Annotated in this window: 54 protein-coding genes and 1 pseudogene (1 of these 55 running past the window's edge); 26 read left to right on the forward strand and 29 right to left on the reverse strand. The window is 64.2% G+C overall.

Features of this window, described 5'->3' with window-relative positions:
• Together AC1DYK_RS26190 and AC1DYK_RS26195 are read right to left on the reverse strand one after the other, a co-directional pair.
• The coding region (locus AC1DYK_RS26190) for a hypothetical protein (protein ID WP_478168955.1) at positions 1-203 on the reverse strand (203 nt) is incomplete at its 3' end.
• A 1201-nt stretch (positions 204-1404) separates the two neighbouring features.
• Positions 1405-1566 carry a hypothetical protein gene (locus AC1DYK_RS26195; RefSeq protein WP_478168956.1) on the reverse strand — a complete coding sequence of 54 codons (162 nt, stop codon included), beginning with the start codon at positions 1564-1566 and terminating at the stop codon, positions 1405-1407.
• A gap of 220 nt (positions 1567-1786) precedes the next feature.
• On the opposite strand from AC1DYK_RS26195, the gene AC1DYK_RS26200 reads away from it, so the two are divergent.
• Both AC1DYK_RS26200 and AC1DYK_RS26205 read left to right on the forward strand, forming a co-directional pair.
• The gene (locus AC1DYK_RS26200) at positions 1787-2710 is read left to right on the forward strand and encodes a DUF6502 family protein (protein WP_478168957.1); all 924 of its coding nucleotides are present in this window, start codon (positions 1787-1789) and stop codon (positions 2708-2710) included.
• On the forward strand, positions 2710-4050 hold the full coding sequence (locus AC1DYK_RS26205) for a DUF5666 domain-containing protein (protein ID WP_478168958.1): 1341 nt from the start codon (positions 2710-2712) through the stop codon (positions 4048-4050). The genes AC1DYK_RS26200 and AC1DYK_RS26205 overlap by 1 nt, the downstream gene beginning before the upstream one ends.
• A 15-nt stretch (positions 4051-4065) precedes the next feature.
• Here AC1DYK_RS26205 and AC1DYK_RS26210 read toward each other — a convergent pair whose 3' ends face one another.
• A complete protein-coding gene (locus AC1DYK_RS26210; protein WP_478168959.1) occupies positions 4066-4350 on the reverse strand; it encodes a hypothetical protein in 285 nt (94 codons plus the stop codon).
• Between the two features lie 466 nt (positions 4351-4816).
• Here AC1DYK_RS26210 and AC1DYK_RS26215 point away from each other — a divergent pair, with 466 nt between their 5' ends.
• On the forward strand, positions 4817-5071 hold the full coding sequence (locus tag AC1DYK_RS26215) for a DUF3606 domain-containing protein (protein WP_478168960.1): 255 nt from the start codon (positions 4817-4819) through the stop codon (positions 5069-5071).
• Between the two features lie 76 nt (positions 5072-5147).
• On the opposite strand, the gene AC1DYK_RS26220 is transcribed toward AC1DYK_RS26215, so the two are convergent.
• Both AC1DYK_RS26220 and AC1DYK_RS26225 read right to left on the reverse strand, forming a co-directional pair.
• Positions 5148-5888, reverse strand: coding sequence for a hypothetical protein (locus AC1DYK_RS26220; RefSeq protein ID WP_478168961.1), 741 nt, complete (start codon positions 5886-5888; stop codon positions 5148-5150).
• Between the two features lie 49 nt (positions 5889-5937).
• Complete coding sequence (locus tag AC1DYK_RS26225) at positions 5938-6609, reverse strand: alpha/beta hydrolase family protein (RefSeq protein ID WP_478168962.1); 672 nt, start codon at positions 6607-6609, stop codon at positions 5938-5940.
• Positions 6610-6771: 162 nt separating this feature from the next.
• On the opposite strand from AC1DYK_RS26225, the gene AC1DYK_RS26230 reads away from it, so the two are divergent.
• The 6 genes from AC1DYK_RS26230 to AC1DYK_RS26255 all read left to right on the forward strand — a co-directional run bounded on the left by AC1DYK_RS26230 (position 6772) and on the right by AC1DYK_RS26255 (position 13553).
• The gene (locus tag AC1DYK_RS26230; protein WP_478168963.1) at positions 6772-7563 is read left to right on the forward strand and encodes an AraC family transcriptional regulator; all 792 of its coding nucleotides are present in this window, start codon (positions 6772-6774) and stop codon (positions 7561-7563) included.
• A gap of 212 nt (positions 7564-7775) precedes the next feature.
• Positions 7776-9080, forward strand: a complete 1305-nt coding sequence (locus AC1DYK_RS26235; RefSeq protein ID WP_478168964.1) for an MFS transporter — start codon at positions 7776-7778, stop codon at positions 9078-9080.
• A 58-nt stretch (positions 9081-9138) separates the two neighbouring features.
• Positions 9139-9678: a hypothetical protein gene (locus tag AC1DYK_RS26240; protein WP_478168965.1), complete on the forward strand. Its 540-nt coding sequence runs from the start codon at positions 9139-9141 to the stop codon at positions 9676-9678.
• A gap of 17 nt (positions 9679-9695) precedes the next feature.
• Positions 9696-11348: a GMC family oxidoreductase gene (locus AC1DYK_RS26245; protein ID WP_478168966.1), complete on the forward strand. Its 1653-nt coding sequence runs from the start codon at positions 9696-9698 to the stop codon at positions 11346-11348.
• 41 nt (positions 11349-11389) lie between these two features.
• Entirely contained in the window at positions 11390-12868 is a 1479-nt protein-coding gene (locus AC1DYK_RS26250; protein WP_478168967.1) for an aldehyde dehydrogenase, read from the forward strand.
• An 88-nt stretch (positions 12869-12956) separates the two neighbouring features.
• Positions 12957-13553 carry a helix-turn-helix domain-containing protein gene (locus tag AC1DYK_RS26255; protein WP_478168968.1) on the forward strand — a complete coding sequence of 199 codons (597 nt, stop codon included), beginning with the start codon at positions 12957-12959 and terminating at the stop codon, positions 13551-13553.
• A 25-nt stretch (positions 13554-13578) separates the two neighbouring features.
• On the opposite strand, the gene AC1DYK_RS26260 is transcribed toward AC1DYK_RS26255, so the two are convergent.
• Complete coding sequence (locus AC1DYK_RS26260; protein ID WP_478168969.1) at positions 13579-14538, reverse strand: PDR/VanB family oxidoreductase; 960 nt, start codon at positions 14536-14538, stop codon at positions 13579-13581.
• A 6-nt stretch (positions 14539-14544) separates the two neighbouring features.
• Positions 14545-15537 (reverse strand): TauD/TfdA family dioxygenase, encoded by a 993-nt coding sequence (locus AC1DYK_RS26265; RefSeq protein ID WP_478168970.1) that lies wholly within the window; start codon positions 15535-15537, stop codon positions 14545-14547.
• 295 nt (positions 15538-15832) lie between these two features.
• Between AC1DYK_RS26265 and AC1DYK_RS26270 the strand changes: the two genes are divergently transcribed.
• Positions 15833-16711 (forward strand): tripartite tricarboxylate transporter substrate binding protein, encoded by an 879-nt coding sequence (locus AC1DYK_RS26270; RefSeq protein ID WP_478168971.1) that lies wholly within the window; start codon positions 15833-15835, stop codon positions 16709-16711.
• Here AC1DYK_RS26270 and AC1DYK_RS26275 read toward each other — a convergent pair.
• The gene (locus tag AC1DYK_RS26275) at positions 16698-17498 is read right to left on the reverse strand and encodes an aldolase (RefSeq protein WP_478168972.1); all 801 of its coding nucleotides are present in this window, start codon (positions 17496-17498) and stop codon (positions 16698-16700) included. The two genes, AC1DYK_RS26270 and AC1DYK_RS26275, sit on opposite strands and share 14 nt — an antisense overlap.
• A gap of 234 nt (positions 17499-17732) precedes the next feature.
• On the opposite strand from AC1DYK_RS26275, the gene AC1DYK_RS26280 reads away from it, so the two are divergent.
• Positions 17733-18626, forward strand: coding sequence for an AraC family transcriptional regulator (locus AC1DYK_RS26280; RefSeq protein WP_478168973.1), 894 nt, complete (start codon positions 17733-17735; stop codon positions 18624-18626).
• Positions 18627-18683: 57 nt separating this feature from the next.
• Here the strand turns inward: AC1DYK_RS26280 and AC1DYK_RS26285 are convergent, their stop codons facing one another.
• A complete protein-coding gene (locus AC1DYK_RS26285) occupies positions 18684-20447 on the reverse strand; it encodes an AsmA family protein (protein ID WP_478168974.1) in 1764 nt (587 codons plus the stop codon).
• Positions 20448-20502: 55 nt separating this feature from the next.
• A complete protein-coding gene (locus AC1DYK_RS26290; protein WP_478169014.1) occupies positions 20503-21429 on the reverse strand; it encodes a LysR family transcriptional regulator in 927 nt (308 codons plus the stop codon).
• A 225-nt stretch (positions 21430-21654) separates the two neighbouring features.
• Between AC1DYK_RS26290 and AC1DYK_RS26295 the strand changes: the two genes are divergently transcribed.
• The 3 genes from AC1DYK_RS26295 to AC1DYK_RS26305 all read left to right on the forward strand — a co-directional run bounded on the left by AC1DYK_RS26295 (position 21655) and on the right by AC1DYK_RS26305 (position 24674).
• On the forward strand, positions 21655-22596 hold the full coding sequence (locus AC1DYK_RS26295) for a YeiH family protein (protein WP_478092032.1): 942 nt from the start codon (positions 21655-21657) through the stop codon (positions 22594-22596).
• A gap of 60 nt (positions 22597-22656) precedes the next feature.
• The gene (locus AC1DYK_RS26300; protein ID WP_478168975.1) at positions 22657-24213 is read left to right on the forward strand and encodes an acetolactate synthase large subunit; all 1557 of its coding nucleotides are present in this window, start codon (positions 22657-22659) and stop codon (positions 24211-24213) included.
• A 170-nt stretch (positions 24214-24383) separates the two neighbouring features.
• Entirely contained in the window at positions 24384-24674 is a 291-nt protein-coding gene (locus AC1DYK_RS26305) for a hypothetical protein (protein ID WP_478168976.1), read from the forward strand.
• 40 nt (positions 24675-24714) lie between these two features.
• On the opposite strand, the gene AC1DYK_RS26310 is transcribed toward AC1DYK_RS26305, so the two are convergent.
• Positions 24715-25731, reverse strand: a complete 1017-nt coding sequence (locus AC1DYK_RS26310) for an AraC family transcriptional regulator (protein WP_478168977.1) — start codon at positions 25729-25731, stop codon at positions 24715-24717.
• A gap of 298 nt (positions 25732-26029) precedes the next feature.
• On the opposite strand from AC1DYK_RS26310, the gene AC1DYK_RS26315 reads away from it, so the two are divergent.
• The 3 genes from AC1DYK_RS26315 to AC1DYK_RS26325 are packed head-to-tail and all read left to right on the forward strand — an operon-like array spanning position 26030 to position 28889.
• Positions 26030-27010 carry a quinone oxidoreductase family protein gene (locus AC1DYK_RS26315; protein WP_478168978.1) on the forward strand — a complete coding sequence of 327 codons (981 nt, stop codon included), beginning with the start codon at positions 26030-26032 and terminating at the stop codon, positions 27008-27010.
• 10 nt (positions 27011-27020) lie between these two features.
• Entirely contained in the window at positions 27021-27863 is an 843-nt protein-coding gene (locus tag AC1DYK_RS26320; protein WP_478168979.1) for a TauD/TfdA dioxygenase family protein, read from the forward strand.
• A 33-nt stretch (positions 27864-27896) separates the two neighbouring features.
• Positions 27897-28889 (forward strand): Bug family tripartite tricarboxylate transporter substrate binding protein, encoded by a 993-nt coding sequence (locus AC1DYK_RS26325; protein WP_478168980.1) that lies wholly within the window; start codon positions 27897-27899, stop codon positions 28887-28889.
• A gap of 19 nt (positions 28890-28908) precedes the next feature.
• Here the strand turns inward: AC1DYK_RS26325 and AC1DYK_RS26330 are convergent, their stop codons facing one another.
• The gene (locus AC1DYK_RS26330; RefSeq protein ID WP_478168981.1) at positions 28909-29784 is read right to left on the reverse strand and encodes a LysR substrate-binding domain-containing protein; all 876 of its coding nucleotides are present in this window, start codon (positions 29782-29784) and stop codon (positions 28909-28911) included.
• Between the two features lie 440 nt (positions 29785-30224).
• Here AC1DYK_RS26330 and AC1DYK_RS26335 point away from each other — a divergent pair, with 440 nt between their 5' ends.
• Complete coding sequence (locus AC1DYK_RS26335) at positions 30225-31967, forward strand: TnsD family Tn7-like transposition protein (protein WP_478168982.1); 1743 nt, start codon at positions 30225-30227, stop codon at positions 31965-31967.
• A gap of 271 nt (positions 31968-32238) precedes the next feature.
• On the opposite strand, the gene AC1DYK_RS26340 is transcribed toward AC1DYK_RS26335, so the two are convergent.
• The 3 genes from AC1DYK_RS26340 to AC1DYK_RS26350 all read right to left on the reverse strand — a co-directional run bounded on the left by AC1DYK_RS26340 (position 32239) and on the right by AC1DYK_RS26350 (position 35074).
• Positions 32239-32763, reverse strand: coding sequence for a DUF4411 family protein (locus AC1DYK_RS26340; protein WP_478168983.1), 525 nt, complete (start codon positions 32761-32763; stop codon positions 32239-32241).
• Positions 32764-32774: 11 nt separating this feature from the next.
• A complete protein-coding gene (locus AC1DYK_RS26345) occupies positions 32775-33941 on the reverse strand; it encodes an ImmA/IrrE family metallo-endopeptidase (RefSeq protein ID WP_478168984.1) in 1167 nt (388 codons plus the stop codon).
• A gap of 275 nt (positions 33942-34216) precedes the next feature.
• The gene (locus AC1DYK_RS26350; RefSeq protein ID WP_478168985.1) at positions 34217-35074 is read right to left on the reverse strand and encodes a helix-turn-helix domain-containing protein; all 858 of its coding nucleotides are present in this window, start codon (positions 35072-35074) and stop codon (positions 34217-34219) included.
• A gap of 225 nt (positions 35075-35299) precedes the next feature.
• On the opposite strand from AC1DYK_RS26350, the gene AC1DYK_RS26355 reads away from it, so the two are divergent.
• The 3 genes from AC1DYK_RS26355 to AC1DYK_RS26365 all read left to right on the forward strand — a co-directional run bounded on the left by AC1DYK_RS26355 (position 35300) and on the right by AC1DYK_RS26365 (position 38373).
• A complete protein-coding gene (locus AC1DYK_RS26355; RefSeq protein ID WP_478168986.1) occupies positions 35300-36169 on the forward strand; it encodes a fumarylacetoacetate hydrolase family protein in 870 nt (289 codons plus the stop codon).
• Between the two features lie 11 nt (positions 36170-36180).
• Entirely contained in the window at positions 36181-36966 is a 786-nt protein-coding gene (locus tag AC1DYK_RS26360; protein ID WP_478168987.1) for an alpha/beta fold hydrolase, read from the forward strand.
• A 66-nt stretch (positions 36967-37032) separates the two neighbouring features.
• Positions 37033-38373, forward strand: coding sequence for a metal-dependent hydrolase family protein (locus tag AC1DYK_RS26365; protein WP_478168988.1), 1341 nt, complete (start codon positions 37033-37035; stop codon positions 38371-38373).
• A 356-nt stretch (positions 38374-38729) separates the two neighbouring features.
• Here the strand turns inward: AC1DYK_RS26365 and AC1DYK_RS26370 are convergent, their stop codons facing one another.
• The 5 genes and pseudogenes from AC1DYK_RS26370 to AC1DYK_RS26390 all read right to left on the reverse strand — a co-directional run bounded on the left by AC1DYK_RS26370 (position 38730) and on the right by AC1DYK_RS26390 (position 42213).
• A complete protein-coding gene (locus AC1DYK_RS26370) occupies positions 38730-38888 on the reverse strand; it encodes a hypothetical protein (protein ID WP_478168989.1) in 159 nt (52 codons plus the stop codon).
• 344 nt (positions 38889-39232) lie between these two features.
• A pseudogene (locus AC1DYK_RS26375) lies at positions 39233-39897 on the reverse strand (aldehyde dehydrogenase family protein); the annotation flags it as partial.
• Positions 39898-40012: 115 nt separating this feature from the next.
• Positions 40013-40876, reverse strand: coding sequence for a fumarylacetoacetate hydrolase family protein (locus tag AC1DYK_RS26380; protein ID WP_478168990.1), 864 nt, complete (start codon positions 40874-40876; stop codon positions 40013-40015).
• A gap of 34 nt (positions 40877-40910) precedes the next feature.
• Positions 40911-41465: a VOC family protein gene (locus tag AC1DYK_RS26385; protein ID WP_478168991.1), complete on the reverse strand. Its 555-nt coding sequence runs from the start codon at positions 41463-41465 to the stop codon at positions 40911-40913.
• A gap of 49 nt (positions 41466-41514) precedes the next feature.
• Complete coding sequence (locus AC1DYK_RS26390) at positions 41515-42213, reverse strand: FCD domain-containing protein (protein WP_478168992.1); 699 nt, start codon at positions 42211-42213, stop codon at positions 41515-41517.
• A gap of 146 nt (positions 42214-42359) precedes the next feature.
• Between AC1DYK_RS26390 and AC1DYK_RS26395 the strand changes: the two genes are divergently transcribed.
• The 4 genes from AC1DYK_RS26395 (at position 42360) to AC1DYK_RS26410 (ending at position 45977) form a co-directional block, all read left to right on the forward strand.
• A complete protein-coding gene (locus AC1DYK_RS26395; protein WP_478168993.1) occupies positions 42360-42938 on the forward strand; it encodes an amino acid synthesis family protein in 579 nt (192 codons plus the stop codon).
• A 102-nt stretch (positions 42939-43040) separates the two neighbouring features.
• Positions 43041-44021 (forward strand): tripartite tricarboxylate transporter substrate-binding protein, encoded by a 981-nt coding sequence (locus AC1DYK_RS26400; protein ID WP_478168994.1) that lies wholly within the window; start codon positions 43041-43043, stop codon positions 44019-44021.
• Positions 44021-44386 (forward strand): nuclear transport factor 2 family protein, encoded by a 366-nt coding sequence (locus tag AC1DYK_RS26405; RefSeq protein ID WP_478168995.1) that lies wholly within the window; start codon positions 44021-44023, stop codon positions 44384-44386. The genes AC1DYK_RS26400 and AC1DYK_RS26405 overlap by 1 nt, the downstream gene beginning before the upstream one ends.
• A 31-nt stretch (positions 44387-44417) precedes the next feature.
• On the forward strand, positions 44418-45977 hold the full coding sequence (locus AC1DYK_RS26410) for a bifunctional 3-(3-hydroxy-phenyl)propionate/3-hydroxycinnamic acid hydroxylase (protein WP_478168996.1): 1560 nt from the start codon (positions 44418-44420) through the stop codon (positions 45975-45977).
• A 54-nt stretch (positions 45978-46031) separates the two neighbouring features.
• Here the strand turns inward: AC1DYK_RS26410 and AC1DYK_RS26415 are convergent, their stop codons facing one another.
• The 9 genes from AC1DYK_RS26415 to AC1DYK_RS26455 all read right to left on the reverse strand — a co-directional run bounded on the left by AC1DYK_RS26415 (position 46032) and on the right by AC1DYK_RS26455 (position 54758).
• Positions 46032-46736, reverse strand: a complete 705-nt coding sequence (locus AC1DYK_RS26415) for an ABC transporter ATP-binding protein (RefSeq protein WP_478168997.1) — start codon at positions 46734-46736, stop codon at positions 46032-46034.
• Entirely contained in the window at positions 46729-47460 is a 732-nt protein-coding gene (locus tag AC1DYK_RS26420; RefSeq protein ID WP_478168998.1) for an ABC transporter ATP-binding protein, read from the reverse strand. The genes AC1DYK_RS26415 and AC1DYK_RS26420 overlap by 8 nt, the downstream gene beginning before the upstream one ends.
• Complete coding sequence (locus AC1DYK_RS26425) at positions 47457-48371, reverse strand: branched-chain amino acid ABC transporter permease (protein WP_478168999.1); 915 nt, start codon at positions 48369-48371, stop codon at positions 47457-47459. Before AC1DYK_RS26425 ends, AC1DYK_RS26420 begins: the two co-directional genes overlap by 4 nt.
• Positions 48368-49243: a branched-chain amino acid ABC transporter permease gene (locus tag AC1DYK_RS26430; protein ID WP_478169000.1), complete on the reverse strand. Its 876-nt coding sequence runs from the start codon at positions 49241-49243 to the stop codon at positions 48368-48370. Before AC1DYK_RS26430 ends, AC1DYK_RS26425 begins: the two co-directional genes overlap by 4 nt.
• A 7-nt stretch (positions 49244-49250) precedes the next feature.
• On the reverse strand, positions 49251-50423 hold the full coding sequence (locus AC1DYK_RS26435; RefSeq protein WP_478169001.1) for an amino acid ABC transporter substrate-binding protein: 1173 nt from the start codon (positions 50421-50423) through the stop codon (positions 49251-49253).
• 78 nt (positions 50424-50501) lie between these two features.
• Complete coding sequence (locus AC1DYK_RS26440) at positions 50502-51617, reverse strand: alcohol dehydrogenase catalytic domain-containing protein (RefSeq protein WP_478169002.1); 1116 nt, start codon at positions 51615-51617, stop codon at positions 50502-50504.
• Between the two features lie 44 nt (positions 51618-51661).
• On the reverse strand, positions 51662-52063 hold the full coding sequence (locus tag AC1DYK_RS26445; protein WP_478169003.1) for a nuclear transport factor 2 family protein: 402 nt from the start codon (positions 52061-52063) through the stop codon (positions 51662-51664).
• Positions 52064-52168: 105 nt separating this feature from the next.
• Complete coding sequence (locus AC1DYK_RS26450) at positions 52169-52714, reverse strand: cupin domain-containing protein (RefSeq protein WP_478169004.1); 546 nt, start codon at positions 52712-52714, stop codon at positions 52169-52171.
• Between the two features lie 808 nt (positions 52715-53522).
• Entirely contained in the window at positions 53523-54758 is a 1236-nt protein-coding gene (locus tag AC1DYK_RS26455; RefSeq protein WP_478169005.1) for an IS4 family transposase, read from the reverse strand.
• An 851-nt stretch (positions 54759-55609) separates the two neighbouring features.
• On the opposite strand from AC1DYK_RS26455, the gene AC1DYK_RS26460 reads away from it, so the two are divergent.
• Positions 55610-56003, forward strand: partial view of a Bug family tripartite tricarboxylate transporter substrate binding protein gene (locus tag AC1DYK_RS26460; RefSeq protein WP_478169006.1) — the beginning only. Its footprint extends 599 nt past the window's final position; 394 of the gene's 993 nt are visible here — the first part of the coding sequence; the start codon lies at positions 55610-55612; its stop codon lies off the right edge, out of view.

Genomic DNA, 56003 nt, shown 5'->3' on the forward strand with positions numbered 1-56003 from the left:
GCCGCCGGCTCCTCCGCCGCCCGCGCCGCCGCCGGCTCCTCCGCCGCCCGCGCCGCCACCGGCTCCTCCGCCGCCCGCGCCACCTCCTGCGCCGCCACCGGCTCCACCGCCAGCGCCACCCCCTGCGCCGCCACCGGTTCCGCTGCCAGCCCCACTTCCTGCACCACCCGCGGCAGTGCCAGCGCCGCTTCCTGTACCAACACCCGTCCCACCACTGGGCCCATTGCCAGCGCCGGGGCTGTTGCCGCCCGGATCCGCCGGGGCGTTGGTGATCGCGAAAGCGCCAGGCGAGTGGGTCCCCTTGGTCGCGTTTTGATTCGACGATGCGCTCGAGATCGCCGCGCTGGAAGAACTCGGCGCTTGCGCCGCCGGTGTGGCAGCGCTCACGCAGATGGCTTCGCCGAACGGATTGTGCGGGTCGCAGTGAGTCGTGCTGCCTGCCGTGCGAGCCGTTCCGTTTGGGACCGAGGCGGTCGGGAGCGTCGCCGATGCCCGGCTGGCAATGTGTGGCTGTTCCGTTCGGATCGATCGCTCGACATCGGGAGCGGCGGCCTTCGGTGCTGCTTCTGATTGACGGTCGACAGGCAATGCGCGCGACGCGGTGACGGTCGACGTCATGCTCCTTTCGCGCTGTCGGGCGCCGGGGCGGTCCCGCCGCAGTGCTGCCACCGCTTGCCTTGGCGGCGCCTGAGAAGCTTGCGCATCCGAAGTCCGTGCCTCGTCGGCTTGCGGTGCGGCCACAGGCCGATGTGCTTCGGAGGCTTGTTCTTCGGACGCCACGACCTGCGTCCGGGCCGCCGCGGGCGTCGGGGCCTGCGTTTCGGACGGCTCCGCCAGCAGCGAGCGCGTTGGCTCGACATGATGCTCGACCATCGGAGCGACCGCGACCGGCGCGACCGCCGGTTGCGAATGCGTCGCGGGCGCCGGAAGCGACGCAGTCTGCGACTTGGACTGCCAATGGATCGGCGCCGCCTCACGGGTGGACTCCAGACTTCGCTCGGCAGTGCGGTTCCAGTACCAGAAAACGAACGCAGCACTCGACAGGAAGACGACCATCAACATCAGCACGACGGGAACATCGAGGCCGCCGGGCAAGGTCAACCGGCGAGCGAAATCGCGCTTCTTGGGGATTCGCGATACGACCAAGAGATCGCTCGCCCTCGTCCCTGCTGGCCATCGTGCGGGCGCCGGCATTGGCATCGCCATCGCCATCGGAACGGATTGCGCGACTCTCGCTACTCTATGGGGCCTTCCCTCCGGCAAGGACCCCGCCGAAACGTGCGCAGCCGTGCGAATTCCGCTGAACTTGCCCGCGCATCCTCGGCAGTACTTCGCGCGGTCGCTGTTGGCGGTGTGGCAGGACTCGCAGAACTTCGTCATGGCGATGACAGGGAAGCCAGAAAGTCATGGAGCAGGGATGAGTGCGGTGATCACCACGAGTAGATTGATCACCACCGAGAAGGCCGCGAAGTCCATCACCGACGCCCGCTCCGGCATCCCCAGGGCATGCCAGGGAAACTCCTTGTCACGCAGGACACCTGTGTCTTCCTTTGCGGCGGTGCTCATGGCGACGCTCCAGGTGGAAGGGTTGCTGTTCGCGAGGCACCCGTCAACTGAATGGCCATTGCGCTCTCCAGGAAATGGTAAGAAGATGTATGTGAAAAGTTCCCATCGGTTACTCTTGTGCGCTCGCCAAAGCGCCGGATTTGTAAGACAGAGGCTGATGTCTTTGTCCAGTTGGTAACGAGTCGTTCACTGCTGTCGCCCGAGGTCAGGATCGAACTGCATGGCCACCAGACACACGGGTTCGAAGAGCGCCAAGCATGGCCGGGACCAGCGTTCGCCCCGGCAGCCGATGGCCCAATCGAGAGAGGGCCAGCTCGCGTGGGTGCTCGATGCATGCGCCCGCGTCCTGCGTCCGCTGGTGAGGCTCGCGCTGGCCTTCGGCGTCAAGCACGCGCACCTGGAAAAACTGCTGCGCGATGTGCTGCTTGATGAGGCGCGGCGCGCATGGCTGGAGAAGGGCACTGACCCCAACATCAGCCAGTTGTCGGTGACGACCGGATTGAACCGCAAGGCCGTGACCAGCAGAGTGCGCGAACCAACGGTTGCCTTGCCGCAAACCGAGATGTCGGCCGAGGCGAGAACCTTGACGTTGTGGCTGCAGATGTTCGCCGACGACCCAGCCCACCGCTCGCTGCCGATCGTGTCCGATGACGAGTCGACGCCCTCCTTCGAGGCTGTCGCGCATCGCGCCAGTCGGGGCAACGTGCATCACCGCGCCATTCTTGATGAACTGGTGCGCCTCAAAATGGCGATCGAGCGCGATGGCGTGACGGAACTTGCCGTGACGGGCTTCGTGCCGGCGAACGATCTGAAGGGAATGTTCTCGTTCCTGGGCGACAACGCGCGAGACCACTTGCTGGCGGGCGTGTCGAACACCGTCGGCGGCAGACCGCCCTTGCTCGAGCGGTCGGTGTTCGCGGCCGGCATATCGATCGAGGATTGCGAGCGCATTCACCAGCTCGCACGCGAACGCTGGAACGGGCTTCACCATGAAATGTCACGCGAGATGAGGCGTGCCTACGAGATGGCGAACAAGGGAGACTCGGGGCGCGTCCGGGTCGGCATCTACACGTACTATGAGGATGCCAAGGAGGAGGCCGCGAAGCTGCCCGGCCCCTTGAAGCCCCTGGGGAGAAAAGAGTGATGAACATCCTGCTGCGCAACGGGTTCCTGTCGCTGATGTTGGCTCTCCTGCTCTCGTGCGGTGGAGGCGGAGGTGGCGGCGCGGTGCTCGTGGGTGCATCGGCGCCGGGGGCCATCGGTTCGGGGCTCGCCCCCGCAGGTGCGCTCGGCCCGGTCGGCGACAACGGCCCGAGCGGGGCAGGCAACGGCATTGGTGGCATTGCGTCCGACGACGGGAGTTCCACCACCGCATCGAGTGGGGATGAGGGCTCCGGGGTCGGGTCTGGTGGCACCGGCGTGAGCACTGCCGATGCGACCGGCGTCGGCTCGGTCGATGGCGCGGGCAGCATCTTCGTCAACGGCCTGCGCTACAAGACGAGCACCGCCGTCGGAAACGTCGAGGATGCTCCCGCCGGGCTGCAACTCGGCATGAGCGTGCGGGTCATCGGCCCGGTCAACGCGGACTTCACCCAAGGCATCGCCCGTCGGGTCGAATCCGCTGCCGACATTCGCGGTGAGGTGACATCGGTCGATCCGGCACAAGGCAGCTTCGTCATCCTGGGCACAACGGTGACGACCGACGAAGCCACCGTCTGGGCGGACGCCTCCGGCCTCGCCGCAATCCCGGCGGGGCGCACCTTGCAGGTCTGGGGCCTGCCGGCCGCGCCCGGGGTGCTGCGCGCGACGCGCGTGGAGCAGCGCGAGTCGGCCGCGCCGATTCTCACGGGCACGGTGCAGGACCTCGACGCAACGCGGCGGACCTTCTCGCTCGGCGGCCTCGTGATCGACTACAGCACAGCGGTTCTGGGCGGGAGCCCGGACGGGCGACCGCTCGCAAACGGAACCATCGTGCGCGTTCGCGCGGACGCCGCCGCGCCGGGCGGTCTGGTCGCGACGCTCGTGCAATGGTGGTATCCGTTGCCGACGGCCAATGCCACCACGGCCCAGTTCGCGGGCATCGTCACGGACTTCGCGGGTCTGGGAGCGCTGCGTGTGCTCGGCTTCCCGGTCGATGCGAGTGCCGCGCAGATCACCGGCGGTCCGGTGGGCGCGATCGGGAACGGCGTGAAGGTCGAGGTCGGCGGCGTCGTGTCCGGTGGCGTGCTGCGAGCGGCCAAGCTCAAGATCCGGCATGTTCCGGGCACTGGCGGCCCCGCGTCCTTCGATCTGATCGGCAATGTCGGCGCATTCCAATCGCCTTCAGACTTCCGCGTCAAGGGACAATCTGTGGATGCCGGCAACCCTGACGTCGTGTTCTTCAACGGCGCGGCGGGGAAGCTGGGCAATGGCGTGAAGGTGAACATCCATGGCACGCGGGTCGTCAACGGCGTGCTGATGGCCAGTACGGTCACTTTCGAGTGATCCTGCAACCTCCGGTCACGTGTCATAGGGAATGTGATTTTCGCCCGCGAGGCGAGGACGTTTTTCATAGTCCTCAAGCCAAGCCTTGAGGCGACGATCCAGACCTTCTTCGGCGGCCGCCTGGTTGGGAAAATGGCCGGCCAGCGCGATGCGGCACATGAACGCCGTGCCTCTGTAGACGTCGATGTGGTAACTGCGCATGCCGTCAAGACCGCCGTCGCTCTCGACCTGCATGTGCCATTCGGCTGAGGGGAACGGGGGAGGTTCGTCCGCGCCATTGATATGGCCATCGTTCGCCATCTTGGTCCCTTGGCGCGTCGGTGACTGTGCGTTCGCTGGACAGACGCGCGCTATCCCCGGTAAGGACAGCGTACTCCGAAGCAATACCCTGCGGAAGCGTGTCGCAATCGGTCCGCCTGACGCTGGGACCAGAACGCTTCTAAAGGGATGTCCCGTCCGATGCCGATGAACCCCCAAGCTCTTGCGCTCTTGTCTTACAGAACGTCGCAACGGTCCGCAGTAGCGTTCACGCCTTCGATCTCGCCCTTCGATCTCATCAGGAAGGAGGATCGCCGTGAGATCTGAGCACTCAGAAATGAGTGACTACGCCAGCGACGTTGCATGTTGCTGGGGTGTCGTTGCCGTGATCCTTGTGGCGACCGGAACGCCGGTGCACAAGCTCTTCGCTGAAGAAGAGCTGGGCGCCACCTGGTGCGCGTCAGAGCAATGCAGCCGTAACGCAGCAAGACGATGAGAGGTAGAACCGATGACCATGCAGCAAGAATGGTTCGAATATCTCGAATGGGTCCAGTCTCCCCAAGCACTTGATCGGGAGGGGCTCGGCAACAAGCGTTCCCCAAAGAAGACCGGCCTGGATCGCGAACTGATTTCCCTCGCCGAGCCGCACGAAGTGCGCAGTTGGACCGAGTCGCTCGGCGTGACTGAGCAGCAACTCAGGGCGGCCGTGGCGGCTGTGGGCAACTCGGTGGAGAAGGTGCGCGAGTACCTTCGGAAGAAATGACCCGGGCGACAGGGCCCAGTGCGCAGCAAGTCGAGCAGCTCAAGCGCATTTTCCCCGCGCTCGGGCGGGCGGGCGGTCAGTCAGCCCGGTGCCATTGGCCAGAATGCGGGCACACGCTGGCCCGTGCGCCGTTCAGCCAGACCTGCTCTTCCTCCAGCTGCAACGCGGTCGAAGGGTCGATGTCGAAGTCAATCCGAAGTGCCCGCCAGATGTGGGCATCCTCGATGGGAAGCTCCCAGGTCAGGAACACTTGGGTGCAATCGGGGTAGGGCGGGAAGTCGGCCACATCGAAGCCGTCGCTGCGGCGCTTGATCACAGCGTGAGGCTGGCCGGTATCGAACATCACGGCCGTCCCCCTGGTCAACGGGATTCGATGACCCGAAGAGGGGAAATGCAAGTCCAGGCCCTTGTCTTCGCTCAGGAAGAGATTGCAAAAGGCTGCGCCGCCATAGTGCGCGCCGTCATGGTGGTACTTCGCGCCGCGGCAGGCCATGAGGGCGACGTCGCAGGAGGCAAGCACCTCCTGCAGGCCGAGCGTCCGCGTCCAGTCGGCCATCGCCTGCACGCAGTACCGGTAGTCCGGCCAGCGCATGCGCGCGCGCGCCAGAGGCAATGGCTCGACGTCTCCGGGTTCCAGGCCCAAGCGCAACGATATCTCCCTTTGCCAGTCCGCCATCAGCCTTGCAGGGGGCGCAGGCACGTCGACCGTGCCTGACAGCACAACCTCGCTCACGCTTCGGCTGCGAATGGCATCGCCACTCCAGAAATAGGAAGCAAGGAGGTCCCGCGCTCGATGCGGGGGAGGGGGGTGGCTCATCCGGATCAGTGTAGTGGGGCGACGCCAGCCCGCTTGGCGAGGGGCGCGCTCAGCGCAGCATCCAGCCGGCTGCGCCGTCGAGGATCTGCGTCATCACCTCGCGGTCGTTGCGGCCCGAGCGGACCAGCACGTGGAAGGAATGGTCGGCTTCATCGATCCGCATCAGGGTCGCCAGCGGTCCGAGTTCGGCCACGAGCTTCTCGATCCGGCCGAACTCCGCCAGCTTGTCGCGCGTGCCCTGGACGAACAGCATGGGCGTGCGGACATCGACGAGATGCCGGGCGCGGTCGCTCGAAGGCGCGCCCGCTGCATGCAGCGGAAAACCCAGGAACACCAGGCCCGCCACTCCGGGCAAGGGCTCCAGGGCCTGCGCCTGGGAGGTCATGCGGCCGCCGAACGACTTGCCGCCGGCGAAGAGCGCAAGCGCGGGGAAGAGGCCGGCGGCATGCGCCACGGCCGCGCGCACCGTGGCCTGGGCGATCGCCGGCGAATCGGTGCGCTTCGAGCCGCGCTCCATGTAGGGGAACTGGTAGCGCAGCGTGGCGATGTGGCGCTGCGCCAGGCCGTCGGCCACCTCGGCCATGAACGCGTGCGCCATGCCGGCACCGGCGCCATGGGCGAACACGTAGCAGGCGCGCGGCGCCGTCGGCGACTGCACCAGGCCGGAGACGCTCTCGCCGTCGTCGAGAGGGATGGTGGTGGGTCGTGCATCGGTGATCATGTGGCGTCCTCTCGAGGCCGGCGCACGGCAGCGCCGAAGCGGGAAATTGTGGCGCATGCCGGCGGATCGGCGGTGTCGGGAGGTCGCATCGGATGGCTTGACAGCAGGCCTGTGGAACCGCCGCCGACAGTTCGGACGGCAGCGCGCCCTAGAATCCGCGCGATGAGAGATCGATCGGGTGATGTCGACAACTGGGTCCGGAGCGTCGACGTCGCGCTGCCGCCCTTGCTGGTCACCGAGTACCGATGGACCCGAACGACAGTGCCGCAGGGCCACACCCACAGCCGTGGACAGCTGGCGTTTTCCGGCGAAGGCGTGATCACCGTCACGACGGCCGGCGGCCGGTGGGTGACGCCGCCGAACCGGGCGGTGTGGATACCGCCCCTGGTGTTCCATGAAACGTCGGCGGTTGCCGATGTCACGATGCACAGCGTGTTCGTGCAGGAGGGTTTGGCGGCGGGCCTCCCCAGGGCAGTGACCGCCGTGGCGGTGTCGCCGCTCTTGAGAGAGTTGATCTTCCACGCCGCGGATTTCCCCGAGAAGACCGACAAGTCGGCCGCCGAGCAGCGCATCCTCGACGTGATCCTGGATCAGCTGCATCTGATCCAGACGTCTCCGCTGGACCTGCCGATGCCGCAGGATAAGAGGCTGCGGAAGATCTGCGAGGGCATCCTTCGCGATCCGGCCTCGCGCACCTCGCTGCTCGAGTGGGAGCGGATCGTCGGCGCGAGCAAGCGCACCATCACGCGGCTCTTCCCCCTGGAGACGCAACTGACCTTCGACGAATGGCGCAAGCAGGCCGTACTGCTCGAGGCCTTGCGTCGCCTGGCCGCAGGCCAGGCCGTGAGCCAGGTCGCCATCGAGCTCAACTACGACAGCCCGAGCGCCTTCATCGCGATGTTCAAGAAGTCGCTCGGCGCCACGCCCGGAAAGTACTTCCCCCGGGGGAAGTGACGGCACGCGCCGGACATCGGCGCCGATCGTCCAGCCGACTCTCTCGCACGCTCCACCGCAGGCCACCGGCATTGCGGCGGGCCGGCGTGCGCACGTTCGCAAACTGACGCAATGCGGGCATCCGCTGTCCGATTCCGGCAAGTCCCGCGGCCACCCGCTCGATATTCTGAGCCCATCCAATCCGAGCAACCGATCAACTGGAGTGTGAGATGGTGAGCCAAACTATTGCGCCGAGCTTCGGCGTCGATCTGATCCCTTCGCTATCGCAACGCCGGAAAGCCGCAGCGGCCAGCGTGATCGGGACCACGATCGAGGTCTACGACTTCTTCATTTTCGGAACCGCCGCGGCACTGATCTTCAGCAAGCAGTTCTTTCCGAGCCTGGACCCGACCGCGGCCCTGATCGCGTCCTTTCTGTCGTACGCGGCCGGGTACTTCGCGAGGCCGCTCGGCGCCTTCCTGTTCGGCTACTTCGGTGATCGCTGGGGCCGCAAGGACACGCTGCTCGTGACGCTCGTCCTGATGGCGACGCCGACCATCCTGATCGGACTGCTGCCGCCCTATGCGCAGATCGGCCTGCTCGCTCCCTTGTTGCTGTGCCTGCTGCGCATCCTGCAGGGCATCGCCTATGGCGGCGAGTGGGGCGGCGCGGTGCTGCTGGCGGTGGAGTACGCGCCCAAGGGGCGCAAGGCCTTGTGGGGCAGCCTGCCCGCGGCTGGCGCATCCGCCGGCATCGTGCTGGCCAGCCTGGCCTGGGCCGCTACCTCCTCGCTGCCGGAAGACGCCTTCCAGTCCTGGGGCTGGCGGCTTCCCTTCCTGGCCAGCGCGATTCTCCTGGTGGTCGGCGTGTTCCTGCGCCGCAGCGTGAAGGAAACGCCGCAGTTCGAGAAAGCCAAGCGCAACGGCGAGACCTCGAAGGCGCCGATCTCGGAACTCTTCGCAACCGCCAAGCTGCCGATGCTGCGCTGCATGGGCATGCGCATCTTCGAGAACAGCTGGTTCGCCATCCTGCTGGTGTTCGTCGTGTCGTATGCCGTCAGCACGGCCAAGATTCCGAAGACCGAGGTGCTGAATGCGATCGCATTCGGCGCGGCGATCTCGATGCCGATGTTTCTCTTCGTCGGATGGGTCGGCGATCGCATCGGACAAAAGATCGTCTACGCGGCCGGTGCCGTGCTGCTGGCGGGCTGGACCTGGGTCATGTTCGATGCCATCGCCGGAGGCCGGCCGCTGATGCCCATCGTCGTCGCCCTCGGTTTCATCTGGCCGATGGTATTTTCGCCGCAAACCTCCCTCTTCGCGGCCCAGTTCGATACGCGGGTGCGCTACTCGGGCCTGTCGGTGTCCACGCAGATCGCCGGCATTCTCGGTGGCGGCATCGCGCCGTTCATCGCGGCGGTGCTGGCGGCCCAGGCGGGCGGCAGCCCCCACCTCATCGCCGTGTACCTGACGGCTCTCGCAGGCCTCGGCCTCGTCAGCGTGTATTTCATGCGCCCCACCAAGTCATTGGACGACTGACGGGCCCGTCGAGGCCGGAAACCAACCCCCACGGATCAAGGCACAGGAGAAGAAAGAAATGGCTGCTTCGAACGATGTTCAACGGCGCGGCGTGGAGTTCTATGCATCGTGGTCTCCCGCGATGCAGAAGTTCCGCATCCCGGAGGAAGACCTGGCGGTCGTCATGCAGGCCGCCGACCACATGATTCCCGGCGGCGAAGGCTGGCCCAGGCCGTCCGGCACCGATGTCGCGGGCTACATCGCCCGGGGCGCCCGGCGCAAGGCCGACGTGGACCTGTTGTCCCTGGTCGCCCGGCAGCTGCGTGCATCGCTGGGCTCGGCAGACGCGTTGCAGAACGCCCTGACGGAACTGCAGGCGAGCCAGCCCGTTGCATTCCGCGTGCTTCAGGAGTTCGTGTACTACGCCTACTACGCCCAGCAGGACGTTGTGCGCGCAATTCGCAACCTGCTCGATTGCGACTACATCAGTCCGCCGCAGCCGCGCGGCTACGAGATGCTGCCTGATGACGAGATCGCCCCGTCGCGGGCCCACAGCTATGTCCCGACGCATGCCGTGCGCCGGGTGGACCTGAGCCAGGTCGACTTTTCAGAGAAGTAAGCAGAGAGGAGAGAAGCATGCGTACCAATCCCCACCGCGTCACCCGGACGGAAGTACTGATCATCGGCGCCGGCATGGCCGGCGGCGCCATCGCCAAGCGGCTGAGCGACCACGGCATCCAGGTGATCTGCCTGGAGCAGGGACCCGAGATCCAGCAAAGCCAGCTGCCGCACTTGTCCGAGATGTTCGAGCTCGACAAGACGCGCGATGCCAATGTGCATCCGAACGTGCGCGGCCTGAAGGAGGACTATCCCGTCACCTCGGACGACGTCGGCTCCAGCATTCGCATGGTCAGCGCCGTCGGCGGCAGTGCCAACAAGTACTCGGGCGTCTGGATGCGGCCGCGTCCCAGCGATTTCAGAAAGGGCACCGAGCACGGCATGGCGCCGGACTGGCCCATCTCCTACGAAGACCTCGCGCCCTACTTCGACATCTGCGATGGCGAGATGGGCATCTCGGGCCTGAACGGCGACCCCGGCTATCCGGCACGGTCGCCAAGGAACACGCCGATGATTCCGCTGGGCCGGTCGGGCAAGCGCCTGGCCGGTGCGCTGGACAAGCTGGGCTGGCACTGGTGGCCCACGGACAACGCGATCATCACCGAAGACTTCGACGGCCGGCTCGCGTGCAACCACTGCGGCCAGTGCGTGATGGGCTGCCCGCGCGGCTCGATGGCGACCAGCGCGACGGCCTACTGGCCGCAGGCGATCCGCAACGGCGCGGACCTGCGGACCTTCGCGCGGGTCCATCGCATCGTCTACGACGGCGCGCGCGCCAAGGGCGCGGTCTATGAAGACCTGAACACCGGCGCGCACCACGAGATCTCGGCGGACATCGTCGTGGTCTGCGCCAATGGCATCGGGACGCCGCGCTTGCTGCTGATGTCGGCCACGGGCAGCTCCGACGGGCTGGCCAATTCCAGCGGCCTGCTCGGCAAGAACCTGATGCTGCACCCGCAGGCCTTCGTCGAAGGCATCTTCGACGACCCGATGGACAGCTACAAGGGCGCACGCGGATCCCCGTTGTACTGCGGCGAGTTCATGGAGACCGACGTCTCGCGCGGCTTCGTCAATGGCTACACCATCGTGATGGTGCGCGCCCCGGGGGCGGGCTATGCGTCGATGGGCTACTCGACCTTCAAGCCCGTCCACTGGGGAGCGGACCACCACCGTCATTTCGCCGAGATGTTCAACCACCAGGCCTGGCTGATGAACCTGGCCGAGGACCTGCCGCTGGAGCGCAACACCGTGACGCTGGACCCGTTCAAGAAGGACTCCAGCGGCCTGCCTGCGCCGAAGGTCAGCTACCGCATGCACGACCAGGACCGCCGCGCCACGCAGCACGCGATCGACCGCTCCGAGGAGTTGATGCACGCGGCGGGCGCGCGGATCGTGAACAACTCCGGCGTGCTGGAGCAACCCTGCGGCTTCCACCTGATGGGTACCGCGCGCATGGGCTTCTCGCGCACCGACTCGGTGGTGAACAAATGGCACCGGAGCTGGGACATCCCGAACCTGTTCATCTGCGACGGCAGTTCGATGGCCAGCAGCTTCGGCGTGACGCCGACCGCGACGATCGGCGCGATGGCGGTCCGGCTGGCCGACTACATCGCGAAGAACCGGACCACCCTGCTGCAGAAGACAGCGACGGAAGAGGCGGCGATCGCCTGATCTTGGCCCCCATGACAACGTAGAAGAAACGGCAAAAGCAAATGAAGAAGTACGCAATGTTCGTGGATGGCAAGGAAGCCGCTCCCAGCACCGGCGACTGGTTCGAAACTTTCGATCCCTTTCTCGGCGCGCCGTGGGCGCTGATCCCCCGCGGCGCCCCGGCGGACGTGGACCGCGCGGTGCAGGCGGCGCATGCCCAGTTCGCGGGCGGCGAATGGTCGCAATTGACGCCGACCCAGCGCGGCGCGCTGCTGCGGAAGGTAGGGGATCTGATTGCGCGCGATGCCGAGAAGCTCGCCGCGCTGGAAGTCAAGGACAACGGCAAGCTGATCGCCGAGATGTCCGGGCAGCTGAACTACATCCCGCAGTGGTACTACTACTTCGGCGGCCTGGCCGACAAGATCGAGGGCGCGGTGCTGCCTTCGGACAAGAAGGGCTACTTCAACTTCACGCGCAACGAGCCCCTGGGCGTGGTGGCGGCGATCACGCCCTGGAACTCGCCGTTGCTGATCCTGTCGTGGAAGCTGGCGCCGGCGCTGGCCGCGGGATGCACCGTCGTCATCAAGCCGTCGGAGTTCGCCTCGGCCTCGACGCTGGAGTTCGTCAAGCTGTTCGCCGAGGCGGGTTTCCCGCCCGGCGTGGTGAATGCGGTCACCGGGTTCGGCAAGGATGTCGGCGCGGCGCTGGTCGAGCATCCGCTCGTGAAGAAGATCAGCTTCACGGGCTCCGACCACACGGGCCGCCTGATCAACGAGCAGGCGGCGCGACAGTTCAAGTCGGTCAATCTCGAGCTCGGTGGCAAGTCGCCCAACATCGTCTTCGCCGATGCGGACATGGACGACGCGGTCAACGGCGCCATCTCGGCGATTCTGGCGGCGACGGGACAAACTTGCATCGCGGGCTCGCGCCTGCTGCTGCAGCGGCCGATCCATGACAAGTTCCTTGAGAAGCTGATCCCGATCGCGCGCTCCGCGCGCATGGGCGATCCGGCGTCCCCCACCACGCAGGTCGGCCCGGTCACCACGCGCCAGCAGCTCGACAAGATCGAGTCGTTCATCGAGATCGCCAGGAACGACGGCGCCACACTGGCGCTGGGAGGACAGCGCGCGCGCCGCCCCGAGTGCGGCGACGGCTGGTTCGTCGAACCCACCATCTTCACCGGCGTCGCCAACAGCATGCGCATCGCGCAGGAAGAAGTATTCGGGCCGGTGCTGTCTGTGATCCCGTTCGACTCTGAAGAGGAGGCGCTCGCCATCGCGAACGACACCCCGTTCGGCCTCGGCGCCGGCGTGTGGACGCAGGACTTCGGCCGCATGCTCCGCATGTCCGAGCGCATCCAGTCCGGCACCGTGTGGGTCAACAGCTACCGCGCGGCGAGCTTCATGTCGCCGTTCGGCGGCTACAAGGACTCCGGCGTGGGACGCGAGAACGGCCTGGGCGCCATTCACGAGTACCTGCAGACCAAATCCATCTGGATCAACGTGGGTGTCAAGACCGGCAACGCGTTCGTGATGCGATGAGTCGCGGTGTGGGCGGCGCGGCTTGCAGGTAGGCATAATCCTCGAGCCGTTGCCGCCGGCAGACGCGCGGCCCACCTGGAGCTCGGTATTGAAGAAGCCATCGGACAGCAGAGCGCCGATCCCTGAAGAGCTAGCCCTCGGTCCGCGCCTCAAGAATCTCAGGCTCCGATCGCGTCTGACCCTGGACGATGTGTCGCAGCGCAGCGGGCTCGCAAAGAGCTACCTCTCCAGGCTGGAGCGCAGCCTGAAGCGGCCTTCGATCTCCACGGTCCTGAAGCTGTGCGACGCGCTGGGCGTCAAGCTCTCGTCCCTGTTGGAAGAAGGCGCCGAGGACCCCATGATCCGCGTGATCCGCAAGAAGGACCGCAAGGACCACGTGGTCCGCGGCGATGCCGACAACGCGGTGAAGAACTACCAGATCGTCTCGCCGGCGGACGACCAGCGGTTCTTGAGCCTGTTCCTCGTCAAGCCCAGCGCGAAGAAGACCACGCGCACGAGTTCGAGCCACTCGGGCGAGGAGATTGCCTACGTGCTCCGGGGCTGCGTCGAATTGACGATCGGCGGCTCCACCATCACGGCGGAAGAGGGCGATTGCGTCCATTTCATGGCGCAGACCGAGCACACCATGCGCTCGGTGGGGCGTGCGGTCTGCGAAGTCCTGGTGGTCACCTCGCCGGTGCACTGAAGCGCGTTCCAGGGCACGCCACCGTCTACAGGTCCAGGACCAGCGTCGCCGACCTGGCGCGCGAAACGCAGATGCGGATCCACTCGCTCTGCGCGGGCATCGCGCTGTACTGTGCATCCCTGTGATCGGGCTCGCCCGCGAGGACGCGTTGCGTGCATCGCCCGCAGGTGCCATGCCGGCAGTCGTATTCGACCGGAACGCCGGCCGCGAGCAGGGCGTCGAGAATGGTCTGTCCAGGCGGGACGCCGACCTCGCTGCCGCTCCTGGCCAGCATCACTTTGAAAGCCGCGTCGTCGGGCGAAGACGCGCCTTCGAAGGATTCGACGTGCACGCGGCCCGCGTCCCACGCAAGCTCTTGTGCCATCGAGGCGACGTCGCGGATCATCGCGCCCGGTCCGCACACGTAGACGTGCGTGTCGGCAGGCGCCCGCGCCAGGATGCCACGGATGTCCAGGCGTCCCATCGCCGGGTCGGCCGTGGTCGCGACGGTGCAGACGCCGTGCCGCAGGGCCCGAAGCTCCTCCAGGAACGGCATGCCCGCCAGGGACTTTCCCGAGTAGAAGAGCTCGAAGGCGATCTCCCTCCGGTCGAGCTCCCGCGCCAACGACAGCAGGGGCGTGATGCCGATCCCGCCTGCGATCAGAAGATGTCGGCCCGCCTCGGGGGCCAGGCCGAAGCCGTGCACCGGATCCGACACCGTGACCACCCGGCCCGGGCGCACGCTGGCGTGCAGGAATGCCGAGATGCCGGTCGATCGGTCGCCGCGGGCGACCGAGATCTCATAGCCTTCGGCATCGTCGGGCCGCGAGGTCAGGGTGTAGGCCCGCGTGCCCTGCAGGCCCGAAGCGGTATCTCTGAGCGCGACGACGACATGGGCGCCCGGCTCGAACGGTGCCACCGGCTTCCTGTCGGCGCGCACGAGCCGGAATGTCTTGACCTCCGCGCAGGTGACGTCGACCGACGCCACCCGGAACATCGTTGCCATGCGCCACTAGCGTCCGTTGTAGGCCGGATCGCCTTGGTCGCGCAGCCAGATCCGCAGCAGATGCCGCCGCTTGCCTTCCTCGTCGTTGTCGACGAACTCCGTCCGGCTGTGCACGATCACCTGGTTGTTCACGAACTGCAGCTGGCCGGGCGCCATGTAGAACTCGGCGACCAGATGATCCTGGGAGAACAGCTCGTCCAGCGCGGCGACCGCGTCGGCCGTCGCATCGTCCAGGTCCGCCTCGCCCATCTCGAACGCGCTCTTCATCTGGTAGGGCCCGACGCGCGCCTTCAGCACATCGCCGTCGAAGCGCAGGAAAGGTGCGCTCATGCACGGCGGCTCCGAGGGGTCGTGCTCGCGCATCCGGAAATACTTGAAGTCGGCGTACAGACGCGGCAGAACATCCGGGTGGTGATCCAGCAGCCAGTTGTAGCCGCTGATGACGCTGAAGGCGCGGCTCAGTCCGCCGCTCTTGGGCTCCTGCAGCATCAGGAGGCCGACGTATTCCGGCGGCAGCGGCGTGTTGGCCCCGTCGTTGTGGAACTCGAGCAGATCGCGCGAGGTGGAGCCGCGGGCTGCCGTTCCGGCCTTCATCGGAATGCCGGCGTCCTTGACGTCGGCCATCATGTTGCCGTTGTGCTTCTGCGCGACGGGTCGCCCGAGAAGCGACGAGACCACCCAGTACACGGCGCGTGCCTCGTCCGTCGACATCAGGTCGGTCGGCAAGCGGTCGAGCACGCAGATGCCGATTCCTTCGTCCAGGATCGTGCGGACGGGACCCTCCATGAACGCTCTGGTTCTGTCCAGCGCGTACTGCGAGGGCGTCAGCGCCTGAAAGGGCGCGGGCGCGCGCCTGATGGCTTCGAGCATGACCAGGATCTCGTCGGTGACCTCCTTGGGTACCGGCAGCAGCCATGACGACTGCTCCAGGGAGGTCAAGGTCCAGGCCATCGGGCCTTCGATCGGGGCGGTACACATCGGATTGGCAACGGTGTTCATGCGTGTTCTCGGGTTGGTCTGCGACGCCTGAACGATAGGGCTGCCCGTACGCTTGCGTGCGTCGCGTTCAGGCCATTCGATAGCGGATCGAGGCCAAGGCGCTGTCGACCCGGATTCCCGCGTCGATCGGCATGTGTCCGATTTGCGCTAGCGCCGACGGATTCGCCTGGGCATCATGCAATCCACCTCACTCGGAGCGAAGCCGATGAACGCCTGTCTCTCGCGCCTGATCCTTGGCGCGGCCACCGCTGCCCTCTCGTGGTGCGGCCCTTCGGCCGCGCAGGAGGGGAAATCCATGAAGATCGTCGTCATCACCGCGCCGGGCGGCGCCGGCGACTTCATGGCCCGCTATGTGGCCGAGCGGCTGGGGACCAAGACCGGGAAAACGGTGCTGGTCGAGAACCGGCCCGGTGCCGGAGGCAACATCGCTTCCGCGCTCGTCGCGCGTTCCCCCAACGATGGCATGACGCTGTTGCTGACCTCGAACAGCCACACCATCAATCCGCAGATCTTCAGCAAGGCGGGATACGACGCCTTCAAGGATTTCACGCCGGTCGTCCAGCTCACGCGGGGACCGGTCGTTCTGGCGGTCGGGCCGGGCAGCAAGGCCGGCACACTGCGCGAGTTCGTCGAGGCCAGCAAGCTCAACGCGGCGAACGGCAGCTACGCCACCTACGGCATCGGCGGTGCGGCCCATCTGGTGGGGGAGATGCTGAGCACGGCCTCCGGCGCGAAGCTGCAGCATGTCGCCTACCGCGGCGCGGCACCGGCGCTCACCGATGCCGTCGCCGGCCAGGTTCCCGCGGTCCTCGTCTCGCTTGCCGCCGCCAGCGGCTTCATCAAATCGGGGCAGCTGCGTCCCCTGGCGGTGTCGTCCGCCGCGCGCTGGCCGGGCGCGGCGTCCATTCCCACCATTGCCGAGAGCGGCTGGAAGGATGTGGTCTACGACATCTGGATCGGCATCGTCGCGCCGGCCGGCACACCGGCCGAGGTCGTGAGTCAGCTCAACAAGGACATCTCGGAGATCGTGAAGACGCCCGAGGCGCGCGAGAGCCTGGCCCGGCAGGGCATGGAACCGGTGGGAGGCAGCCCCGCGGAATTCGATGCCTACCTCCGAAGCGAAGCCGCGACGGTGGGGCAGGTCATCAAGGCCAACAGGATCAGCGCCGACTGAGGCTCTCCGCGGCGCCGCGGCGAAGACAGTCAGGGGAGGCGCGCAGCACGCCTCGCGCGAAGTACTGGAAGGTCAGGCTGACGATCTCGGGCTTCAGCAGGAAGTCCCGCGACTCGCGAGCCAGCTCGGGCTTCACCGGCGTGATCGGGCCCAGCGCGCCGGCGCGCAACTGGGCGGCGGCGGCCTGTTCCAGCCAAATGGCCAGTACGGCGGCCTCCTCGATGCTGATCCCTGCGGTCAGCAGCCCATGGTGCGCCAGCAGCAGCGTCTTCTTGCTGCCGAGGGCCCCGGCGATGATCGCACCTTCGTCGTCGGCGATCGGCAGGCCGGGCCAATCGCCCAGGTAGGCGCAGTTGTCGAACAGCGGCGTGGCGTCCATGTGCGAGACGACGAGCGGCTGGCCGGTCATGGACAGCGCGGAGGTTGCCGGCGGGTGGGTGTGTACGATGCTCTGGACGTCCGGACGCGTGCGATAGACCCAGAGATGGAAGCGCGTCGCGGGGTTGGGGAGCGAACTGCCGTCAAGCGGCCGCAGGTCGTCGTCGACCAGTATCAGATCGTCGATCGTGGCCTCGTCCGCGCCGGTGCCGAACTTCAGGGTCCAGTAGGTCCCCGGTTCCACGCCGCGCGCGCTGATCTGGCCGGCGAGCCCGCCGTGCCAGTGGCCGGCAGAGCCCAGCATGCGGCAGGCCAGAACCAGTTTCTCGTCGAGCGGGCGGGCGTCGAGACGCACCTTGCTTGCAAGCTCGTCATCGACCCGGCTCCGGGTCGCATTCTTGTCGTTCATGGTTTTCCTTCTTGGGTTTGGATCCATAGTTGCAATAGGCTGGGCAACAAGTTGTCCATTCAAACATCCGACTTCGAACGAGTCAATTCTGGAATCGGACAGCCTGAGGCGATACAAGCACTGAATTCCCGTATGGACAACTTGTTGCTCAACGGCACACAATTTGCTTTGTGATGACGTGTCCCGGCGAGATGGCAGGACACGTCCATCGACCATGAAGAAAGAGGTCATGCGATGAATGCGGTGCGCATGGCAGGACGTGGGCGATGCGGCCTGAATGGTGCGGGGTCGCTCGCGCGGCGCACGCTGGTTGTCCAACCGAATCAGGAGATCCCCATGCCTTGGCTTGCAGATGTCGAACATACTTTCTGCGTCAGCTCGGAACAGTGCGGTGCGAACCTGCTCTTTGCGCCGCACACGCACCCCACGCTCCAGATCATGTTCAGCCTCGAGGGGGTGTTGACGGCGTCCACCACCGCCAGCGAGTGGCGCGCCCCGCCGAAGTCCATGGTGTGGATACCGCCTCACAGGCAGCACGGCCTTGCGGTCGCGCGTCCCTGCAGGGTCTTCTGCATTCACCTGCCGACCGATGATGGGCAGGAGGAGCCGGACGATTGCAGCGTTTCTGTGGTGCCGTCGCTGGTCATCGAGCTCGTGGCCTATCTGGCGCGATCGGATCGTTCGGTGGATCTGGCGCGGCAAGCGTGTCTGAAGGAGGTCATCCGGGAAGAGCTTCGATGCGTGGACCCGTCCGCCTGCAGAATGCAACTGCCGCTGGACCGTCGGGCGGCACGGGTCGCGCGCGCCATCCTGGCGGAGCCCTCGAACCCCCGGACGCTGCATGATTGGGCGAACGAAGTGGGGGCCTGCGAACGCACCCTGTCGCGCGTGTTCGAGCGGCAGACGGGACTCACGTTCAAGAAATGGCAGCAACGAAGCCGCTTGCTCCGCGCCGGTGAGCTTCTGCGCCAGGAGGTGCCGGTGACGGAGGTCGCGCTGATGGTGGGTTACGAAAGCGTGAGCGCCTTCATCTCGATCTTCAGGAAGGAGTACGGCGTGACGCCCGGCACTTACGTGGCTGCGCCGCGGCGAGGCAGTGCAGAGGGCCGCGCTCTCGCTTCGAACTGAAGCGGGCGCGCAGCGCACGTTCGTCCAGAAAGAAGCCAGAGCTTCAGTGCCGCCCCCTCAGCCGCCGAAGAGCTTGCGGCGAATCGGCCCTCGAGGTTCGCGCTTGGCCGGCGCGCCGCCAGGGCCGGCCTGCGGGCGCCCCGCCGATGCGGCCTGGGCGCAGGCCGACGGCTCTCCGGCTGCGGCGCGCAGCGCCGGCGCCAGCAGCGAGATCCCGCCGGTCGCGGCGGCCACGCCCACGTTGGCGGCCTGGTGCACGGCACCGCGCGGGTTGATGCTCAGCTCGGGAGCGTCGAGCGGGCCCTGGAGCAGCATCAGCTCGACCAGGCTGCCCGGATTCAGGTCGAGGCCCCGCTTGACCTGGGGCCGGAACGCCAGCGAGAGGGTCTGCCGGGCGAGATTGATCTCGCCGCTGGCCGAAACCGCGATCTGCCGCGTTTCCACCGCGATCGAGCGGTTGATCGCGGCCACGCCGTCGCGCAGAGTCAGCCGCGCGACGGCGCACTGCACGACCAGGTCGTCGCGCGGCACGTTGCTCGGGATCAGCGCATCGATCAGGCGCGAGAGGACGTCGCGGTCCAGCGCGGCCCCCCGGCCCACCAGCCCGACGTCGCGGGCGCTCAGCAGGGCGTTGCCGCTCGATGAAGCGGCCAGCGCCGCGGGCGTGCGGCCGGACATCGCGAGCTTGGCTTCGAAGTCGGCATGGCCGCCCTTGAAGCGCCGACTGCCCGGATGCGCCGCGTCCAGTGCCTCGACCGACATCGACCTGGCGCTCAGCTGCAGGTCGATGTGCGGTGCCGCATCCGGGTGCAGCGCGACGCGGAGCTGTCCCCGGGCCTGGCCGCCGGCGATGGCAAAGCTGAACGGTTCGACCTGCAGCCGTCCGGGATTGAAATTGACATGGGCCTGGAAGGCCGAGATGGCCGGCAGCCGCGGGAGGCTCAGCGCGGCTGCCGACAGTGCCGCCTCGAGCCGCAATGGCGCGTCGCCGAGCTTGAGAGTCGCGTCGCCGGTCAGGCGTTGTCCGGCCACCGACAGCGCCATCGGATCGGCGCGCCACTGCGCCGGCGCATGCACCACCGTCGCGTGCCATTCGAGCGGCACCGGAATCATCTGTGCCGCCGGGCCGAACGGCGCCAGCGCCGGCGCCGCATCCACCCGGACCGACACCCTGGCGTCGAAGGCTCCGGCGTGTTCGCCGGTGCCCATGCTGCCCTGGACCGTGAGGGAAGCGCCATCGGTGCTGGCGCGCAGGTCGAGCGGCCATTCGGCGGTGCCGGCCCACAGCGCCTCGATCGGCCCGACCTCGCCCTTCACCTTCCAGTGTTGAGGCCCGAACGCCAGCTCGGCGGTCAACTGGCTCCGGTGGTCCGTCGTGGCCAGCGCCAGCGATTCGATGCGCAGGGTCTGCCCGGTCGGGAGCCTGATGTCGGCGCCCTGGGCGTCGACGCTCAGGATGTGCAGGGTGCCGGCGAGCAGGTCGCGCAGCGACACCTCGAAGGCGACATCCCTGGCCCGCAATGTGTCGACGTGCGTGCTTCCCCGCGGGCTGGCGAGCACCACGTCCGTGGCCTCGATGGCGAAGGTCGGCACAAGGCGCAGGTTCAGGTCACCCTCGATGCGGAAGTCGCGCCCGGTCGCGGTGCTCACGCGCTCCGCGAGCATGGACGCGAGCCGCGCGGGCGGATAGGCATGCCGGAAGGCGACCCAGGCCGCCGCTGCGAGCAGGCCGAGCACGCACAACGCGATCAATGCGATCAGCGCGCGGTGCCCCGTGCGGCGTCCGCCGTTCTTGTCGTCCCGAGGGGTCCTGGTCTCCATCCGCGCATTCTCATGCTTGCGCCCCGGCCCGGTTCGACGGTTCGGTGCGGGTCGCTCAGCGCGCGCCGAGTCGCTCCGCGGCGCTGCAGTGCGCCAGGAAATCCGTGGTCGCGCGGCCCAAGCGCTTTTCACGGTGCAGCACGATGGAAAGCTGGCGGCTTGCCCTGGGCAGGCGTGTGCGCAGTTCAACCAGGTGCCCGTCCGCCACGCTTTGCTCCACCGCGTACCGGGAAAGGCAGCCGAGGCCATCGCTCGCCGCCACCACGCGCTTGATCGCTTCGGTGCTGCCGAGTTCGAAGCCGACGCGGACCTGTCCCAGGTTTTTCAGCAACCACTCGTCCGAGATCTGGCGTGTGCCGGAACCGTGTTCCCGCAGCACCCAGGTGGCGGCAGACAACTGGCGGGTCGTCGCGCAGCGATTCGCCAGTGGGTGGCCCGGTGCAGCGAGGATCACCATTTCGTCATCCAGCCAGGGTCGCACGACCAGGTCGGAATGCGTCTGCGACCCTTCGACGAAGCCGATGTCGACATCCAGGGCGGCGACCGCGTCGATCACTTCGCTGGTATTGCCTATGCGCAGATGGATCTGGCTCTTGGGGTGCAGTTGGGTCCACTGCGACACCAGGCTCGGCAACAGGTATTCGCCGATCGTGAAGCTGGCGGCAACGCGCAGAGGCGCAGCGTGCTCGTCCGTGAACAGGGCCTGCACCTCGGCCGCCTGCTCGACCAGGGCCTGGGCCTTGGGCAACAGCGCGCGCCCGTTCTCGTTGAGCAGCAGACGTCGGCCGATGCGGTCGAACAGCTCGACGCCGAGCGCGCCCTCGAGTTCGGCCAGCGAGGTGCTCGCCGCAGATTGCGAGCGGGCGATCCGGTCGGCCGCCGCGCGTGTGCTGCCGCTGCGCGCCGTGGCCAGAAAGACTTCGAGCTGACGCAGGTTGAGGCGCAGGCGCTGGAATGATTGCTGATTTGATTTATCGATCATTCTGAACACTATTATCCGCTTTTTTCTTTAACAGCCTTTGCCTACCATCCAGCTCATGAAGGGGCCACGACCCTCCCGCGTGCAATCCATACGCTGTTCGAAAGAGATTCTCCAGTGTTCAGTTTCCTGTCGCCAACCTCAGCCGCCGACACGGGCCACCCCGCCTGGTTGCCGCAGCAGCTGCGGCAACTTCTCCCCGGCGCCGCCTTGTCCTGTGTGATCGCGATGGCCGCCACGCTGGTGTCCACCTTGCATGGCGGGCCCCAATTCCTGTATGCGCTGTTCTTTGGCGTGGCTTTTCATTACCTCAGCCATGACGCCAAGACCCGGCCCGGCATCGAATTCTGTTCGCGCACCGTGCTGCGACTGGGCGTCGGCCTCCTCGGGGCGCGGATCACGGCGAGTCAAATTGCCGGCCTGGGGTGGAGCACCGCGGCCATCGTCATCGTCGCCGTCGTGACCACGCTGCTGTGCGGGGTGCTGTTGGGACGTCGTCTGGGCATGAGCCGCGCGCAAGCCGTCTTGTCCGGCGGTTCGGTCGCCATCTGCGGCGCGTCGGCCGCTCTGGCGATCTCGGCGGTGTTGCCACGCGACAAGGAGAGCGAACGCTTCACCCTGATGGTGGTGGTGACCGTGACCGTGCTGTCGACCCTGGCGATGGTGATCTATCCGCTGGTTGCCCAGCTGCTGCACCTGCCGCCCGAACTGGCCGGGCTTTTTCTGGGCGGAACGATCCACGACGTGGCGCAGGTCGTCGGCGCCGGCTACATGCTGAACCAGGAAACCGGCGACTACGCCACCATCGTCAAGCTGTTCCGTGTGTCCATGCTGGCCGTCGTCGTGGTGGTGGTGTCCGGCCTGTTCAAGCGACAGCGTGCGGCGAGCGACAGCGCTTCCGCCGGCGCCAGGCAGGCCCTGGTGCCGTGGTTTCTGTGGGTCTTCGTGGCCCTGGTCATCCTCAACTCCCTGGGCGGCGTGCCGGCGGCGGTGCAGACCGGCCTCAACGACGTCTCCCGCACGTGCCTGGTCGTCGCCATTGCGGCGCTGGGCGTGAAGACTTCATTCAGGCAACTGGCCCGCGCCGGCTGGCGCCCCTTCGCGCTGCTGCTGGTCGAGACGCTGTGGATGGCCGGCTTTGTTCTGGCCGCCATCGCGATGCGAAACTGAAGGCCTCGCATCCCTGTTGGATTCGAACATCGACCCTCCTTCTACAACGAGAGTTTTCCTATGAACGGCGCGGAGAAGCTGGTCCACACGCTCATCGACCACAAGGTCGACGTGTGCTTCACGAACCCTGGCACCTCGGAGATGCACTTTGTCGCCGCGCTCGACAAGATCGAGGGCATGCGCTGCGTGCTGGGCCTGCACGAGACCGTGGTCACGGGGGCCGCCGATGGCTACTACCGGATCGCGGATCGTCCGGCCGCCACCTTGCTTCATCTGGGTCCGGGGCTGGGCAACGGACTGGCCAATCTCCACAATGCCAGGAAGGCGCGATCCGGCATCGTCAACATCGTCGGCGACCATGCGGTCGACCACCTGACACTGGATGCGCCGCTCACATCCGACATCCACGCCATCGCGGGCTCAATGTCCAAGTGGGTCCGCACGAGCCCCACCGTCGATGACATCGCCGCCGACGGCGCCGAGGCGGTTCGCCAGGCGAACTCCCGTCCCGCGCGCATCGCGACGCTGATCCTGCCGGCCAACGTGGCATGGTCCGAAGTCCCCCATGACCAGGGGACGCCCAAGGAAGCACCGGCACAGCCGACCGCGCAGCACGCGCGAGAATTCGACCGGATCGTCAAGGCCCTGCGTGACGACCCTCAGTCCACCCTGCTGCTTCTGGGCGATCGCGCGCTGCGCACGCCGTGCACGAACCTGGCAGGGCAGATCTCTGCGGCCACGCGCTGCGAAGTGCGTGCAGAGTTCTATACCGCGCGCCTGGAGCGCGGTGCCGGACGCGTCCTCGTGCCCCGCCTGCCGTACGCCGTCGATCCTGGCCTGGCAGCGCTCGCGAAGTTCAAGCGAATCGTCCTTGTCGGAGCCAAGGCGCCGGTTGCATTCTTCGCGTATCCGAACAAGCCTGGGCGGCTGTCCGCGCCGGGGTGTGAGTTCCTGACGCTGTCGACGCCCGACGACTTGCCGGAGGAGGCGCTCTCGGCCCTGTGCGAAGCGCTGGGTGCGCATCGTCGCACACCGGCCCACGTGGTCGAGCAGGACGCGCAGGCGCCCTTCGCCGGGGCGTTGAGTCCCGAAGGGATCGGCCGGACGTTGGCCGCCACGCTGCCCGCGCACGCGATCGTCGTCGAAGAGGCGATGACCACCGGGCGCGGTTTCGATGCGCTGACCGCGCAGGCCGCCCCCCATGACTGGCTGACCAGTTGCGGCGGTGCGATCGGCTTTGCCTTGCCCGCCGCAGTCGGAGCGGCGATGGCTGCTCCGGAACGTCGGGTGCTCGCTCTCGAAGGCGACGGCAGCGGGATGTACACGCTCCAGTCGCTGTGGACCATGGCGCGGGAGAACCTGGACATCACGGTGGTGATCTTCGTGAACCGCGCCTACAGCATTCTGCGGGGCGAGCTTGCGGCGGTCGGCGCCGGAACTCCGGGCGTTCGGGCGCAGGACATGCTGTCGCTCGAAAGGCCTGCGCTGGACTGGTCGAGCCTGGCCAAGGGCATGGGTGTGAACGCGACGCGGGTCGGCGACCTCGAATCGCTGGGAAAGGCGCTGGTGCGCTCCTACGAAACGCCGGGTCCGACGCTCATCGAAGCCCTTCTCTGAGCGCCAGCGCAAAACCGGTCCATGTCAATCCAGCCCATCATCAATCTGTCGAATGGGCAACTTCTGTGAACAGCTTTGCTCGTCCGACGTGTAGTCGAACGGGAACTTCCCGTCGTTGTTCGAAACTCACGAATGCTCCATTGCCGCTTCTCGACCTGTACTGAAATCTTATGTTGACCCGCATGTTTGTCTGCGCGTGCCTCACGCTGCTTTCGTCTTTCTCCCTTGCTGAAGTCGGCACCTCCGCCGAGATGGCCGAACGCTACCTTGACGTTCAACGCTGCATCGAGCGGGCCATGGGCAAGCTGTGGCAAGACAAATATGGCATCGAGCTGACGATCAACCGATGGGGCGCCGTCGAGGCGATCGGCGCTTCGATCGACGCTGCCCCTCAGGTTGTTCGCATGACGGATCTGCGTTGCCGCCGCGAGCGGGATCTGGCAGGCCAACCCCGACCATGACGCCTTGGCACCCTCACAAATGAGCGGCAGCAGACCTTCCCTAGGAGAGCGGCCGGGGAAGGTACTGCTGCCGCCAGCTGCTCGGGCTTTGGTCGAAATGCTTGATGAACCAGCGGGTGAAAGAGCTGTTTTCCGCAAAGCCGGCCAGCGAGGCGGCCTCGCTGACCGAGAGCTGCGGGTTCTTCAGGGCGCGGATGGCGGCCTGGCTGCGAACGGCGTCCAGCGTGTCCTGAAAGCTGGTGCGGTTGTTCTCCAGCTGGCGCTGGAGGGAGCGTGACGTGCAGCCCAGTGCGCTGGCCACCTGGGCGATGCTGTGGCGGCCGTGCGGCAACAAGGACTGGATGGCGCTTCGCACCTGCTGCTCGATGGACTTCGGGGATTGGCTGGGGGCGTGCATGTCCATCAGGAACCGGGCATGCCGCTCCATGCCGCTGTCGTGCTCCGGGTCGAGAAGCTGCAGGTCCTGGTGGGACACCACGATGCCGTCGAAGTCCGACTCAAACACGATCTCGTTGCCGAGCACCCGACGGTGATGGGCCGTGCTGGTGGGAGGCGCGTGCGAGAAATGCACGCCGACCGGGTTCCAGTCCTTGCCCAGTTGGTGGCGGCACAGGCTCAGCAAGGCCGTGATGCCCAGCTCCATGGGGTGGCGCCCCGGCGTCTCCCGTTCGGTGTCCAGCTGCAGCTGGATGATGGACAGCCGCCCCTGTGTCACGGTTTCCGTGGTGATGGTGGTGCTGATCAGGTGGTGGTAGTCCTTGAGCGTTTGCAGCAGGGTGGCCAGGCTGGCCTGGTGCTGCAGCAGCAGGCTGATCTGCCCGAAGTCCGACAGCCGCCAGCACGAACCCATGAGCAATCCGAGCGATGCGTTGCCGGCTTGCGCGGAAGAGGCTTCCAGCAGTTGGGCGAAGGCTGTCTCGGGCACCAGCAGGTCGGGTGAGTTCAGGCAGCTGTGGTCCAGGCCGGCCTGCCGGAGCATGCGCATCGGATCGATGCCGAGCTCCTGCGCGACTTTCGAGTACTTGTTCAGGCTGATGCTTCGGATGCGGGGCGTCATGGTGGCAGGTCCAGGCCCCTTGGCCAGTTGCTGCAGGGGCGTTTCAAAGCGCAGCGGTTGTCCTGAACCCATCCGGGGAATGGTAGGGGATTCAACATACGGCAAGCGTATCAATGCCGCACGAGTGGTCAATGGTGTGGGTACCCCAGGCTGCGCGGCGCGTGCCGCAGTCTGCGTGCAGACCCTGACAGGGTTTTCCCCTTGCGGCGCGACTGGGCAAGAACCTGTCGTGATCGGTAAAGCGGGTTGGCTGCGTGTGATTCGAGAATTTGTCCAACCGGATTTCAAGGAGACAGCAGTGGCACAGGTGATCAGATTCGAGCAGACAGGGGGCCCGGAGGTCCTGCGCATGCGGGACGTCGACGTGGGCGAGCCCGGGCCGGGCCAGGTGCTCCTGCAGCAAAAAGCGGCAGGCCTGAACTACGCCGACACGTATTTCCGTACCGGCATCTATCCGGTGCCGCTGCCCAGCGGCATCGGGGTGGAGGGCGCGGGAGTCGTGGCCGCGATCGGCGAGGGCGTGGACAACGTGGCCGTCGGTGACCGCGTGACCTACACCGGCTTCGTCAACACGCTGGGCGCCTACAGCACCGAGCGACTGATTCCGGCCAACGCTCTGATCAAGCTGCCGGACGCCATCGACTTCGAGACGGCCGCATGCATCACCATGCGGGGGCTGACGGCGGCCTATCTGATGCGTCGCATCCACGCCTTCAGCGGCAACGAGACGATCCTGCTGCATGCGGCGGCCGGAGGCGTCGGGCTGATCGTCACCCAGTGGGCGAAGCTGCTCGGGCTCACCGTGATCGGGACGGTGTCGACCGATGCCAAGGCCGAAGTGGCACGCGCCCATGGCTGTGACCACGTCATCAACTACAGCCATGAGAACGTGGCCCAGCGCGTGCGCGCACTGACCGACGGCGTGGGCGTGAGCGTGGTGTTCGACAGCGTCGGCAAGGACACCTTCGAGGCGTCCCTCGACTCCCTCCAGCGCCGTGGCCTGATGGTCTGCGTCGGCACCGCCTCCGGCACGATACCGCCGTTCGACCCCCAGATCCTGGCGCGCAAGGGCTCGCTGTTCCTCACGCGGCCGGCGCTGGCGGACTACATCGCCGACCCCGTGGAAAAGCAGGCGCTTCTGGCGGAGCTTTTCGACCATGTGGCGGCCGGGCGCCTTCGCATCGACATCCAGAAGCGCTACGCGCTGGCGGCGGCCGCCGAAGCGCACCGCGATCTCGAATCCCGCAAGACCGTGGGCGCATCGGTCTTCACCCTCTGAGGAGCAGGCAATGAAAGTCGAACAACTGACGTGCACCATCGGTGCGGAAGTATCGGGCGTGCACCTGGGCGAAGCGTCGCGCGACCTCGGCCTGGCCAACGAGATCAAGGCCTTGCTGCTGCAACACAAGGTGCTTTTCTTTCGCGACCAGGACATCACGCGGGCCGAGCATGTGGCCTTTGCCCGCCATTTCGGGGAGCTGGAAGACCATCCCGTGGCCGGCAGCGACCCGGACCATCCCGGACTGGTCCAGATCTACCGAAGCGACAAGCGCGAGAACTACGAGAACAGCTTTCACACCGATGGCCAGTGGCGCGACGCGCCGCCCATGGGGGGCGTGCTGCGCTGCATCGAATGCCCGCCGGTCGGGGGAGACACCCTCTGGGTCAACATGGTGGAGGCCTACAACAACCTGCCCGACGACATCAAGAAGAAGATCGACGGCCTGAAGGTGAAGTGCAGCATCGAGCACTCGTTCGGCGCCGCCATGCCGGAGGCCAAGCGCCGGGCGCTCGGGATGGAGCATCCGATGGTGGAGCATCCGGTGGTGCGCACCCACCCGGAAACAGGGGAGAAGATCCTGTACGTCTGTGGCTTCGCCACCCATTTCGCGAACTACCACACGCCGGACAACGTGCGCTACGGCCAGGACAAGACGCCGGGCGCCAGCCTGCTGCTCAATTACCTGACCAGCCAGGCAGCCATTCCCGAGTACCAGGTTCGTTTCCGCTGGAAGCCCAACAGTGTGGCCATGTGGGACAACCGCTGCACGCAGCACTACGCGGTCCAGGACTACTGGCCGGCGCCCCGAAAGATGGAGCGCACGGCCATCATCGGCGACAAGCCTTTCTAAGCGCGCAAAGCACAGCAATCGAAGGAGACAGACATGAACAAGCAGGACAACTTCTGGTGGCGTGGATTCGCCCTGGCGGCCGGTATCGGGATCGTGGCTTGGATGCCCGTCGCGCAGGCGCAGGAGGCATGGCCCAGCAAGCCGATCCGTCTGGTGGTGGGTGGGCCTGCCGGCGGCAGTGCCGACGCGCTGGCCCGGCTGCTGGCCGAAGGGCTGCAGCAGGCATTGAGCAAGCCGGTCATCGTGGAATCCAAGCCCGGTGCCGCCGGCGCGCTGGCGATCAGCGACCTGTTGTCCACCGGCAAGGATGGCCACACCTTCCTGGTCATCCAGGGCGGCGTGGTGAGCGAAACCCCGCTGGCCTACAAGGTCAGCTACAAGCCATTCTCGGACCTGAAGCCGCTGGCCCAGCTCAGCCGCACCGGACTGGTGCTGGTCGCCAACAAGGATCTGCCCGTTTCCAATTTGCAGCAATTGGTGGAATACGGCAAATCGCAAAAGGACGGACTCATCTTCGCCTCCTATGCGACGGGAATGAAGGGCCACACCTCGGGCATGCTGCTCGGGCAACTCGCGCATGTGCAGATGAAGCATGTCGGATACAAAGGCTCGCCCCAGGCGCTGACCGATCTCATGGGCGGCCATGTGCCCCTGATGTTCGATGGGGTGACCACCTCCTTGCCTCTGATCAAGGCCGGCAAGATCAAGGCGCTTGCGGTGAACTACCCGACACGGATTGCCGAGCTGCCGGATGTGCCCACTTTCAAGGAGTTCGGCTACCCGCAGCTCGCGCAGGCAGGCTGGTTCGCTGTCTGGTCCCGCCCGGATGCGCCGCCGGCCATCCAGCAGAAAATCCGCGAAGTGACGCTGGCCTATTTCAAGCAGGAGTCGGTGCAGAACCGCGTCAAGGCCATGGGCATGGAAGCGGGCGGAGCCGTCACGTCGGACGAGATGATGACCGACTTGAAGCAGGCCTACCAGGAGCAGGCCAAGCTGCTGAAGTCGATCGACTACCAGCCGGAGTAGATCGGTGGGCCCTGCGTATTCAGCGAGCGCGCTTCAACCCACGCGGTGGCGGAACCGATTGCAGGCACTCCACGAGACACTGGGCCGCAGGCGTCAGGCGACCCTGGCGCAGCGTCACGATGCTCACCTCGACCGGGGGAAGGCGCTCGCGCAGATGAAGGGCCTGCAGGCCGCGCGGCAGGAGCTCCTGCTCGATCACGGCGCTGGAGAACAGTCCGAGCAGATCCATCTTCCCAAGCAGGTGCACGGCAATGGCGAAGGATTCGCAGGCCAGCATGCGCGGCGGTACCTCCAGCCCCTGTGAAATGAACAGGCGGGAGAAGAAGTCCCGGTTCAGCGAGGGGACCACCCAATCCTGCTCCTGCAACTCGCGCAGCGACCGCGCTGCGGCCATCGGGTGGTCGCCTCTCGCACCGACGACGAGCTGCATGAGGAAGAGAGGCTGCTGGATGAAATCGTCGGGCAGGCTGCCTTCGAGCGTGTTCGCAACGACGAAGTCGAGCGTGCCGTTCTTGAGCTTTTGCAGCGCGACCGGCGGCGCATCCTCGGTGATGCCGACCTGGGCTTGCGGCATGCGGCGACCGAAAGCCTTCAGCGCATCAGGCAGGAGCGTGAGCCCGATGGTCGATGTCAGGGCCGCCGTCACGCGGCCGTGACCTCCGGCCTTCATGTAGGCCAGCTCGTCGCGGGCACGGCGCAGTTCCTCGAGGATCAGGTGCGCGCGCGCCTGGAAGGCCAGGCCCGCCTCGGTGAGCTCGACGCCCGCGACACTGCGCCGTAGCAGCGGCACATCGAGCTCGGACTCGAGTTCGCGCATGGTGCGCGTCACTGCGGGCTGGGAAATGAAAAGCGCGCGCGCGGCGGCGCGAATGCTCCGATGTTCGGCGACCGCCACAAAGGCGTGTATGGGCAGAATAAAGTTCGTCGATCACAATAAAGATCGTCGCAGGCCGACAATCAGTTGGGCATCGGGAAAAAGTCGATGGGGTCTGAAGGTCTCTGGCAAAAAGAGAGTTTCGAGCCGCTACTGATCCACAATAAGGTTCCGCGGAAGCAAAATGGTCCGCCTACTGCGCGCGTCAGCCTCCAGAGCCAGAAAGTCAGATACAGCACCGAGTCCCAGCGCAGGACTGATCACAGTGAGGAAGGACCAGATCCCGGCAAATGCCTTGCCGCTCGGTTCAAAAGGAGACCGACGCCCGGGAGCACACCGGCAGGAGGCGTTGTGCGGTCCTCAACATAAACAAAGTTCGGCCGGTGCCGTGCAACTGTCTGTTGAGCAACGCTTTCTCGACAAGCCCACCGCGCAGCGAAGTCAGCCTTTTGGAGCGTTCCATGAATTCCGCAGAACCTATTCGAAAGGCATCGAACGGCCATCAACTACTTGTTCGGCTCCTCAAAGGAGAGACTGTCTATAGTCTTTGCTCGAGGCACCATAGACTTTCCGGGAGTTTCTCGCCGGCCACGACGTGCGAGACGCTCTTCGGAGATGTAGATGCAGGTGGCGCTCACGACTTTCCAAGTTCGATCGATGCGCTTGTTAATCGTGCAAACAAGCGCTTTGGAACACTGGATGATCTAGTCCAAAAGCACACCGTCCTTCCCATCTTTCTGCCCTTTATGGGGGCGCGCAACCGGCAGCAATTGCTCACAGAGTTCCGCGCGGGGCATGCTGAAAGGCTCCACGGTCTACTGGGCCTCGGCGCCTCAAGTGTCCCGCATGGCAATCCATTGAGAGCGTGCCCTGAATGCATGCGCGAAGATTCCGAGAAACGCGGAGTGGCGCACTGGCATGTGGTGCATCAACTTCCCGGCGTCTATCGATGTGTCGAACACGAGCGCCCTCTTCTTGAGTTCCATATGGATCGAGAGATACAGCCGCGTTGGATCCTCCCAATGGATCTGCGTCGTTCCTCTGTCTTTGCCCCTGGCATCCCTCTCCTCCCAATCAAGGGAGAGAAGGCGGTATTGACCGTATCAATGATATGCACCGAATTGTTCGAACTTCGCGCGGAATTCTCTTTCAATCTGGAACGATTGCGCGACGTTTACCTCTACCAGATGGACCGGGTTGGATGGGTGGACGCTAATTGTAAAATAGATTACCAAGCTGCAGCCCGATCATTCAAGCAGTTTGCTAGTCCCTGGAGTTCTCTTGCTACCCTGGGAAGACTCATTTCCACTCTGGATGGTTGTACCGGCTTTCTTCGTCGCTTTGCTCGCGTCAAGGCGACGCATCCACGGCATCCATTCAATCACGCACTAGTGATTGCCTGGCTATTCGAGGACTGGCGTTCGTTTATAGTGCTCTACAATAGCTGGACTACAGGCGATCGACGGTCGGTTTCGACCAGAACAGAGAATATGACGGCCGTCAAAGATGACTGCCCACAACCTGCCTTTAGCGTGCGCACAGCGAAGTTCCTTCAACTAGTGCACAGCGGCTCTTCGCTGAAAGATGCAGCGGATAGCATTGGGGCTCGCCTTTGGAAACCAAAGACTTGGGCCGCCAAGCTTAGCGTGGGTCGCAGCGGGAAGTTTGTGCCCAAAGTTTGCGCAGAGTTGGTAGAACTCTGCCAAGCAGGCCTGCAGCAGACCGAAATTGAGTGCTGCATCAAGCTGAAGCCAGGAACCGTCCGCGCCTTTTTTAAGCTAATCCCGGAAATGCGGCACTTCTGGTTGGAGTCTCGAAAAGATAGTTTTAAGAGAATTGCATGCCAACAATGGAGCGCGGCACTAGAACAATCTGCTTTGACTGGCCAGACCGCGCGCAAGCTTGCACCGCAAGCCTACAAATGGCTGATCATTCACTATAAAGCCTACATTGGGGAGGCAAGGGCACACGCTGGATACTCAGCGAAGCACGGTCGCAACGTTGATTGGAAGGCTCGAGATCTCCAGTATGCGCAAGCCCTGTTGTTGGCGGCAAAAGAGTTTTATCTGAAGAACCCCGGTCAAAAATTATTTAAGAAGAATCTTCTCTCCCGAATCCTCCACATCGGCCCTAGGCTTGCTCTTCGAGCGGAGAATAGAATGCCACGATCCGTAGAGGCAATACGACAGGCCGTCGAAGCGTGACTCCATAATGGACCCCTGCATTCCGTCGGAGGTTCCGTGAACATGCCGGCAGCCACACGGACAAACTGTGCCGCGACGATCTGTTCGACGCCTTCGACATCTTGGAGTTGGCCCTGCGCGAGTTGTATGTCGGGTACGAGAAGCGGATCGGCCGTTTCAGTGCGGCGATCAACACTCGGAGAGGGCCGAGGGCCAAGCGGCAAGCGTCGTCACGAGACAACCTGTTCGATTGAGGCGCAGTCGGCCTGCCGAGTTGTGCAGCAGGTCGGGGTCACTTGCCGATTTTTTGCTTCCACTGGGTGCTGAAGCCAAGCGCGCGATTGAACCAGAACGGGTCGCACCAGTCCTGCCCGAAGGAGTTGCACACGTCGGGGAGCTTGCGCTTGTGGCGCTGCTTCTTAGGCTTGGAGGTTTCGACCGTTACGACGCACCGTTTTCCTTTGTCGGACAGTGCGTAGGCAGTCAGAAATGGATCTCGGCCGATCTGTTCGACTTCATCGTCAGTGAGATCGGGCGCGTAGCCTTGCGTGAGGACACTCTGCACAAGCCCCGGGTCTACCGCGTCGTTCAACAGCAGCGCCTTCTTATGGGCGTCCTCTTGCAGCCACGCGAAGAGCAAATCCTTGTCAGCATCGTCGGGACCGTCCTTGACTTCCTCGAAGATTTCGAACGGCATCTTCACCCGACCTTGCTCGCCCTGATACGCGAGCCACTCCCAATACTCGGGCACGCTGTCAACCGGGTAGTACGAATTGTGGGCCGTGATAAGCACGCTCGCGTCAAGCAGATAGAGCATCAAGGGGCCGATCAGGCAGCAGCCAGCAATGGGTAGACGCTGCGGGGCCTGACCCCGAGCACCTTGGCGGCCTTGACCGGCGAAAGCGTTCCCGCATCCATGGCGTGGTGCGCGAAATTGAGCATAGCGGAGCCCAAGCGGTGACGCCGCACGACGTAGTAGCTCGGGCCGCTGCTCTTCTTCATCTTGGCGATGTCCTTCTCTCGACGCTTCTCAGCGATCCAGCGCGAGTGAATTTCACCAGACAGCGCCTTCCAGTCGTCGAGCGACAAGTGCCCGGCCTTGCAAAGGCTGTAGGCGACCATCTGTCGGCTTACACGCCAGCGATCGGCATGCTCCGAAATGGTCGCGATCTGCGCGTTCACGTCGAGGCCGGCAAGATTGATCGCCTCCAAATCTGCGCGCGGCAACAGGAATTCACCGGCCGCGTCGTTGCAGAATTTCTCGATCTTCATCTCGGGCACGCCGCCTCCGCTGACGCCCGTGGCACCGAGGAATAGGTGCGCAAGCTCGTGCAGCAGCGTGAAGGACCAGGCCGCCTTCGCGTCGCCGTCGTTGATGACGATGAAGGGGGCCAGGGGATCGGCTATCGCGAAGCCACGGAACGCCCCGACCGGAATGGTCGAATGATGACTTCCAAGGTTGCCGACGAGCAGCACGAATACCCCGGCCCGTTCCGCCTTGTCGCGCAGCAAATTGAAGGCGCCGTCCGCATCCTTTTGCGCCCGGTACTCCGTGCGGGTGACGCCCAGCAGCTTCTCGATTCCTTCGCGAAGGGCCGGCACGCCGGCTTCCATCCTTGCCGTGCCGATGAAGTCCAGCGGCCGCGCGTCCTCATCATCTTCCAAGACGGCGCGCACGAGGCTTTGCCGCGCACGGAGGTCGCGCACAAGCGCATCCACGTCAGCTTCCGCTTCTATGCTTCGTTCTGCGACGACGGTGCGGAAGTCTTCGCCTCGGTCGCCTTTCTTTGGTGGTGCTGGTAGGTACAGGGTCAGCAGGGAGCGGCGGTAGGCCCTTGCCATGTTCGCCAGCATCGTACGCGAGGGCTCCTTTTCGCCGCCCTCGATCAATTTGAGTGATGTCGGCGCGATGCCGATGGCCCGTGCAGCATCCTCCGGTTCAAGGCCGGCGCTTTCTCTCGCCCATCGAAACACTTCCGGGTTGAACCGTGTCATCTTTTACGCCGAAGCGCGCGCAGTGTACGTGCGGCGCCTCGTTTCCAAAGTTTACAGACTTCGGGCCGCTTCCCGCAGATCAGCCTCGCCCAGCCGTCGAACTACTCCCCTGATGTGGGTCTGTCGCCACGGGCCTGAGCCAATCGACCGCAGCCTTCGCCAGCGACATCGGGCGCAGCCGCGGATCGCGCCACAAATCCGCAGCGCCCTCTTCCAGCTCACCTGGATTGCCGCTGCAGCCGGTGTACACAGGCGTCGATCCCAAGCCGACAGCCCTAGAACTGCTCCCTGGGGACGCCGGTAACGGTCACAGGCGACGGGTCGCGCGCCGCCCGCTTGAAGATCGACGGCGAGACGCCGGTGTGCTCTTTGAAGAAGCGCGAAAAATTGCCCGGCGCTGAAAACCCGAGATCCATCGCGACCTCGGTCAGCGCGCCGCCTTCGGCAACGCGGCGCATGGCTTCCTCAACCCGCACGCCGCTCCAGAACACCTGAGGTGTCGTGTTGAGCTGATCGCGAAAAAGTGCAAAGAAGTGCGCGCGCGATAGTCCAACTTTCGCCGCGATCTCATCGATGGTCGTGATTTCGGCAACGTGCTCACGCATGTGGGCAATGGCGCTGCGCAGCCGATGGTCAAGCATCACACCCACGGGACTCCCAGGCGATTCGGTGCCGCCGGGGGTCGAGGCCGCTATGGCCGCCTCTAGAAGCCGCTCCACTTCGTCGTCGATGGCCGGGCGCGACTTGTCGGCGGAGATAATGAGATCGAGCACCCGCCAGCATGAGCGGCGCATTGCGGAGCTGATGGGAACGCGCGGCGAAGGAAATCGGAAGTTGCGTCCGGTTGCGCTGCCCAGCGCGTCCAGCCACTGCTTGGAGATCATGAAGACGAGGAAGAGGCACGCGCCCTTGCCCTTCATCACCATGTCATGCGCCTCGAACGCGTTGACGCCGAGCGCGATGTTCTCGCCGTAGGGAACGACCTCGGCGCCCACGTTTGCGACGGCGCGATTCCCACCGAGCCACAGCGCCAGTTGCGATTCGGAATGGGCGTGCGACACCAGGCTGGCGCGCGATTCGAGAACGATCGCGGTGCCAAAAGCTCCCTCGTGCAACGCGTACGCCTCCGCCATCTTTTCAGATCCTTCCAACGTGAGCTGACGGTGCAATTGTTTGCCCTGGAGAGCCCTGATTTGACGGCATTCCGGGTAAGTACCTAGTTCTGCACCGGACTCCCTGATACGTCGCCAGATTCGTCGATAAGCGCCAAAAGCCTCGTGTTTTTAAAGTTGCTCCATCCCCGCGGCGCCTTGACCGGAGCCGCAATCCGCAGAGAGAAATCGCAGGAGCAAACTGAAATGCGCATCGCAACTTACATCGCCGACGGCACCCGCCGCGTCGGACTTGTTTCCGACGACGGCATGACCATTCAACCGCTCGACTTGACGCCGCAGCAAGCGGCTGTGGGTGCCCTGAGCATCATCGAATCCATGGCCGAAGGCGCAGTGGCGCCGATCGCGACCGGCGCTGCCGTCAAGGTGGCGGATGTCGCCCTGGACGCGCCGCTGCCCAAGCCCAGGCGCAACCTCTGGTGCGTCGGCCGCAACTACCACGCCCACGCCAAGGAACTCTCGGCCTCCGTCTTCAAGGACAGCGGCGCGAAAACCGACGAGTGGCCCATCGTCTTCACCAAGGTGCCCGAATGCGTGGTCGGCCCACACGACGACGTGCTAGTCCCCAGCGAGATCTCGACGCAGATCGACTACGAAGCCGAACTCGCCGTGGTCATCGGCAAGGGCGGCAAGAACATCACGCGCGCCGCGGCGATGGAGCATGTGTTCGGCTACACGGTCGTCAACGACGTGACGGCTCGCGACGTACAGGTGCGCCACAGCCAGTGGGACATGGGCAAGTCCTTCGACACCTTTTGCCCGATGGGCCCTTGGATCGTGACCGCCGATGAGTTCGACGGCGCCAAGACGCGCGTGCGCTGCTGGGTCAACGGCGAGCTGCGGCAGGACGGCCCGACAGAGAGCATGATCTTCGACATCCCGGCGCTGATCGAGACCATTTCGCGCGGCATCACGCTGTATCCGGGCGATGTCATCGCCACGGGCACGCCGGCGGGCGTGGGCATGGGCATGTCGCCGCCGCGCTATCTGAAGGCGGGCGATGTGGTGCGCATTGAGATTGATCGCCTGGGCGCGATCGAGAACAAGTTCGTCTGAGGGGAAGCGTGATGACGACACAACTCATAAACGGGCTGGCCGTCGAGATCGATGGCAACGGAGAGGCACTGCTGTGCATTCACGGACTCGGCGGTTCGTCGAACACCTGGACGCCGTTGCTGACTGCCTTGTCAGACTTCAAGGTGATCCGCCCGGACCTGCCTGGAAGCGCACGTTCGCCGCTGCTCGCGGAGCCGTTGTCGATCGAACGCTATGCCGCATCGCTCGAAACCTTGCTTGCCGGCCTGGGCGTCGAGTCGGTACACGTGATGGCGCACTCGCTCGGCACCGTCGTTGCGCAACATCTGGCCGTGCGCAACCCCGGCAAGATCAAGTCGCTCGCCCTGTTCGGCCCGCTGGTTGCGCCGCCCGAAGCAGCCCGGCCGAACATCGTGGCGCGTGCCGCGGCGGCGCGCGGCGGTGCCGCAGCGATGCAGGAAATTGCCAACGCTGTCGTCAAGGGTGCCACCAGCCCGGAGACGAAGGCCGAGGAGCCCGCCGTGCTGGCGCTGGTGCGCGAAAGCGTGATGCGCCAACCGCCCGAAGGCTATGCGCAGAGCTGCGAGGCCCTGGCCGCGGCACAGTCGGCGGAGATCGAGCGCATCGCCGGCGTGCCGACCTTGCTCGTCACCGGCGACCAGGACGGCGTCGCGCCGCCTGCCAACGTGGCCGCCATGGCGGCGCGCATCACCGGATCGCGGCAAGTGGTCTTCAATGGCTGCGGCCACTGGCCCACCTTCGAGAAGCCGCAACGCTGCATGCAGGAACTTGAGCTGTTCTACGCATCGCTGCGCTGATCTCCTTTCTTTCTCAGCAACTTTCATCAATCCATTTCCGGCACCACGGGCCGGAGGAGACAAGCCATGACCCGCATCGCATTCACAAACGTCCGCATCTTCGACGGCACGGGCGAAGACACCTACACCGGCGACGTGCTCGTCGAAGGCAAGCGCATCGCCGAGGTGACTCGCGCGCCCAATCGCGTGAGCACCGACGACGCCCGTGTCATCGACGGACGGGGCCGCTTCCTCATGCCTGGCATGACCGAGGCCCACACGCATTTCTCGTGGAACGATCAGCCGAGCCTGGCCGCCATCCAGTTCATGCCTCCCGAGGAGCACACGCTGTGGTGCGTGCGCGTGGCCAAGCGCTATCTGGACATGGGGTGGACCTCCGCCATCGGCGCTGCCGCAGCCAAGCCGCGTCTTGACGTGGTGCTGCGCAATGCGATCGACGCCGGCGAATTCCCCGGACCGCGCTACCTCGCCGGCAGCCAGGAGATCACCACCATCGGCGCGCTGGGGGACAACACGCTGCCGCACATGAAGTTCGAGGAACTGAGCTTTGGCAGCGTTTGCAGCGGACCGGAAGACATCCGCAGGTCGGCGCGCACCTTCATCAAGTACGGCGTCGATCACCTCAAGATCAACTTGTCCGGCGAATACATTGCCGGCCTGCCGGCTGAGATGTCACCGTTCGCGGAGGAAGAGGTCGCGATGCTCGCGCAGGAAGCCAAGCGCTATGGCAAGCGCATGGCCGCGCACGCGCGGTCGAGCGAATCGGTCAAACAGTGCGTTCGCCACGGCATCGAGATGGTCTACCATGCCAGCTTCGCGGACGAAGAGGCGCTCGACATGCTCGAGGCGGCCAAGGACAAGCACTTCGTCGCCCCCGGTATCGGCTGGCTCATCCGCACAACCTTCAACGCCGCCGAGTACGGCATCACCGAGGCCGTCGCGACGCAAATGGGCTACAAGCGCGAGCTGGAGATCGCCTCGGCATCGCTGCGCAAGATGCACCAGCGCGGCATCCGCATCCTCCCAGGCGGCGACTACGGCTTTGCGTGGATGCCGCACGGCACCAACGCCAATGACCTGCAGTACTTCGTGGACTACATCGGCATGACACCCAAGGAAGCATTGCTGGCAGCGACGAAGCTAGGCGGCCAGATCATGTTGCGTCCGGAAGATCTCGGCCAGTTGAAGGCGGGGTTCCTGGCAGACATCGTGCTGGTGGATGGCGATCCGCTCCAGGACCTTTCGCTCCTGACTGATCCGGCGAAGATCCAGCTCGTGATGAAGGATGGCGTGATCCACAAGGATTGCGCGACCCCGGTGCCTGCGGAGGCTGCGCTGCATCTGGAAGGGGCCGACTTTCCGCTACGGGAGGAAGGCGTCAAGGAGGCGCTTGCTGAAATGCAGTGAGCGAGAGACTAGCGAAAGGGGCGGCGGCAACGCCCCGGCTCTCTCTTCTTCGACCGCAATGCAAACGCAAGCCGACGCTGATGGCGCCATGTTCGACGGCTCATGGCCGAACTGAGTCATTGCCCTTTGCGTGCGAACGGAGGCTCCCCCTGCTGCACATGCGACCTTTCCAGGAGAACCCAGCCAGCAGAAGAACAACCCGCTGGTCAGTCGCCAGGGTTTTCAGATAGCAAACCAACGGGAACTTCGCGCCGTCGCGCGGGCTGATGCAGAGGTTGAGCAGCGCGTTCTCTGGGCTAGGCTATAGCCACGCGGGTGGTCCCCAAATACGCGGACGACCGGCACCGCACCCGGAATCAAGCCTTGGCTTGGCCCATGGCCACTGGGATCGAGGATGCCGCCGCCGCCCATTCTTCGCCCGTCAGGTGCGCGGCTGTCTGCGAATGCAGCAGGGAGTCTTCTTCGTCCAGATGGACGAGCATCAATTTGCGGTGCTCGTGCAGCAGCGCTCCCACGCCGTCAGCTACGCTGGCCGCGCCCGAGGCCGCCTCTTGGGCCGGTTGGCGACGCGGCCGAACTGGGAAACGGCTGCCGTCGAAACCCCTTGGGTCTTGGTGATCGAGTTCGGGAGGGTCCGGCGATGAAGCGTGCCTCGCTCAACTCCTCCCGCCGCGCCTATCGGCGAGCGCTACTCAAAATTCGGCCTGCCCATCGTCGGTTTGGTCATGAACCCAGCGCATCGCCTGTTGCTCTGCGTGACGGATCGCTTCCGCCTCCGTCCCATACACAATTTCCTCGGTGTCGTTGGGTAGTTGCGTCTTTTTCTCATCCGCAGGAGTTCGAACAAGAACGACGATCGGTTGATAGCCGCCGCGCGCGGGTTCGGCGCGTAGCTCAAAGCGGAACCCGCGATACCGCGGCCCATCACGAGATTGAACACGCCCGCCGGAATGCCCGAGCGGCTGATGATCTCGGCCAGCGCCCAGGCGCATCCCGGCACCAGATCGGCCGGCTTCATCACCACGCAGTTGCCGAAGGCCAGCGCCGGGGCTATCTTCCAGGCCGGGATGGCGATCGGGAAATCCCACGGCGTGATCAGGCCGACCACCACGGGCTCCCGCGTGATCTCGATGCCGATGCCCGGGCGCACCGACGGCAGCACCTCGCCCGACAGGCGCAGGCATTCGCCGGCGAAGAACTTGAAGATCTGGCCGGCGCGCGTGGCTTCGCCGATGCCCTCGGCCTTGGTCTTGCGCTCTTCGCGCGCCAGCAGCGTGCCCAGCTCCTCCTTGCGCGCCAGGATCTCGTTGCCGATCTTGTCCAGCGCCTCGGAGCGCGCCTGGATGCCGCCGGTCGACCAAGCCGGAAGGCGGCCGTGGCCGCCGTGGCCGCGGCATCCACCTGGCTCGCGTCGCCTTGCGCGTACTGGCCCAGCACGTCGCCCAGGTTGCTCGGATTGACGTTCGGGCTGTAGCTGGCAGCCGCGCGCCATTCACCGTTGATGAGGTTGTCGTGTTGTTCCATGCAGCTTCACCATGCTTGAAATGCGAAAAGCCAGACCAGAAGAGCGAAGAGCCATCGGCTGATGGCTCTTCGAAGCGGGCCGGTGCATCGAACACTCGTTGCGTAGACAGTGCCATCAGTCTTGTTGGACGATCGGATTCCTGAGGAGCCCAACGCCCTCGATCTCTACCTCGCAAACGTCGCCGGGCTTCATGAAGCGCGGCGGCTTCTTGCTCCAGCCCACACCCGCCGGGGTACCCGTGGCGATGACGTCTCCAGGCGTCAGGGTGAAGATCGTGGACGCGTAGTTGATCAACTTCGGAATGCTGAAGATCATGTGTCCCGTATGACTCGACTGGATCGTTTCACCGTTCAAGCGCACCTCGAGCTTCAGTTCACGGCCTGGTTCAATCTCGTCGGCAGTGACCATCCAAGGCCCGAAGCCGCCCGTGCTTTCGAAGTTCTTGCCAGAGGCGATCTGCTTCGCGTGAAACTGCCACTCGCGAATGCTCGCGTCGTTGTAGCAGGAGTATCCGGCGACGTGTTCGTAGGCCTTGTCCTCGGGGATGTTTCGGCCACCCTTCCCAATGATCACGGCAAGCTCGCCTTCCCAGTCGAGCGACTCTGAGACGTGCGGTCTAACGATCGCCTGGTTGTGCGCGACCTGCGAACGCCACACCCTCAGAAAGATCGGGGGTTGTTCCGATAGTTCGCGATTCATGCCGGCTGCCAGGACCTCTTGGTGATGGTCCATATAGTTACGAACAGCGCAGACAATCTTCTCGGGTCGCGGGATGACAGGCAGGTAGGTGATGTCCGCGAGCTTGGCATCAACTGCTTTGCCCTTCACATGCTCTGCGGCCTTCAGATACTCGCCCGACGCGATGTAGTCGGCCAAGGTCGGGTAAGCGGACATTGACTTGCCCAGATCGACGACTCCGTCACCTACGACGGCGCCCCACGTTTCGCGGCCTTGATTGACGAAAGAGAGGAGTTTCATGTGGATTCCGTTTCAAAAAGGAGAAGTGTTTAGGTCACACGCTCGGAAAGGGTGCGCGGCTCAGGAAGTCGGCCTGCCAATCGGCCAAGGTCTTGAAAGTCGGGTCCCGGCGGCAGATGGTTTCGGTTTCGCGCAGGATCTCTTCGTCAGACTTGGACAGATCCAGTGGATCGCCATGCGGCTGTTCGACATAGAAGGGCGTATCCACGTAGATCTCGACCATGTTTCCTTCCGGATCGAGCATGTAGACTGACAACGCGTTGCCATGGTTGAGTCCCCGGATCTCGGTTGCGCCCCGGGATTCAGCCTTGGCCCAGATGTCGCGCATCGACTGGATGCTGGGGACGGCGAAGGACAATTGCATGACCGTGCTGAACTTGACGTCAGCGGGTCGACCTGAAGCGATCACCAGCTGATGGTGCTGGTCAGGGCTGGCGCTCGTGAAGACCAACTTGTTCTTGAACGTCTTGCCGACGCCCGTATCCGTGATGGTCAGATCGAACACTTGGGTGTAGAACGCGACCATCTTGTCGAGGTCGGTCACGTAGATTCCAAAGTGCGAAGGCGTAGGTCGGCTGACCTTAAGCATAAGGTTCTCCTAGTGACGGGTCTGGCGCGCCAAAGTGGCGCGAAGAAAGTCAGGCGCCAGCGGCTCGAAGCATCGCGGCCTCTACATTGCGCTGCGTGCTCAAGATGTGCTCACCGAGCAGCGCGCAAGCCGTCTCGGTATCCCGACGCAGCGTTGCATCCATGATCTTCCGATGCTCGTTGGATTTGCGGCGGCCCGCCAGTCGGTGGCGCGCAGAAAACCGCCGGTAGCGCTCGGCCTGATCGAAGAGGCTGGCACTCCACATGCGTTGCCGTTCCGATGTACAGGCGGCGATCAATGCCGAATGAAAGTTGCGGTGTACTTCGCTCCACTCGTCGTCCAGGATGGCAGGGCCGTCGCTCAAGCGCGATTCGACCTTTTCCAGTCGATGAAACGCGGCGACGATCGCCCCCTCCCACTCATCGTCGCCCGATTCGATGGCGCTGCGCAGCGCCTGGACATCCAGCATGAGCCTCATGTGGGTGATGTCGTTCAAATCCTCCGAAGAAATCGGAGCGACGCGGAACCCGCGTCGTTCATCCGCTCGAACCAGACCTTCCTGCGTGAGGCGGCTGAGGGCCTCGCGCAACGGACTACTGGAAAAGCCGTAAAGCCCTTGCAGTTCGTCCAATTTGAGCTTACTGCCGGCTTCAAAGGTTCCGACAAGCACGTCATGTCGAAGGCTCCGAAAAGCCTGCTCCGACAAAGGGCTCGAGGAATCGGGTGCGCTGGTGCTGGAAGAGTTCATAGCCTCATTTTATGCACAAAGACGCATAACATGCAAACCCATCGGCTCCAAAACGGACTAGGGGAAACGCTAGGTATGAAATGATATTTTGTGCATAAACTGCCGTTCGTGCATACAGTACGTTCCACGCCACAGAGAGCCCATCCATGTCCCTGATCGAAATCCGCAAGCGGAGTCTGACCGTCGAAACCATCTATCACGAAGGTGGGCCGGTGGCGCCTACCCCACTCAAGTTGGCCGCGTCGTGCGCCGTGATTCGCAATCCCTATGCCGGTCGCTACGAGCCTGATCTCCTGCCGTTCATGGCGGAACTGCGCACGCTCGGCACCCTCCTCGCCGAGGAACTTGTCGCCACTCTGGGCAAGGAGAACGTGGAGGTCTACAGCAAGGCAGCCATCGTCGGCGTCGATGGAGAAATGGAACACGGCGCGGTGTGGCACGAGGCCGGTGGCTGGGCGATGCGCGCTGTCCTTGGAGAGCCCAAGGCGATGGTGCCGGCCGCGAAAGCGGTCGCGGGGACCGGCTACCGCCTCATGGTGCCTTTGCACAACATCCACGCGTCATACGTACGGAGCCACTACAACAGCATGGAGATCGGTATCCAGGATGCACCGAGACCGCGGGAGATCCTCTTCGCATTGGTCATGGGAACCGGTGGTCGCATTCACTCGCGTCTGGGTGGCCTGGCGAAGGAAGACATCAACTTGCACGACGGTCAGCGCTAAAGCGCCATCCGCCCTGCCGCTTTCGGGACGGCAGCCACGCGCCGCATCGCCCCAACTCCTCGTTTCAGTCCCCCGGGTCCAGTATCTCTTCCGGAACATGTCTTGAACAGCACATTCACTCGCCGCCAGATCCTAGGCGCCGCATCGGCTCTGGGACTGGGAACTTCAAGTCTCGCGGCCTTCGCCCAGTCTGCAAATGCAGCGCGGATCATCGTCGGCTTTCCCGCCGGAGGGACTGCCGACAGTCTCGCCCGGGTCGTCGCACCGCTGGTGGCACAGCCGGGTCAGAGCATGATCGTCGAGAACAAGCCTGGCGCCTCGGGGCAACTGGCAGCCGATGCCGTGCGTCAGGCCACGCCGAACGGCAGTGCGCTTCTGCTCACACCGTCGTCGATCTTGTCGCTCGTGCCGCATCTTTACAAGAAGCCGATGTATGACAGTCTCAACGACTTCGCTCCAATCGGATGCGTGTGCGATCACTCCTTCGGATTTGCAGTGCAGGGATCGTCGCCCATCAAGACGTTTGCGGAGTTCGCGGAATGGGCGAAGAAGAATGCCAAGGACGCTACCTTTGCGACACCGGGTCCGGGCACCGCTCCCCACTTTCTCGGCACAATCCTCGGCCGCGAGATCGGGACGCCGCTTGCGCACGTGCCCTACAAGGGAGTTGCGCCAGGGCTGCAGGACTTGATGGGTGGCCAGGTCGTGTCAACCTTTAACCCGCTGCCCACATTGCTCGAATATCACCGGGCGGGTCGCATACGGATTCTGGCTGTTACCAATCCGACCCGCGTCGCGTCGCTGCCGTTGGTTCCGACGTTCACCGAACTGAAGCTCCCCGCTGTCGAACTCGTCGAGTGGTACGGCTTGTTCACTTCATCGAAGGTTCCTGCCGCCACCGTCGCAAAACTTCAGGATCGACTCAACGTTGCCGTGGCCAAGCCGGAAATGATCGCTGCCGCGAAGCGACTGGAGGTCGAACCCCGAGCCGTGGACGCAGCAGGCCTCAAGCGGCTTCTCGAGGCTGACTACAAGCGCTGGAAAGACATCGTGAACGTGACCGGCATCTCTTTGGACACCTGATGTTCGCCGACGTTGAAGTCTGCAGTGCTGAGCGCCTCAGGGCGCTGATGGCCGGTGACCTCGAGCGGCTGTCCGCGCTCGTCGCCGACGAACTTCGCTACGTGCACGCTACGGGCGTGGCACACGACCGCACCGCCTATCTCCGGTTTGTGCGCGACAAGCTCAGATTCCTGGACGTTCGCCTCGAGTCGCGGGTGGTGAAGGAGTTTGGCGAAGTCGCCGTGATCACCGGTTTGCTCGTCCAACGCGTCATTCGCGCGGGCGAGTCTGAGCCTGTGACGCTTTCATCATGGGCCATCGAGGTGTGGAAGCGCCACGATGGGTGGCGCCTGGTCGACTTTCAATCCACACGCCTCCCTGGCTAGTTCTTGCCTTAGAAATACGAATGAGTCTGAAATGAACGTTGACGTCATCATCGTGGGCCTTGGCCCGACCGGGGCAACACTGGCTGCCCTGCTGGGACAGCGCGGCTTCCGCGTTGCCGCTTTCGACAAGTTGCCCGATCTCTATCCCCTGCCAAGGGCGATCGGCCTCGACCACGAGGTCATGCGAATCGTGCAGGAACTTGGCATTGCGGACCAGGTCCAGAAGCACACCGCTTCCTATCGTCCCAGTGAGTATCGCGGCATGGAAGGCCAGTTGATCAAGCGCCTGGACATGGCGCCTCCGCCATTTCGTCTTGGCTGGGCGCCGAACTACGTATTTGACCAGCCTGCCTTTGAGGGAATCATCCGGACAAGACTTTCGGAACTGGAGTCGGTCCAGGTGCACCTTGAGGCCGAGGTCATTGCACAGGGGCAGGATTCCACTGGCGCCTGGATCGACGTGCGCCTTCGCGGAGAAGAGGAGCCTACCCGCGTCACGGGCAAGTACCTGGTTGCCTGCGACGGGGGCGCGAGCCCAATTCGCACACGCCTGGGCATCGACCTGGAGGACCTGAACTTCCATGAGCCCTGGCTGGTGGTGGACGCCATCATCAACGACGACAAACTGGACGATCTGCCTCAGACGCAAGTTCAGTACTGCGAGGCCGGTCGTCCATCGACATTCGTTGTTTTGCCAGGCAACCATCGTCGCTGGGAGATCATGCTTCTGCCCGGAGACAGCCTGTCGCCCGAATTTCCCGAGCACGAACTGTGGCCATTGCTCGAGCGCTGGATCCGGCCGGGGGATGGGAAGCTCTGGCGCGCTGCCGCCTACCGGTTCCATGGCTTGGTCGCCAACGAATGGCGCCAGGGGCGAATCCTTCTCGCGGGCGATGCGGCTCACATGACGCCGCCGTTCATGGCGCAAGGGATGGCCCAAGGCCTCCGAGATGCCCAGAACCTCGCCTGGAAGCTCGCACGGGTCCTGGCCGGCACTTCACCGACGTCGCTTCTCGACACTTATGGGGAGGAGCGCCGGCCCCACGTCGTCGAAACGACGCTGACCGCGATCGAATTGGGACGCGTCATCTGCGAGCGCGATCCCGAACTGGCTCGCCAGCGCGATGAGCGCCTGGTGGCCGAGCAGGGTGGGCAGGTGCGCACGGTGTTCCGGCAGAACATGATTCCCTCATTGAAGTTCGGGCTGATCGCAGCAGATTCGCCCGGGGCCGGCTCGCTGGTCCCTCAGCCCAATGTCAGGGCTTCAAGCTTCGAAGGCCGCCTCGACGATCTGACCGGCCGTGGCATCCGCGTGGCAGTTCTTGGAGAAGTTGACGCGGCTGCAGAAGCACAGTTGCTTGGCCTTCTGGAGCTCTGCGGCGGCGCGCTGATCCAGATCGGTTCGAACAGGTCGACCGAGACGCCAACGGTACACGTCGAAGAACTTGAAGCTGTGATGGCCCCATGGCTGGCTTCCCTGGGCCAGTCGGTGGTCATTGCGAGGCCTGACAACTATGTGTACGGCACTGCGAAAACCACTGCAGACGGAATCGCGATGCTGCAGCACTTCTTGCGCAGCTTGACCACCTGAAGCAAGCGAGGCGTCCGAAGCCGCCTCGCCTCCCCTAGGACCACCTTCCTGTGATCAGCCGCCGAGATAGGCGCGCTGGACGGCCTCGCTGGCAAGCAGGGCCGAGGCACTGTCCGTACCGACCACGCGTCCCTGCTCGAGCAAGTAGCCGCGGCTCGAAAGAGCCAGGCTTCGCTTCGCATTCTGCTCGACCAAGAGGATCGATACCTTGTCGTCGCGCACGCGCTCCAGCGACTTGAAGAGCTCGGACACCATCAGTGGCGAAAGCCCGAGCGAAGGCTCGTCGAGCAGGAGCACATCGGGGTTCGACATCAGCGCGCGACCGATGGCTACCATCTGCTGCTCGCCTCCGCTCATGGTCCGCACGCTCTGAGACAGGCGCTCGCGCAGTCGCGGAAACAGTTCCAGAACGCGCTGCAGGTTGCGCGCCTCGTTGGCCCTGGCGCGACGCGGATAGGCACCGATGAACAGGTTCTCCTTCACCGTCAGCTCTCCGAAAACGCCACGGCCTTCCGGCACGAGGGCAACGCCGCCCTCGACACGTTCATCTGACCTGAGTGCGCCCAGAGATTTGCCACCGAGCGAGATCACAGCTCCAGGGGCGGACATCAGCCCCGCGATGCACTTCAGCAGCGTGGACTTTCCTGCGCCGTTCGCTCCGAGCACGCTGACAACTTCCCCGGAACCGACGTGGATCTGCACATCGGCCAGCGCCTGGTGCTTCCCGTAGTGCGCACTGAGCGCTCGGACCTCAAGCATTTTCATCTCCCAGGTAAGCGCGGACGACCTCGGGATCCTTGAGCACGGTGTGAGGCGAGCCGACCGCGATCCGCTGGCCCGCATTCATCACGACGCAGTGGTCGCACAGGGATCTGACCGCCTCCAGCACATGTTCGACCATCAAGATGGACACGCCTTCGTCCTTCAATGAACGGACCAGTTCGATCGCCTGCAACAACTCTGTGGGGTTGAGGCCTGCGAGCCACTCGTCGAGTAGCAGGACACGAGGCCGACTGGCCAGGCAGCGTGCAAGTTCCAGGCGCTTCTGATCGATGTAGGTCAGCTCTTCGGCTCGGTCGGCAGTCCTTGATCCGAGCCCTACACGCTCGAGCAACGCGATCGCCGCGGCGTGAGCTTTGCTGCCGTATCGATGTTCGTGCGTGAACGACATGCCAGCCACGACGTTCTCGAGCACGGTCATGGTCTTGAAGAGGCGGACCAGCTGGTAGGTTCGAGCGATGCCCAGTCTGGCCACCCTGAAGTTGGGAGATCCGGCCGTTTCGTGGCCGTCCAACTTGACGGAGCCCCGATCGGGTTTCAATGCGCCGCTGATCAGGTTCAGCGCGGTCGTCTTGCCGGAGCCGTTGGGCCCCAGCAAGCCAACGATCTCACCCTTCTCGACGTGTAGCGACATCCCTTCGACCGCCTTGAGCCCGCCAAATCGGCGCGACAGGTCACTGACCTCGAGCAGGCGCGCGCTCACGGTTGATTCCTCCGTTTGGCGATGAGGCCCAGGAGGCCGCCCGGCAGCACATAGACAATCAGCAGGAAGATTGCGCCTAGCACAATGCTGAAGTGATCTGGGAAGTACTTGGTGAGCACTTCAAACGCCAGCACCAAGGGCACAACGCCAAGCACAGGACCATAGAACGCTGCAATGCCGCCCAGCAGTGCCATCACAACCACCTGGAAGGACACCAGCGAATTGAATGCAATCGAGGGTTCGATGTACGTCCACCTGGGCGCGACGATGGCCCCCGCGACAGCCATGAACATCGCAGTCACCGTGAACACCACTAGACGCACTCCGACCGTGTTGATGCCGCAACTTCGGGCCGCCATCTCGTCCTCGCCAATTAGACGCAACGCGAAGCCCAGGCGCGAACGAGACAGCCACGCGCCGAGCAGCCACAGGAAGGCAAGAAGAGCCAGGAGCTGCCAGTAGATCTGCTCCGCAGTGATGTCCAGCATCACGTACCGGCCGACGGACCCCGCGAGCTTCGACTCGTACCAGGTGACGACTTGCCGGATAAGCTCGGCAATGCCGAAACTGAAAACCACGAAGTACATGCCCGAGAGGCGCAGCGTGCACAGGCCGACAAACAGTGCCAGCAGGCCGCCGAGCAGGGCTGCGACCACGAGGACGAGTGGCCAGGGCAGGAGATCCGACAGCACCGCGACGCTGTAGCAGCCGACCCCGAAGAACGCGACCGTGGCGAGCGACACGAGGCGCGTCGTGCCGCAGAAGATCCCCCAGGCGGTTGCGAGCACCGCGTACATCAGGAGATTGATCATCAGGGATGTCGTGTAGTCGTTGCCTGCGCTCGGCAAGAAGGCGAGACCAGCAAAGCAGACGAGCGAGACGAAAAGAAAGAGTTTGGGTATTGAGGTCACCGGCCGGGCCTCCCAAACAAGCCCGACGGCCGAAAGACGAGAACGATCAGGAACAGCGCATAGTTCGCCGCGAGTGTCAGACCGGGGTCTACGTAGCTCGAGACCAGGCTTTCGCTGACACCGAGCAATAGAGCGGCAAGGACGCAACCAACGAAATTGCCGACGCCACCCATGATGACAACGATCAGCGCCTTCATCGTGAACAACACGCCCATGGTTGCGCTGAAGGTGGAGAACATGCTCACGAGCACACCCGCCACCGCGACGAGAACAGTTCCGAGTGCGAAGGCTAGCATCGCGATCTTGGTCACATCGATGGCGACCAAAGGCGCAGAAGCAGGATCGACGGCAACGGCCCTCAACGCAGTGCCGATCCGGGTGCGCGTCAAGAGCAGGAAGAGCAGCGTTCCGAGCACCAGGGCAACCGCCAGTGCCAGCAAGCGATTCGCAGCGACGGTCGTCCCGAAGATCTCGACCGGAATCGACAGATAGGAGTAACTCATGTAGTTGCCGCCGAAGATCGCCAGCATCAAGCCCTGGATGACGAACAGCAGACCGAAGGTCGACAGGATGCTGTCTCCCTCCAGGGCGTCCCGACTTCGCGCACGCCGGACCAGAGGCACGAAGGCAAGCCGGTACAGCAGTGCACCGGTGCCGGCGGCGATGGGTACCAGAAGGAGCAGAGAGACCAGAGGCGACACGCCTGCGCGCGTGAACAGAACCAGTCCTCCCAGGGCTGCGGCAATCATCATCTCGCCGTAGGCGAGATTGAGGATGCGCGCAACGCCGTACTGGAGGTTCAGGCCGAGAGCCACCAAGGCATAGGTGCCGCCCAGGGTCAAGCCGAAGAGCAGTGCATCGAGGAGCCGCATGCGTGACTCAGGCAGATTTCCAGGCCGGCTTTGCGATTGGTGCCTTGACACCCTTCTGATTCGGCGCGACACCGGAGAAGGTGCCCGACTGCCACTGGCCGACCGTCCAGCCACCCACAAGGATGTGGTTGTCGAACTTCAGAGGTCCGAAGACGGTGTCGAAGGTCGTCGAGGCCAACGTTTTGACGATGGCCGGCCGATCGATCTTCCCCACCTTCTCGATGGCCTGTTGCAGCGCCTGCAACCCTGAGTAGCACAGCAGGCTCACCCACTCCTCGGGCGGCTGTCCGTTGAGCGCCTTGTGTCGTGCGATGTAGGCCTTGATGGCCTCGGTATCGGGATTCCATCCTCCCGGCCCCATCACGCCCTCCACGTTCGGTCCGAACTTGCCAAGGTACAGCGGCAGTGCGGTCCCGACGCCCGCATAGAACAACTTTGGATTGAAGCCTCGCACACGGGCCGAATCGGTGAGGCCGATGGTGTCGGGCGGATAGCTGAAGCCGAGGAAGACGTCGGGGTTGGTACGCTGGGCGTCCGCGATCATCGGTGTCATGTCCTGCGTCGTGATCGGGTAGCTGCTGTCCAGGACAATCTCGAATTTGGCTGCCTTGAGCGACTTGCGAGCGGCCGCGGCGAGCTCGAGGCCGAACTGGTCGGTGACATTCACCATGGCCACCTTGTCGCCGATCTTTCCTTCGCTGCGCATCTGCGACATCACGGCCACGATCGCATCCGAATAGGAAGACGCGGTTCCGAGGAGCGAGAACATGTTGTCCCAGCGCTTCACCAGCTCGGGCATCCTGTCAGTGATGCAGCTCGGCATGATCATCGGGAAATTGCCCTTGTGGAAGGCGGGCGCGACCGCAAGGTTCATCCCGGTGCCCCACGGCGGCAGGAGGAAGTCCACCTTGTCCTGGTTGACCAGGCGTTCAATAGCGCGCACTGCTTCCTCAGGCTGGCTTCGATCGTCGTACTCGACCACCTCGATCCGGCGCTTGGCACCGCCGACCGAGATCCCTCCTGCCTTGTTGACGTCGTCGACCCAGAGCTTGTAATTCGGAATCTGAGCCGATGAAGCCCCGCCCGCAAAGGGCCCTGTCTTCGAGATCGCCCAACCGAACTTGATCGGTGATTCCGCGCCCTGTGCGCGAACGAATACGGACGGAACCGATGCGGCCAAGGCGGCACCGCCCAGGACGCGAACAAAGTCGCGGCGATGTTGATTCGAATTCATGGAGGTCTCCGACGTTTGTTAGGTTCAGGGATGGATCACGTAGTTGCTGAAGCCGCCGTTGCGGTTCTCGATGCCGGAAATGGCCTCGTTGACCTGCTCCAGCGGAAAACCCACCTGCTCGAAGATCGACAGATCAACCAAGCCGACTTCCGACATGTCTGCCATGTCCTGTCCTTCGCCTGCGGTGAACCACACGGAGCCGTCGAGTGACTGACGCAAATCCATCATCGTGTGGAGATCGATGGGCACGCCGCCCGCGATGGCGCCGATGTTCACAGCTGCGCCCCCCCGCTTGAGGGCCCGCATGCCGGCGAGAAAAGTCTCGTGCGGAGCCCCTGGGCCCAGGCAGTCCACAAACACGTCAACGCCGTCGCCTGTCTGACGAAGAACCCAGGCGTCCGGAGCTTCCGCGTCGTCAAGTGAAAGCACCTCGATCCGACCGGGCGCGATGGCTTTCACACGCTCGAGCAACTCGCGATTGCGGGCCGTGCCGTAAATGCGCGTCGCCCCCATCGCAAGCCCGTACAACACGGCGCCGATCCCTAGCGTCCCGCTGGCACCGTTGATCAGCATCGTCTTGCCAACCCCCATGTCGACCTTGCGCAGCGCAGCGTAGGCAGTCCCGAGGTAGCCGAATCGCGCCCCCTGGTCGAAGCTCACGCTGTCGGGCAGCTTGACGAGCGAGTACTGCGGCGCGGTCATGTATTCGCACAGCCCGGCGTACGGGTAATCCCGAAAGATTGCCATCGAGTTTTGCGAGAAGCCGAAGTAGCCGTTGAAGGTGTAGTGGCTGCAACTGGTGAGCTGGCCACTGCGACAGGCGCGACATCCGCCACAGTACCGCCCGGGATTCACATAGACGCGGTCGCCCGGCTTCCACGTATGAACCTGTGCGCCGACATCGACGATTTCGCCCGTCGGATCAAGACCGAAGATCGCCGGCAACGGCGGCAGCGGCCGCTCGGGGAACCAGGTGGTCCAGTTCTTGAGGATGTTTCCGAGGTTGGGGACGATCCCGCATGCCTTGACTCGGACGAGCACGTCGGTGGGGCGCGGCGTCGGGACGTCCATCTCTTCAATCAGCATGGGACCGCCGACCTCGTGCATCCGAGCGGCTTTCATTTTCTTGGGAAGCGACATGTCTATTCCTTCAGTGTGTGGTGTCGAGAGGCGATGCGCGCTTGTCAGGCAACGCTCATTTCAGTGGGCGTGGTCTGGAAGGCGAGCTGTTGCCAGCGGTCCCCCTCCTTCACCCAGACCTGCATGACCCTGGAGTCGATGGTCACGGTGCCGGTGCCGTTCTTGCGAACACCGACGAGCATCTGGCGGCCAGTCATCAACGCGCTGTTGCCGATCACCCGCACATCGAGTTCCGATCGCTCGACCCGCTTGTAATGGACGTTGAACCCGCCCGTGCTGAAGTAGCTGTCGAAGCCGTCGACCTGGCCTTTGGCGTGGACATGGATCAGATTGCGATGAAGCAACTCACGCAAGCGCTCGGTGTCGCCATTCATCATGGCGCTGCAGCGTTGCTGCTCAAGCTCCAGCAGCGTCTTCACCGCTTCAGATTGATCGAGGTTGGTCATGGTGGTGTGAATTGGAGATGACCGGGCACCGCGCGCTGAGCACTGGCGCACCGGAAAGGATCGCGGACTGGCAGGCGGACGGCTTGTTCGATGCGCGAATCGAGATCAACCGGCGCGCTTCTTGCCCATCAGCACGAAGAGCATGGTGGCGGGCCGGTCGCCCTTGTTACGCCAGGCATGGCGATTGCCTTGCTGCACTGCAACATCGTGCTTTTTCAGGAGCACCTCTTTGCCATCGTCGAGTTCAAGGCTGATCTCGCCATCAAGGACAACGTCGTAGTCGATGCTGTCGGTTGTATGCATACCAGGTGCATCCGGCTCAAACGTTTCCGCCAGACCCGGCAGCAATTGGCCGAACTCCGCCCCGAATGCGGCGCCGTCGAAGTCCTCCCTCATCATCACCGAGTCGGGCGGGAAGGTGACGAACATGAGGCGCGACTCGCCGATACCTGGAAGGAAGTTGGCCTCGATGGTCGGGTCGCTGAACGCTGCTTTGCTCCCCGCCTCGCTCGACGCGGTGGTAGACCAAAGCAACGTGGCCTCGAACCCGGGCACGCTCTTGAACACCGAGCTACGTCGCGCCTCTTCGTCAGATAGCACGCCCGACATTCCGCTCGAACCAACCCCCAGTACGACACGCCTAACTTTCATGATCCGTCTCTCCTAAGAATGCTGCTGCTCTCGCCGCTCCGGACCGTTGTCTCGGAGAATTTATGTGCATAAAGCACGTTTTATGCAAATGTGCTCCCTTGGGAGGGAAAACTCATCGGGAGGAACCCTAATGCTCGAACGTCGGTTTTATGCACAAACGAGACTATGTGCATCGGTTGATGACGTCTGCGACAGTCCATCTAGGCTCGGCTACGTTGTGAAATGGGTGAATGGTTCGCTAGGGCGATGCGAAACGGGCCTGCACTTGCTTTAGACGGCTTGCGATGCGTCGACTTCAGCGACTAACAACTAGCCGTGTGTGATCGCTCTGTGCCCCACCGAGAGAATCAGGAGGATGGGGTACCTTGTGACATGACCTGCTCAAGAATAATGAGCCGGCCCGAGTCGGCCGCTTACTTAGGTCGGCTTAGGCTTCCAAAGCAGTCGGGGAATCGGGATCGTGACCGACCGCTTGTGGCCGTTGCGGACAGTCGATCCGTCCAGTAGCAGCGGCCGGTTCGCATTCGGTTGCGAACTGAAGTTGGGCCACGTCGGGGCAAAGGCGGCTCAAGACCCAATACTGTTCGCTTATGGCATGAAGCTCCTGAATCGGCGCGGTATGTGGGAATCGGCGGGTCGAGGTCGGGGTCGAGGCGGGCCGATGATCTCGGGAGTGCAATCGATGGGCACACGCGTCGGCGCGTGGTGGTCGAATGATGCGTAGGGCGAGTGGCGCCGCTTGACCATCCGCGGCGAGCGCTTGTTCAGCGTGCGCGTGGCGCGGATGCGGGCGCAGGCTTCGAGCAGTTCATCGAACCATCGTCGTCGACGCCTCGGGCGCGCTGGGGGGAAAGGCCCCGGAGCGGGGCTGTGCGCGGCGTAGCAGCTGCACATGCCCTGTGAAGGACAACTCGGCATGCGCCATTCGATGCCGCGTGGCGCCCTGATGCAGCAGCCAGCGCACCGAGTAATGCGCCAGCACCCAGCCATAGAACTCCTGGCGCACGAGCTCCGCGGTCTTGCTGCGCAGCACGCGCCGGCTCTGCCTGAGGTGCGTCTTGAGCTCGTCGAACACGCCCTCGATCTCCCAGCGCTGGTGGTACACCGCTGCCAGTTCCAGCGCCGGGGCGACTTGCGGGTCCAGCAAGGTGGTCAACAGCCGGTAGCGCGGTTGTCCATCGGCCAGTCCTGGCAAGGCGTATTCGATGACGCGCACCACGATGGCTTGGCTCATCGCCTCGCTGCGGCTCACGCCCGTGGGATGGATGGCACTGAGGTACGAACCGTCGTCGAGCATGCGATGGACGGGCAACTGGCGATTGGCCACGCAGCGCCAAAGCAACTGCGCCCCGGTGGCCCTCGCCTGCTGCCAGTGCTCGAAGCCATTGAACCCCCGGTCCGCCATGCACAGCATGCCCGGCTCCAGCCGGGGCAACAGCGGCTGGAACAGCTCCCACTCGCCGCTGCGGTAGGGCCCCAGGTTGGCGCCCAGGATCGCATGCGTGGCGCACTCCACCAGGACCATGCATCGTGCCTGCGGGTAGCCAGCGCGGCCTATTCGGCTGCCCGGGTAGCCGAAATGCGCCGCATTCTCCGCCTCGTCAGGCAGCTCGAAGGTGCTGCCATCGATGGCGACCAGCCTCAGCCCGGCATAGAACGCGTGGGGGTGCGCCTGGGCGTCGGCCATGGGCACACAGCAGCGCTTGACCAACTCACGCATCGGCGCCGCGCCGATCTTGCTGCGCAAGCCACTGATCGAGGACTTGGTCACCCTGGGTGGCTCGGCAGCGCCGGCGGCCCACGCCAGGCCCTGCGACACGGCGGCGAACACCTCCTCGTAGGCGGCCTCGGGATACAGGCTCAGCGCCATGCAGTAGTACGCCCCCGCCACGGCCGGAAAGCTGCGCACGCGTTGCGAATTGCAGCCGTGGGCGTCGAGCACCGCATTCACCACCTCGGCCGGCACCACCCGCGCCAGCAGGCTGGCGCTCAGAAAGTCAGCCAGCCTGGCTCCGCTGCCCAGGACCGCCTTGGTTCTCGCCATGCTCGACTCCGTCGTTGCGACGGCAGTCATTCTGCATCAAATTTATCTATCCGAACAGTATTGGGTCTTGACCAACCACTTTGACCAATCTTATTGAAGGATGTTTGGCGCAATGGAATCGGCCGACAATTTGGTGCGTTCTGTGCCAATGGCTGAATCCTCTTGCAGCTACGTCTTCGACCGCACAGTCAACACAAAGATAGGCGAACGGTCGGCCCGGTAGCATCCCATAATGTTGAAGGATCAAAGGGTTCCAACCTCGACGACTGAGAGGAAAGCACATGAGCGGAAGCATCGAGTGCTTGGCGGCGTAGACCGCTGTGCCCTGACCATTCAACGTTGCCAGCAGGGTGATATCGGGACACGAGAGATGACGAAGCGGTCCTAGGACCAGAACTCGCACTGTGTCGAAGAAGTAACTTGAGCGTGGGTAGTCGTTCAGGAATGTAGAGCGGCCAGCGTGTCCCGCCGCCACTTCGTCTGGTAGTGCCTTGCATGTGACTATGTGTCTCAGAGAGAGCGACTTCATCTGTTGACCTCTTGCCGGGCATTCGTTTTACCCCTCCAAGACGAACTTTCCAATATCAAGACTGAACCGCCGACTCGGTCAGGTAAGTTTCGACGAACTTTCCCTCCTCTCGCTTGCCTAGGGTGGCGCCGACGAACTTTCTTCCCTGCCTTCAGGCGCGAAGTTGCTGCAGCTTCATTCGAGGCCTGGCTAATGACAACAAACGCTGATCTTAGTGGCGAAAATGTTGTCTTTTCCTGATAGGTCTCTGTTCTTACCATCCGTCGACCCCTGCTGTTGCGCCATGCAAGCAGGTGCGAGCCCCCTGTCCCGGAGAACAGCAATGAACCTCAAGAGCACTCTGACCGCCTGCGTCGCAGGCCTTCTCATGACATTGGGCGCCCACGCGGCCGATGCCTTTCCGTCCAAGCCGGTGAGCCTGATGGTTCCGTATCCGGCGGGCGGTTCGTCCGACGTGATCGCGCGGGTCGTCAACACCGCGCTGGCCAGGCAACTGGGGCAACCCGTGATCGTCGAGAACCTGGGCGGCGCCGGGGGCGCCATCGGTGCGCAGAAGGTGCTTCACGCGCCGACCGATGGCTACCTCGTGTTCCAGGGCACGCCGAACGAGACCATCCTCGTGCCGTTGACCAATGCGTCCGTCAAGTACGCCAGCGAGGAGTTCCGCATCGTGCAGATGATCGGTGTGGCGCCGATGGTGGCCGTCACCCGCAAGG

This window comes from Variovorax sp. P2_H12, from assembly GCF_056403395.1.

Coding starts and splice junctions, on each gene's coding strand:
- AC1DYK_RS26390 (WP_478168992.1), bottom strand. CDS start 42,213: ATGAACTCTTCCAGCACCAGCGCACCCGATTCCTCGAGCCCTTTGTCG.
- AC1DYK_RS26415 (WP_478168997.1), bottom strand. CDS start 46,736: ATGCTTGAGGTCCGAGCGCTCAGTGCGCACTACGGGAAGCACCAGGCG.
- AC1DYK_RS26385 (WP_478168991.1), bottom strand. CDS start 41,465: ATGCTTAAGGTCAGCCGACCTACGCCTTCGCACTTTGGAATCTACGTG.
- AC1DYK_RS26440 (WP_478169002.1), bottom strand. CDS start 51,617: ATGTCGCTTCCCAAGAAAATGAAAGCCGCTCGGATGCACGAGGTCGGC.
- AC1DYK_RS26270 (WP_478168971.1), top strand. CDS start 15,833: ATGAAGATCGTCGTCATCACCGCGCCGGGCGGCGCCGGCGACTTCATG.
- AC1DYK_RS26230 (WP_478168963.1), top strand. CDS start 6,772: ATGAGAGATCGATCGGGTGATGTCGACAACTGGGTCCGGAGCGTCGAC.
- AC1DYK_RS26445 (WP_478169003.1), bottom strand. CDS start 52,063: ATGACCAACCTCGATCAATCTGAAGCGGTGAAGACGCTGCTGGAGCTT.
- AC1DYK_RS26335 (WP_478168982.1), top strand. CDS start 30,225: ATGAATTCCGCAGAACCTATTCGAAAGGCATCGAACGGCCATCAACTA.
- AC1DYK_RS26300 (WP_478168975.1), top strand. CDS start 22,657: ATGAACGGCGCGGAGAAGCTGGTCCACACGCTCATCGACCACAAGGTC.
- AC1DYK_RS26280 (WP_478168973.1), top strand. CDS start 17,733: ATGAATGCGGTGCGCATGGCAGGACGTGGGCGATGCGGCCTGAATGGT.
- AC1DYK_RS26240 (WP_478168965.1), top strand. CDS start 9,139: ATGGCTGCTTCGAACGATGTTCAACGGCGCGGCGTGGAGTTCTATGCA.
- AC1DYK_RS26285 (WP_478168974.1), bottom strand. CDS start 20,447: ATGGAGACCAGGACCCCTCGGGACGACAAGAACGGCGGACGCCGCACG.
- AC1DYK_RS26305 (WP_478168976.1), top strand. CDS start 24,384: ATGTTGACCCGCATGTTTGTCTGCGCGTGCCTCACGCTGCTTTCGTCT.
- AC1DYK_RS26200 (WP_478168957.1), top strand. CDS start 1,787: ATGGCCACCAGACACACGGGTTCGAAGAGCGCCAAGCATGGCCGGGAC.
- AC1DYK_RS26205 (WP_478168958.1), top strand. CDS start 2,710: ATGAACATCCTGCTGCGCAACGGGTTCCTGTCGCTGATGTTGGCTCTC.
- AC1DYK_RS26340 (WP_478168983.1), bottom strand. CDS start 32,763: ATGCTCTATCTGCTTGACGCGAGCGTGCTTATCACGGCCCACAATTCG.
- AC1DYK_RS26220 (WP_478168961.1), bottom strand. CDS start 5,888: ATGAGCCACCCCCCTCCCCCGCATCGAGCGCGGGACCTCCTTGCTTCC.
- AC1DYK_RS26210 (WP_478168959.1), bottom strand. CDS start 4,350: ATGGCGAACGATGGCCATATCAATGGCGCGGACGAACCTCCCCCGTTC.
- AC1DYK_RS26215 (WP_478168960.1), top strand. CDS start 4,817: ATGACCATGCAGCAAGAATGGTTCGAATATCTCGAATGGGTCCAGTCT.
- AC1DYK_RS26195 (WP_478168956.1), bottom strand. CDS start 1,566: ATGAGCACCGCCGCAAAGGAAGACACAGGTGTCCTGCGTGACAAGGAG.
- AC1DYK_RS26360 (WP_478168987.1), top strand. CDS start 36,181: ATGACGACACAACTCATAAACGGGCTGGCCGTCGAGATCGATGGCAAC.
- AC1DYK_RS26245 (WP_478168966.1), top strand. CDS start 9,696: ATGCGTACCAATCCCCACCGCGTCACCCGGACGGAAGTACTGATCATC.
- AC1DYK_RS26380 (WP_478168990.1), bottom strand. CDS start 40,876: ATGAAACTCCTCTCTTTCGTCAATCAAGGCCGCGAAACGTGGGGCGCC.
- AC1DYK_RS26365 (WP_478168988.1), top strand. CDS start 37,033: ATGACCCGCATCGCATTCACAAACGTCCGCATCTTCGACGGCACGGGC.
- AC1DYK_RS26265 (WP_478168970.1), bottom strand. CDS start 15,537: ATGAACACCGTTGCCAATCCGATGTGTACCGCCCCGATCGAAGGCCCG.
- AC1DYK_RS26260 (WP_478168969.1), bottom strand. CDS start 14,538: ATGGCAACGATGTTCCGGGTGGCGTCGGTCGACGTCACCTGCGCGGAG.
- AC1DYK_RS26350 (WP_478168985.1), bottom strand. CDS start 35,074: ATGGCGGAGGCGTACGCGTTGCACGAGGGAGCTTTTGGCACCGCGATC.
- AC1DYK_RS26310 (WP_478168977.1), bottom strand. CDS start 25,731: ATGACGCCCCGCATCCGAAGCATCAGCCTGAACAAGTACTCGAAAGTC.
- AC1DYK_RS26275 (WP_478168972.1), bottom strand. CDS start 17,498: ATGAACGACAAGAATGCGACCCGGAGCCGGGTCGATGACGAGCTTGCA.
- AC1DYK_RS26250 (WP_478168967.1), top strand. CDS start 11,390: ATGAAGAAGTACGCAATGTTCGTGGATGGCAAGGAAGCCGCTCCCAGC.
- AC1DYK_RS26430 (WP_478169000.1), bottom strand. CDS start 49,243: ATGCGGCTCCTCGATGCACTGCTCTTCGGCTTGACCCTGGGCGGCACC.
- AC1DYK_RS26225 (WP_478168962.1), bottom strand. CDS start 6,609: ATGATCACCGATGCACGACCCACCACCATCCCTCTCGACGACGGCGAG.
- AC1DYK_RS26345 (WP_478168984.1), bottom strand. CDS start 33,941: ATGACACGGTTCAACCCGGAAGTGTTTCGATGGGCGAGAGAAAGCGCC.
- AC1DYK_RS26320 (WP_478168979.1), top strand. CDS start 27,021: ATGAAAGTCGAACAACTGACGTGCACCATCGGTGCGGAAGTATCGGGC.
- AC1DYK_RS26410 (WP_478168996.1), top strand. CDS start 44,418: ATGAACGTTGACGTCATCATCGTGGGCCTTGGCCCGACCGGGGCAACA.
- AC1DYK_RS26325 (WP_478168980.1), top strand. CDS start 27,897: ATGAACAAGCAGGACAACTTCTGGTGGCGTGGATTCGCCCTGGCGGCC.
- AC1DYK_RS26295 (WP_478092032.1), top strand. CDS start 21,655: ATGGCCGCCACGCTGGTGTCCACCTTGCATGGCGGGCCCCAATTCCTG.
- AC1DYK_RS26405 (WP_478168995.1), top strand. CDS start 44,021: ATGTTCGCCGACGTTGAAGTCTGCAGTGCTGAGCGCCTCAGGGCGCTG.
- AC1DYK_RS26395 (WP_478168993.1), top strand. CDS start 42,360: ATGTCCCTGATCGAAATCCGCAAGCGGAGTCTGACCGTCGAAACCATC.
- AC1DYK_RS26455 (WP_478169005.1), bottom strand. CDS start 54,758: ATGGCGAGAACCAAGGCGGTCCTGGGCAGCGGAGCCAGGCTGGCTGAC.
- AC1DYK_RS26355 (WP_478168986.1), top strand. CDS start 35,300: ATGCGCATCGCAACTTACATCGCCGACGGCACCCGCCGCGTCGGACTT.
- AC1DYK_RS26450 (WP_478169004.1), bottom strand. CDS start 52,714: ATGAAAGTTAGGCGTGTCGTACTGGGGGTTGGTTCGAGCGGAATGTCG.
- AC1DYK_RS26290 (WP_478169014.1), bottom strand. CDS start 21,429: ATGATCGATAAATCAAATCAGCAATCATTCCAGCGCCTGCGCCTCAAC.